At 63.9% G+C, this 55,433-nt stretch carries 57 protein-coding genes (1 of these 57 running past the window's edge); 23 read left to right on the top strand and 34 right to left on the bottom strand.

The window, feature by feature from the left end:
• Positions 1-680 carry the 3' portion of a DsbA family protein gene (locus tag AC1MFL_RS20630; protein WP_479815790.1) on the top strand. It extends 16 nt beyond the left edge of the window, so only the last 680 of its 696 coding nucleotides appear in the window; the start codon falls outside the window, past its left edge; the stop codon is at positions 678-680.
• A 144-nt stretch (positions 681-824) separates the two neighbouring features.
• Entirely contained in the window at positions 825-1,367 is a 543-nt protein-coding gene (locus tag AC1MFL_RS20625; protein ID WP_479815789.1) for a DinB family protein, read from the top strand.
• Between the two features lie 85 nt (positions 1,368-1,452).
• Here AC1MFL_RS20625 and AC1MFL_RS20620 read toward each other — a convergent pair whose 3' ends face one another.
• The 12 genes from AC1MFL_RS20620 to AC1MFL_RS20565 form a co-directional block, all read right to left on the bottom strand.
• Entirely contained in the window at positions 1,453-2,196 is a 744-nt protein-coding gene (locus tag AC1MFL_RS20620) for a class I SAM-dependent methyltransferase (RefSeq protein WP_479815787.1), read from the bottom strand.
• Positions 2,197-2,266: 70 nt separating this feature from the next.
• On the bottom strand, positions 2,267-2,704 hold the full coding sequence (locus tag AC1MFL_RS20615; RefSeq protein WP_479815785.1) for a DUF4913 domain-containing protein: 438 nt from the start codon (positions 2,702-2,704) through the stop codon (positions 2,267-2,269).
• Between the two features lie 14 nt (positions 2,705-2,718).
• The gene (locus AC1MFL_RS20610; protein ID WP_479815783.1) at positions 2,719-4,491 is read right to left on the bottom strand and encodes a type IV secretory system conjugative DNA transfer family protein; all 1,773 of its coding nucleotides are present in this window, start codon (positions 4,489-4,491) and stop codon (positions 2,719-2,721) included.
• Positions 4,488-6,080, bottom strand: a complete 1,593-nt coding sequence (locus AC1MFL_RS20605; RefSeq protein ID WP_479815781.1) for an ATP/GTP-binding protein — start codon at positions 6,078-6,080, stop codon at positions 4,488-4,490. The genes AC1MFL_RS20610 and AC1MFL_RS20605 overlap by 4 nt, the downstream gene beginning before the upstream one ends.
• On the bottom strand, positions 6,080-7,588 hold the full coding sequence (locus tag AC1MFL_RS20600) for an SCO6880 family protein (RefSeq protein ID WP_479815779.1): 1,509 nt from the start codon (positions 7,586-7,588) through the stop codon (positions 6,080-6,082). The genes AC1MFL_RS20605 and AC1MFL_RS20600 overlap by 1 nt, the downstream gene beginning before the upstream one ends.
• Entirely contained in the window at positions 7,575-8,858 is a 1,284-nt protein-coding gene (locus tag AC1MFL_RS20595) for a TrbL/VirB6 family protein (RefSeq protein WP_479815777.1), read from the bottom strand. The genes AC1MFL_RS20600 and AC1MFL_RS20595 overlap by 14 nt, the downstream gene beginning before the upstream one ends.
• A 1-nt stretch (position 8,859) precedes the next feature.
• Positions 8,860-9,609, bottom strand: a complete 750-nt coding sequence (locus AC1MFL_RS20590) for a DUF8175 domain-containg protein (protein ID WP_479815775.1) — start codon at positions 9,607-9,609, stop codon at positions 8,860-8,862.
• Between the two features lie 30 nt (positions 9,610-9,639).
• Positions 9,640-9,909 (bottom strand): hypothetical protein, encoded by a 270-nt coding sequence (locus AC1MFL_RS20585; RefSeq protein ID WP_479815773.1) that lies wholly within the window; start codon positions 9,907-9,909, stop codon positions 9,640-9,642.
• 13 nt (positions 9,910-9,922) lie between these two features.
• Positions 9,923-10,537 carry a DUF6668 family protein gene (locus AC1MFL_RS20580; protein ID WP_479815771.1) on the bottom strand — a complete coding sequence of 205 codons (615 nt, stop codon included), beginning with the start codon at positions 10,535-10,537 and terminating at the stop codon, positions 9,923-9,925.
• A 40-nt stretch (positions 10,538-10,577) separates the two neighbouring features.
• Entirely contained in the window at positions 10,578-12,056 is a 1,479-nt protein-coding gene (locus AC1MFL_RS20575; RefSeq protein WP_479815769.1) for a MinD/ParA family ATP-binding protein, read from the bottom strand.
• Between the two features lie 41 nt (positions 12,057-12,097).
• A complete protein-coding gene (locus AC1MFL_RS20570) occupies positions 12,098-12,613 on the bottom strand; it encodes a hypothetical protein (protein ID WP_479815768.1) in 516 nt (171 codons plus the stop codon).
• Positions 12,610-13,677: a CHAP domain-containing protein gene (locus AC1MFL_RS20565; protein ID WP_479815931.1), complete on the bottom strand. Its 1,068-nt coding sequence runs from the start codon at positions 13,675-13,677 to the stop codon at positions 12,610-12,612. Before AC1MFL_RS20565 ends, AC1MFL_RS20570 begins: the two co-directional genes overlap by 4 nt.
• A gap of 212 nt (positions 13,678-13,889) precedes the next feature.
• Here AC1MFL_RS20565 and AC1MFL_RS20560 point away from each other — a divergent pair, with 212 nt between their 5' ends.
• On the top strand, positions 13,890-14,156 hold the full coding sequence (locus tag AC1MFL_RS20560) for a helix-turn-helix domain-containing protein (RefSeq protein ID WP_479815767.1): 267 nt from the start codon (positions 13,890-13,892) through the stop codon (positions 14,154-14,156).
• Positions 14,157-14,424: 268 nt separating this feature from the next.
• Here AC1MFL_RS20560 and AC1MFL_RS20555 read toward each other — a convergent pair whose 3' ends face one another.
• The 4 genes from AC1MFL_RS20555 to AC1MFL_RS20540 all read right to left on the bottom strand — a co-directional run bounded on the left by AC1MFL_RS20555 (position 14,425) and on the right by AC1MFL_RS20540 (position 17,127).
• Positions 14,425-14,880 carry a hypothetical protein gene (locus tag AC1MFL_RS20555; RefSeq protein WP_479815765.1) on the bottom strand — a complete coding sequence of 152 codons (456 nt, stop codon included), beginning with the start codon at positions 14,878-14,880 and terminating at the stop codon, positions 14,425-14,427.
• Between the two features lie 152 nt (positions 14,881-15,032).
• On the bottom strand, positions 15,033-15,656 hold the full coding sequence (locus AC1MFL_RS20550; RefSeq protein ID WP_479815763.1) for a hypothetical protein: 624 nt from the start codon (positions 15,654-15,656) through the stop codon (positions 15,033-15,035).
• A complete protein-coding gene (locus AC1MFL_RS20545) occupies positions 15,653-16,654 on the bottom strand; it encodes a hypothetical protein (protein WP_479815761.1) in 1,002 nt (333 codons plus the stop codon). The genes AC1MFL_RS20550 and AC1MFL_RS20545 overlap by 4 nt, the downstream gene beginning before the upstream one ends.
• Positions 16,651-17,127, bottom strand: coding sequence for a hypothetical protein (locus AC1MFL_RS20540; protein WP_479815759.1), 477 nt, complete (start codon positions 17,125-17,127; stop codon positions 16,651-16,653). Before AC1MFL_RS20540 ends, AC1MFL_RS20545 begins: the two co-directional genes overlap by 4 nt.
• Before the next feature lie 474 nt (positions 17,128-17,601).
• On the opposite strand from AC1MFL_RS20540, the gene AC1MFL_RS20535 reads away from it, so the two are divergent.
• Both AC1MFL_RS20535 and AC1MFL_RS20530 read left to right on the top strand, forming a co-directional pair.
• Entirely contained in the window at positions 17,602-17,838 is a 237-nt protein-coding gene (locus AC1MFL_RS20535) for a hypothetical protein (protein WP_443197267.1), read from the top strand.
• A 160-nt stretch (positions 17,839-17,998) separates the two neighbouring features.
• Positions 17,999-19,846 (top strand): MarR family transcriptional regulator, encoded by a 1,848-nt coding sequence (locus AC1MFL_RS20530; RefSeq protein WP_479815757.1) that lies wholly within the window; start codon positions 17,999-18,001, stop codon positions 19,844-19,846.
• Between the two features lie 132 nt (positions 19,847-19,978).
• Here the strand turns inward: AC1MFL_RS20530 and AC1MFL_RS20525 are convergent, their stop codons facing one another.
• Together AC1MFL_RS20525 and AC1MFL_RS20520 are read right to left on the bottom strand one after the other, a co-directional pair.
• Positions 19,979-20,521 (bottom strand): hypothetical protein, encoded by a 543-nt coding sequence (locus AC1MFL_RS20525; protein ID WP_479815755.1) that lies wholly within the window; start codon positions 20,519-20,521, stop codon positions 19,979-19,981.
• A 5-nt stretch (positions 20,522-20,526) separates the two neighbouring features.
• Positions 20,527-21,186: a ParA family protein gene (locus tag AC1MFL_RS20520; protein WP_479815754.1), complete on the bottom strand. Its 660-nt coding sequence runs from the start codon at positions 21,184-21,186 to the stop codon at positions 20,527-20,529.
• A gap of 2,246 nt (positions 21,187-23,432) precedes the next feature.
• On the opposite strand from AC1MFL_RS20520, the gene AC1MFL_RS20515 reads away from it, so the two are divergent.
• On the top strand, positions 23,433-23,594 hold the full coding sequence (locus tag AC1MFL_RS20515; RefSeq protein WP_479815752.1) for a hypothetical protein: 162 nt from the start codon (positions 23,433-23,435) through the stop codon (positions 23,592-23,594).
• A gap of 310 nt (positions 23,595-23,904) precedes the next feature.
• Here AC1MFL_RS20515 and AC1MFL_RS20510 read toward each other — a convergent pair whose 3' ends face one another.
• The 3 genes from AC1MFL_RS20510 to AC1MFL_RS20500 all read right to left on the bottom strand — a co-directional run bounded on the left by AC1MFL_RS20510 (position 23,905) and on the right by AC1MFL_RS20500 (position 25,797).
• Complete coding sequence (locus AC1MFL_RS20510; RefSeq protein WP_479815750.1) at positions 23,905-24,216, bottom strand: histone-like nucleoid-structuring protein Lsr2; 312 nt, start codon at positions 24,214-24,216, stop codon at positions 23,905-23,907.
• Positions 24,217-24,352: 136 nt separating this feature from the next.
• A complete protein-coding gene (locus AC1MFL_RS20505) occupies positions 24,353-24,727 on the bottom strand; it encodes a hypothetical protein (RefSeq protein WP_479815748.1) in 375 nt (124 codons plus the stop codon).
• 173 nt (positions 24,728-24,900) lie between these two features.
• Positions 24,901-25,797, bottom strand: a complete 897-nt coding sequence (locus AC1MFL_RS20500; protein WP_479815746.1) for a hypothetical protein — start codon at positions 25,795-25,797, stop codon at positions 24,901-24,903.
• A 494-nt stretch (positions 25,798-26,291) separates the two neighbouring features.
• Here AC1MFL_RS20500 and AC1MFL_RS20495 point away from each other — a divergent pair, with 494 nt between their 5' ends.
• Positions 26,292-26,840: a recombinase family protein gene (locus tag AC1MFL_RS20495; RefSeq protein ID WP_479815744.1), complete on the top strand. Its 549-nt coding sequence runs from the start codon at positions 26,292-26,294 to the stop codon at positions 26,838-26,840.
• 299 nt (positions 26,841-27,139) lie between these two features.
• Here AC1MFL_RS20495 and AC1MFL_RS20490 read toward each other — a convergent pair whose 3' ends face one another.
• Entirely contained in the window at positions 27,140-27,589 is a 450-nt protein-coding gene (locus AC1MFL_RS20490) for a MarR family winged helix-turn-helix transcriptional regulator (protein WP_479815743.1), read from the bottom strand.
• Between the two features lie 116 nt (positions 27,590-27,705).
• Positions 27,706-28,512, bottom strand: a complete 807-nt coding sequence (locus AC1MFL_RS20485) for a PRC and DUF2382 domain-containing protein (RefSeq protein WP_479815742.1) — start codon at positions 28,510-28,512, stop codon at positions 27,706-27,708.
• Positions 28,513-28,876: 364 nt separating this feature from the next.
• On the opposite strand from AC1MFL_RS20485, the gene AC1MFL_RS20480 reads away from it, so the two are divergent.
• From AC1MFL_RS20480 to AC1MFL_RS20465, 4 genes are all read left to right on the top strand, one after another.
• Positions 28,877-29,665: a hypothetical protein gene (locus AC1MFL_RS20480; protein ID WP_479815740.1), complete on the top strand. Its 789-nt coding sequence runs from the start codon at positions 28,877-28,879 to the stop codon at positions 29,663-29,665.
• On the top strand, positions 29,662-30,084 hold the full coding sequence (locus AC1MFL_RS20475) for a phage holin family protein (protein WP_479815738.1): 423 nt from the start codon (positions 29,662-29,664) through the stop codon (positions 30,082-30,084). Before AC1MFL_RS20480 ends, AC1MFL_RS20475 begins: the two co-directional genes overlap by 4 nt.
• Positions 30,085-30,102: 18 nt before the next feature.
• Positions 30,103-30,699, top strand: a complete 597-nt coding sequence (locus AC1MFL_RS20470) for a DUF3618 domain-containing protein (protein ID WP_479815736.1) — start codon at positions 30,103-30,105, stop codon at positions 30,697-30,699.
• 100 nt (positions 30,700-30,799) lie between these two features.
• Positions 30,800-31,963, top strand: a complete 1,164-nt coding sequence (locus AC1MFL_RS20465; protein ID WP_479815735.1) for a YihY/virulence factor BrkB family protein — start codon at positions 30,800-30,802, stop codon at positions 31,961-31,963.
• A gap of 77 nt (positions 31,964-32,040) precedes the next feature.
• On the opposite strand, the gene AC1MFL_RS20460 is transcribed toward AC1MFL_RS20465, so the two are convergent.
• Positions 32,041-32,328: a hypothetical protein gene (locus tag AC1MFL_RS20460; RefSeq protein WP_479815733.1), complete on the bottom strand. Its 288-nt coding sequence runs from the start codon at positions 32,326-32,328 to the stop codon at positions 32,041-32,043.
• Between the two features lie 212 nt (positions 32,329-32,540).
• Here AC1MFL_RS20460 and AC1MFL_RS20455 point away from each other — a divergent pair, with 212 nt between their 5' ends.
• The 4 genes from AC1MFL_RS20455 to AC1MFL_RS20440 all read left to right on the top strand — a co-directional run bounded on the left by AC1MFL_RS20455 (position 32,541) and on the right by AC1MFL_RS20440 (position 36,213).
• Complete coding sequence (locus AC1MFL_RS20455) at positions 32,541-32,945, top strand: SOS response-associated peptidase family protein (RefSeq protein ID WP_479815731.1); 405 nt, start codon at positions 32,541-32,543, stop codon at positions 32,943-32,945.
• 1,399 nt (positions 32,946-34,344) lie between these two features.
• Entirely contained in the window at positions 34,345-34,668 is a 324-nt protein-coding gene (locus AC1MFL_RS20450; protein WP_479815729.1) for an ANTAR domain-containing protein, read from the top strand.
• An 831-nt stretch (positions 34,669-35,499) separates the two neighbouring features.
• Positions 35,500-35,760, top strand: a complete 261-nt coding sequence (locus tag AC1MFL_RS20445; protein WP_479815727.1) for a hypothetical protein — start codon at positions 35,500-35,502, stop codon at positions 35,758-35,760.
• 264 nt (positions 35,761-36,024) lie between these two features.
• Positions 36,025-36,213 (top strand): hypothetical protein, encoded by a 189-nt coding sequence (locus AC1MFL_RS20440; RefSeq protein WP_479815725.1) that lies wholly within the window; start codon positions 36,025-36,027, stop codon positions 36,211-36,213.
• An 18-nt stretch (positions 36,214-36,231) separates the two neighbouring features.
• Here AC1MFL_RS20440 and AC1MFL_RS20435 read toward each other — a convergent pair whose 3' ends face one another.
• Complete coding sequence (locus AC1MFL_RS20435; RefSeq protein ID WP_479815723.1) at positions 36,232-36,969, bottom strand: ANTAR domain-containing protein; 738 nt, start codon at positions 36,967-36,969, stop codon at positions 36,232-36,234.
• 649 nt (positions 36,970-37,618) lie between these two features.
• Between AC1MFL_RS20435 and istA the strand changes: the two genes are divergently transcribed.
• The 3 genes from istA (at position 37,619) to AC1MFL_RS20420 (ending at position 40,678) form a co-directional block, all read left to right on the top strand.
• Positions 37,619-38,851 carry an IS21 family transposase gene (istA, locus tag AC1MFL_RS20430; RefSeq protein WP_479815721.1) on the top strand — a complete coding sequence of 411 codons (1,233 nt, stop codon included), beginning with the start codon at positions 37,619-37,621 and terminating at the stop codon, positions 38,849-38,851.
• Entirely contained in the window at positions 38,848-39,636 is a 789-nt protein-coding gene (gene istB / locus AC1MFL_RS20425; RefSeq protein ID WP_479815719.1) for an IS21-like element helper ATPase IstB, read from the top strand. The genes istA and istB overlap by 4 nt, the downstream gene beginning before the upstream one ends.
• Positions 39,637-40,231: 595 nt before the next feature.
• A complete protein-coding gene (locus AC1MFL_RS20420) occupies positions 40,232-40,678 on the top strand; it encodes a universal stress protein (RefSeq protein ID WP_479815717.1) in 447 nt (148 codons plus the stop codon).
• Between the two features lie 273 nt (positions 40,679-40,951).
• Here the strand turns inward: AC1MFL_RS20420 and AC1MFL_RS20415 are convergent, their stop codons facing one another.
• Together AC1MFL_RS20415 and AC1MFL_RS20410 are read right to left on the bottom strand one after the other, a co-directional pair.
• Positions 40,952-41,239 (bottom strand): hypothetical protein, encoded by a 288-nt coding sequence (locus AC1MFL_RS20415; RefSeq protein WP_479815715.1) that lies wholly within the window; start codon positions 41,237-41,239, stop codon positions 40,952-40,954.
• 103 nt (positions 41,240-41,342) lie between these two features.
• Positions 41,343-41,609, bottom strand: coding sequence for a GlsB/YeaQ/YmgE family stress response membrane protein (locus tag AC1MFL_RS20410; protein WP_479815713.1), 267 nt, complete (start codon positions 41,607-41,609; stop codon positions 41,343-41,345).
• Positions 41,610-41,866: 257 nt separating this feature from the next.
• On the opposite strand from AC1MFL_RS20410, the gene AC1MFL_RS20405 reads away from it, so the two are divergent.
• A complete protein-coding gene (locus tag AC1MFL_RS20405) occupies positions 41,867-42,571 on the top strand; it encodes an SOS response-associated peptidase (protein WP_479815711.1) in 705 nt (234 codons plus the stop codon).
• A 142-nt stretch (positions 42,572-42,713) separates the two neighbouring features.
• On the opposite strand, the gene AC1MFL_RS20400 is transcribed toward AC1MFL_RS20405, so the two are convergent.
• Positions 42,714-43,241 carry a hypothetical protein gene (locus AC1MFL_RS20400; RefSeq protein WP_479815709.1) on the bottom strand — a complete coding sequence of 176 codons (528 nt, stop codon included), beginning with the start codon at positions 43,239-43,241 and terminating at the stop codon, positions 42,714-42,716.
• Between the two features lie 992 nt (positions 43,242-44,233).
• Between AC1MFL_RS20400 and AC1MFL_RS20395 the strand changes: the two genes are divergently transcribed.
• Together AC1MFL_RS20395 and AC1MFL_RS20390 are read left to right on the top strand one after the other, a co-directional pair.
• Positions 44,234-44,419 (top strand): YegP family protein, encoded by a 186-nt coding sequence (locus tag AC1MFL_RS20395; RefSeq protein ID WP_479815707.1) that lies wholly within the window; start codon positions 44,234-44,236, stop codon positions 44,417-44,419.
• A 425-nt stretch (positions 44,420-44,844) separates the two neighbouring features.
• Positions 44,845-45,225 carry a hypothetical protein gene (locus tag AC1MFL_RS20390; protein WP_479815706.1) on the top strand — a complete coding sequence of 127 codons (381 nt, stop codon included), beginning with the start codon at positions 44,845-44,847 and terminating at the stop codon, positions 45,223-45,225.
• 235 nt (positions 45,226-45,460) lie between these two features.
• Here AC1MFL_RS20390 and AC1MFL_RS20385 read toward each other — a convergent pair whose 3' ends face one another.
• The 3 genes from AC1MFL_RS20385 to AC1MFL_RS20375 form a co-directional block, all read right to left on the bottom strand.
• On the bottom strand, positions 45,461-46,117 hold the full coding sequence (locus tag AC1MFL_RS20385) for a helicase associated domain-containing protein (protein WP_479815704.1): 657 nt from the start codon (positions 46,115-46,117) through the stop codon (positions 45,461-45,463).
• Positions 46,118-46,322: 205 nt separating this feature from the next.
• Positions 46,323-47,594, bottom strand: coding sequence for an IS110 family RNA-guided transposase (locus tag AC1MFL_RS20380; RefSeq protein WP_479812409.1), 1,272 nt, complete (start codon positions 47,592-47,594; stop codon positions 46,323-46,325).
• 326 nt (positions 47,595-47,920) lie between these two features.
• The gene (locus AC1MFL_RS20375; RefSeq protein WP_479815702.1) at positions 47,921-49,159 is read right to left on the bottom strand and encodes an IS110 family RNA-guided transposase; all 1,239 of its coding nucleotides are present in this window, start codon (positions 49,157-49,159) and stop codon (positions 47,921-47,923) included.
• A gap of 519 nt (positions 49,160-49,678) precedes the next feature.
• Here AC1MFL_RS20375 and AC1MFL_RS20370 point away from each other — a divergent pair.
• Together AC1MFL_RS20370 and AC1MFL_RS20365 are read left to right on the top strand one after the other, a co-directional pair.
• The gene (locus AC1MFL_RS20370) at positions 49,679-50,656 is read left to right on the top strand and encodes a DUF4192 domain-containing protein (protein ID WP_479815700.1); all 978 of its coding nucleotides are present in this window, start codon (positions 49,679-49,681) and stop codon (positions 50,654-50,656) included.
• A 193-nt stretch (positions 50,657-50,849) separates the two neighbouring features.
• The gene (locus tag AC1MFL_RS20365; RefSeq protein WP_479815698.1) at positions 50,850-50,999 is read left to right on the top strand and encodes a hypothetical protein; all 150 of its coding nucleotides are present in this window, start codon (positions 50,850-50,852) and stop codon (positions 50,997-50,999) included.
• An 86-nt stretch (positions 51,000-51,085) separates the two neighbouring features.
• Here the strand turns inward: AC1MFL_RS20365 and AC1MFL_RS20360 are convergent, their stop codons facing one another.
• The 3 genes from AC1MFL_RS20360 to AC1MFL_RS20350 all read right to left on the bottom strand — a co-directional run bounded on the left by AC1MFL_RS20360 (position 51,086) and on the right by AC1MFL_RS20350 (position 55,241).
• Positions 51,086-51,274, bottom strand: a complete 189-nt coding sequence (locus tag AC1MFL_RS20360; RefSeq protein WP_479815697.1) for a hypothetical protein — start codon at positions 51,272-51,274, stop codon at positions 51,086-51,088.
• Positions 51,275-51,399: 125 nt separating this feature from the next.
• A complete protein-coding gene (locus AC1MFL_RS20355) occupies positions 51,400-52,608 on the bottom strand; it encodes a diguanylate cyclase domain-containing protein (protein ID WP_479815930.1) in 1,209 nt (402 codons plus the stop codon).
• 260 nt (positions 52,609-52,868) lie between these two features.
• Positions 52,869-55,241: a putative bifunctional diguanylate cyclase/phosphodiesterase gene (locus AC1MFL_RS20350; protein ID WP_479815694.1), complete on the bottom strand. Its 2,373-nt coding sequence runs from the start codon at positions 55,239-55,241 to the stop codon at positions 52,869-52,871.
• Positions 55,242-55,433: the final 192 nt, after the last annotated feature.

Here is a 55,433-nt window from a genome sequence, read left to right as displayed (position 1 = left end):
CGAAACCCGCACCCGCCCCGGTAGACCCCGCCAGGAACGCCCGCCTCGTCATCTGGATCCTGCTCGGGGTCATCGTCGCCGCGGGCGTGACCTGGTACGCGGTCTTCACCGCCAGCAAACCCGCACCGGCGGCGCCTCAGCCGGCAGCCAACGTGCAGCTGGTCCGCGAGGACAGCCACCGCGTCACTTCACCCACCGTCGAGAAGGCCCAGCTGGTGGAGTTCCTGGACTTCGAATGCGAATCCTGCCGTGCCGCCCACCCGCTCGTCGAGGAACTCAAGAAGGAATACGGTGACCGGATCACCTTCGTGAACCGCTACTTCCCCCTGCCGGGACACCGGAACTCGGGCACGGCCGCTCTGGCCGTCGAAGCCGCCGCACAGCAGGGCAAGTACGAACAGATGTATGGCAGGATGTTCGAAACCCAGCCCCAGTGGGGCGAAAAGCAGGATTCCCAGGCACCGCTGTTCAGGACCTTCGCGCAGGATCTGGGGCTCGACCTGACAAAATACGACGCCGCTGTAGCGGATGAGAAAACCGCTGACCGGATCCGGACGGACGTCGCCGACGGCAAAGCCCTCGGCGTGACCGGAACCCCTACTTTTTTCCTCAACGGCAAAAAGCTGACGCTCAACACCGAGGCAGACTTCCGCCAGAAACTCACCGACGCCGCGAAATAACACCCGCAGACCCCCAAGCCCTCACCGGCCATCCGCCGGGACGGACCGCTCGTCCCGTCCCTGTCAGCGGCCGGGGGCATAATGAAGGCTGTCCGGCCACAAGGCTGCGGCCGATTGTGGATCTTAGACTGTGAGGGGCGCCGCATGGAGCCAACGAAGCAAGAGATCCTGGCCGGTTACGGCCGCGCCCGCCGCGAACTCCGTGCCTGGCTGGAGGGCGCATCATCCGCGGATCTTCACCGCCTGAGCGACGGCACGCGCTGGACTAATGAAGAGCTGCTCTTCCACATGGTCTTCGGCTACATGGTGGTCCGTGCCCTGCTTCCACTGGTCCGCGTTGTCAGCCGCCTCCCCCCACCTGCCGGCCGGGCCTTCGCCGCCGTCCTGAACGCCGGAACGCACCCGTTTGATGTCGTGAATTACTGGGGCTCCCGCGCCGCCGCGCTGGTCTACAACAGAGACCGGATGGGCCGGAAACTGGACAGAACCATCACCGCCCTATCCCGCCGGCTCGACCACGAGAGCCCAGGGTCACTCCTCCGGTCCATGGCGTTCCCCGACAAGTGGGACCCGTTCTTCGAACCACAGATGACGCTCAACGCCGTCTACGCCTACCCCACACAGCATTTCGACTTCCACGCCCGGCAACTCACGCTCCGCCGTCCGGACGAACCGGGAACGTCCTGAAGCCCGCAAAAACGATTCCGGCCCACAGCTGACGGCCCCGCCGGCGCCCCAAGAAGGCAGGGACTGGACGGTTTGTCGGTACCGGTCACTGGGAATCCCGTTGCAATGGCCCTGGTCGAAGGCCTGTCCGTTGCGCATTGTCCCTTGGACGGGCCTCTTCGCTCCCCGCGGCGCGGGCTCGGAGCACGCAGAACAGCCCTTCCTCGGCGCCAGGCCGCACCACGGGCCCGCCGTCGGGACCGGCGAGGACCTGCCGGGAGTCCTCCGGGGTGAAGCCTGCCCCGCGCAGTAGGGCCTCAATCTCGCGCGTGGTCATGAGGTGGGCGTGGGAGTAGTAGGGGTCCTCGGCCTGGCGCGCCGCCAGTTCCTGGCCGGCCGGTCCGGCCCGGTTGAGGTAGGCCACCAGGACTGCCCCTCCTCCGACGGTGACTCGACGGGCCTCGCGCAGGGCAACGGCGGGGTCGGTCACGAAGCACAGCGAGGTCAGGAAAGCAGTGTAGGCGAATCGTCCGGTGCCGAAGGGCAAGTCCTCCGCGACCCCGGGAACGACATCGACCCCGCGGGCCCGGGCGAGCCGGGCCATCCGGGGTGCGGGCTCCAAGTCGTGGCTGATACCCAGCGGGGCCGCGAAGCGTCCGGTCCCCACACCGATCTCCAAGCCCTCAGCTTCGGACCCGGCCGTCGCCTGGACCGGGGCCAGCAGCTCGGCGACCGCGGCGAGCTCGGCACCGTAGAGTGCCGCGTGCTCGTCGAACCAATGGTCGTACTCTTCGGCACGAGCATTGAAGGCGGCCGCCACCGTGTTCTCGACAGGCTGCTGGGCGCTCATGTGTTCAGGATGACGGACGGACCCCCATATTCCCAGAGATCGCCCCTGGCGGCCTCGCAATATTCGTGTTCTAAGACGCTGGTGTCCGTGCGTCGCGGAACCAGCCGTCGGGAGCCTTCTTTGGTTCCAGATGATCGGGGTCGCGGTGTTCTTTCATGTCGCAGTTAAAGAATGGTCCCTGCGGGTTCAGCAGAACGCCCATGTGGTGGTCGGCGTGATCCCGCCACCAGACGCTCATCCCGGTGGCAGCGTCGAGGCGCAGGTGCTCCCAGGAACGCCACAACGCCGCTACGCGGGAGACGGCTTCGGGGTGGAAGTACCACTCGATGCACCACTTCGCGGTCTTACCGGTGACGCTGCGGACGTATGTCGGCAGCAGCTGCTCGTGAAGGAATTCCTCGGCCGTTCCGTAGACGAGCTCCGGTGCCTTCTCCGGCTTCCCGTCCTCGTCGGCGACGGGGTTGGGGGCGGGCGTGTCCGTGTCGAACAATCCGAAATCATCTGCCATGGCTGTCTGCTTCCTTACCCGGTGACCCAGGGATTAGCGACCGGGGCGGAGGGCACCGGGACGGCCTCCGGTTCCTCCGGGCGGGGGCTGTACTTTTTGATGGACGCCTCCACGGTTTCCTTGTGCCGGCCGGTGTACCAGGGCATGGTGCGGACCAATGTGGCGGGTGCACCGGATGCTAGGACCACGGCGCGGCCACGGTCGAGTTCGGCGAGGTTTGAGACATCGAAGATGCGTTCCTTGCCCTCCTGGCGGGAACGGCTGCTCCCGGACTTTCCGGAGGAAACGGAGACGTTGGTGTAGCTGTAGTCCCCGATCAGGTCCGAGAGGGCCCGGAGGAAGCCTTCTTCGGCGACGCCGCCGCCGTAGACCTTGACGTTCGCGGCCGACCAGATCTTCCGCATGTTCGCCTCCCCCCACAGTTCGACGCCCTGGGACCAGGACTGCAGGATGCCCATGACGATCAGGCCCTTGGACCCGTAGTGGCTGAACTGATCCGGCAGGGCTGCCCAGCGGACGACGTTAGCCAACTCATCGAGGGCGAACAGCGCAGGTTTGGGCAGACGGCCACCACTGCGTTCGGCCCGTTCCTCCATCGCTTCGGCAATGGCCACCGTCAACGCTGTGGTGAGCGGTGACGCTGAGCCGGCCCCTTCCTTGGAGAGAATGTAGATCGTCTCCTGGGAGGCGGCGAAAGCGTGCGGGTTGAACTGCCGGCGGGCATCCGTGGCCACCGTCGCGCCACCCATCGGAGCGACCCAGCGCAGCGTGTTCCTGCTCTTGAGGCACTGGATCATCTTTTCGGCGGTGCCGAAGATACCGTCGCGCTGTTTGTCGGCCAGCTCCAGGGTGGCCTCCAGACCTTTGTACTGCAGCTCGTAGTCGTGCTCTTGCAGGATGTTGATTGGTTCCCGGTTTACCTGCTCCGTCACCCATAGGTAGACCTGTGTGATGGGCCGTTCCCCGAGCGCGGCCGCGAGGAAATACGAGGAGAGGATGTCTTCGGCTTTGGGGTCGAAGTAGGCATCGGGCTTGGAACCCGGGACCCGTGAACCGACGGAAAAGTGCTGCGTGAGCTTGTACGCCTTCTCTTCGTCGGTGACGTAAGAAAGCGGGTTCCACCACCACTGCGCTTCCTCCTGCGCGATCTTCTGCGGATCGAACACCCACACCGGGGCCGTGAGCTCGCGGACGCCACGGGTGCCGTCCACCACGTCACGCTTGTTCGAGGTCGACACCACAGCACCCGGTGCGTCCAGGATCGCGGGCATAACCCGAGAGGTGGACTTACCGGTACGGGGACCCCAGATATCGAGGCTGAGGTCTTCCCAGGACTGAATGAACGTCTGGCCGGTGGAGACAACCTTGCCCACCACGATGCCCGGCGTGCCAGTCACTCCCAGCCGATCCGCCGTCGCCTTCGCGCCCTTCTCGGAGAACGCAGCCAAGGACTTCCCCCGGCCCAGGTACCGGGCAGCCTTGTCGACCCGGGCACGCTTGGACGCACCCTTCCTCCAGGCCACGAGCACGACGATCGCCAGGACCAGGACCACGCCGGCCATGAGTGCGGCCGCAACGGTGGACTGGACGGGCCACGGCACGCGTCCCTTGACCAGCCCGGCGATCAGATCAATCGGATGCTTGGGGGGCGAGTCGATGCCGGCCATCCAGGACCCCAGGTGGGCGGCCGCGTAGGTCCCGCCGCCGAAGACGACGATGAAGCCAATGGCCATCCAGACCAGCAGGGCATCCCCAAGGCCCATTCCTTTACGGTTCGGTGCACTCACAGCGTGCCTCCCTCAGCCGGTACGTCCGGGGTCATTGGCTCGAGGAGGGTTTCCGGGGTTTCACGCCACTTCCCCTCGGTGTCGTTGACTCCATCCGGGCCTCTCTCCAAAGATGTCAATCCCACCAGAACCGGGATCCCTGGCCTGCCGCCGACCTTGATCAGGAACTTCCCCCGTCCGGGAGGTTCGACGTCGAGCCCGCGGGAATCCCAGGCGGGCGGGTCCTGCCAGGAGATGAGCTTCTGCTGCTCCTCACCTGACAGCGGAATGGCCGAGGTCAGCAACGGCATCTCCGAGGCCGGGAGGCCGCCGCAGATCACCATGCCGGAGCGTTCGACGAAGCCGCGGGCTTTCATCCGGTCCTCTTCCGCCGGCAACGCCAGCAGGTCGGACATGGTGTGGGAGATCATGATCTGTCCGACACCCACGGAGCGGTTCAACCGGGTCAGGGCGTCCACCCGGTCGACCATGCCTTTACCGGCGCGCAGCGCCCGCCAGAGTTCGTCCAGGACGACGAAGTAGTTCCGGCGCGGTTCCAGACCGGCGTCCGCGAGGGCGTTGGCGACGTTGACGGTGCCGAATCCGTAGGACCAGCACGCGAGCAAAATTGCGGCTTGGAGGTCGGTTTCGGTCTCGTCAATGCTGGAGACATCGAAGACGACGGCGCGGTCGCGCATCATGGGGTTGGTGGTGTGCCGGGAGAAGATTTCTCCGAGCTTCCCGCCTCCGGTCAGGCCCAGCAGGGTTGCTTCCAGTGCGCGGGTTTCCTGCAGGTAGACGTTCATGTCGCCGCGGTCCAATGCAACCTGGCGCAGCTCGTCCGGTGCGGAGATGATCACGTCCAGGAGGTCTTTCAGGACCGGTACACCGTCGAACCGGTCATCGAGGACCCGCAGGGCACGGTCCAGGATCGTCTGTTCCTGATCGGTGGGCGGGTTGTTCCGGCTGATGGTGATCAGGGAGACAACCATGGTCAGGCGCCGGCCGTGCGCGTCGGCGCGGACCCGGGCGGCGTCCTCATGGTGGCCGCTGTCTTCGAGCAGCTGCGCGGCTTCGACGGCCTGGCCGGGATCGAGGATGTTCAGGTAGCCGACGCCGCGGCCGAGCTTGATGACCTGGCCGCCGAGTGCCTGGACCGCTTTGACGTGCTCGCCTTTGAGGTCCCCCAGGATCAGAGGGTGGACGCCCTGTGCGGAGAGTCCGATAAACATCCGGCGCACTACGGTGGACTTTCCCAGCCCCGGCTTGCCCAGGATGAACGCGGAAGGGTTGGAAATCAGGCGTGCGCGCTGGAACCAGCTGATCGGGTCGCAGCAGACCGTGGCCTGGGTTTCCTCATGGCGTCCGAGCGGGACGCCGATCATGGGCGAGGATGCCCCGGAGGAAAACGGCCACAGCCCGCAGACCTGGACCGTGGTTCCCCGGTATTCCTTCACGGAGGGGACGAGCTGGGCCATGCCGCCGCCGCGTCCGGTCCAGCCCCGGGCACCTGGGCCGGCTTCGCGGGCAGGACGCTTTGTCACGCCGGCGTCCGCTGACTCCTTCACTGTCTTTGACGTCTTTGCTGTCAAAAACTTCATGCGGGCCATTACAGGGCGTCCTTGATTTCGGAGGGCAGGAGGCTGTGCTTGGGAAGGACCAGCCCGAGGGGCAGGGAGGCGGCGAACGCGGTGTCCTGGGCGCCGTAGGCGCGGCGCAGCAGCACCCGGGCGGTGCCGGAGGTCTGTTCCACGGCGGCCACGGCATCGGCGAGGCGTTCCTTGTCGGTGACGGTGGCTGTGACGACCATGCCGAAGTTCACCAGCCCGGCGCCCTGGGCTTCTTCCTGGGCGGTCTGCACGGCGGAGCGGGCATCGACCAGGGCCCGGGCGGAGGGCCGGTTTCCGGAGGTGATGCGGACGTTGGCGTTGTTCTGGTCCCGCTCCACCATGGCCGCGGCACGGGCCGAATCCATCGGGCGGTACAGCAGCGAGATCCGCTTGCGGTCAATGTCCCCGTGCGGGGCCAGCAGCCGGGACAGGACCGAGGAGTTCACCGAACCGCGCGGTGCACCTGTCATGGTCCATGAAACGGAGAACGCGCTGTCGTGCCGGTAGTCATCCCAGCCCGCCTGCGTCGCGGAGGGTCCAACTTCGCCCCAGGTCAGGGACACCGGGGAACCGGCGGCGTGCGCTTCGTCAATGATCAGGGCAGCGGGCGGATCGTAGGCGATCCGGACAACCTCGCAGAGTTCCTGCGCGGACATCGGACGGGCGATACCAGCGCCGGTCGACTGCAACCGGGCCGACAGCCCGGGGATCCGGGACGCGAGGTCCCGGGCCACATCTTCAGGTGTGCGCTTCTTCGACCCTGCCCGGAGGGAGGCGTTGAAGGACAGGGACACCCAGGCCCGGACCGTGGCCGAACCTTCCGGATACGTGGCGACGACCTCGTTGAGCACGTTCTTGGCAAAACTCGGGGCGTTCGGGTCGATGTTCATCGTGACCTCATTGCGGAGCCGGTAGCCGGAATCCGGTGCGGTCTCGACCGTTACGGCGGCGGCGTCCAGGCCCGCTTCGTCTCCGAGGCCGGCGAGCCAGCCGCCCCAGTTCGCCACCCACGCATCGACCTGTTCCGGGTCCACCAGGGACGCACCGTCGGGTTCGGTGGAGAAAATCACGGTGTAGTGGCTGGTGGACGGCACATGCAGCAGTGCGAACGGACGCTTGTAGGAGTCGGTGAATTCATACAGGGTGGACTTCGCCGCAAGGCCGGGCAGCTGGTACATGCCCCACTCCGTGACGCCGAGGGGGCCGGAACGGTAGAGATTCGTTCCGGAGGACTTGGAGAGACGGAAGCTCATCCGTGTTCCGAAACGGTCAACTACGGACTGGCCGTGCTTGTCCTTGACCGTCAGTAATAGGGCGGCCGCCCCGGCCACGGCCAGGACTGCAAGGCCCGGGAACAGTCCCCAGATGGCGAAGCTGATGATGCCCAGCAACAACCCGGCCATGACAATGCCGGTGCCGATAGCGCCGAGGTTGCCCAGTCCGGCAGAGCGCGGGACGCGCCAGTTGCCGTAGGACGGTTCCTTGTATTCGGTATTAATTGCTGCCACTGGGGCCCTCCCCGGTTGAATCCTGCGCGGTCTGTTGTGCGGCCTGAGAAACCTTGGACGCTGCTTGTGCTCCTACGGCGACGGCCATGCCAGCCGGACCGGCGGCCTTCGCCGCACCCGCCGCGGCACCGCCACCGGCAGCAGCTCCTGCCCCGGCTCCGGTAGTGCCTGCTGCGCCGGCCATGGCGCTGGTGGCCCCGCCCGGACCGGTAGCCCCGGGCGTCGGCTGGCCGCCATTTCCCTTCGGGCCAGACGTTCCATTGCTGCCCTTCGGCGATGCGCCTGACTGGTTGCTTTGTGTACTGGCCGGTGTCGGGGCGGCGTTGCCCTTACCGCTCCCGCTGCGGCCCATGGAGACGGCGCCTGTGGCCATGGCCCCCACTGCGGCTCCGGCCCCTGCTCCCCCGCCGGAGGCGACGGCACCGACCATCGGCGTCACGAAACGCATCAGCGCCGGCAAAGCGAACAGCGCGACGATCATCAACGTGAAGCCCGTGATGGAAGTGATCAATGAATCCTTCCCACTGTTGTTACCCATGAGGAGGAATGCGACCGAGTAAACGATGGCCGCCGCAGGTTTGTAGAGGATGAACGCGATAGTCCAGCCAACTGCTTTCTGGAACCACTGCCCCCCCATCTCGGTGTTGGTGAAGGCCGCAGTGGTGGGCAGGATGCCCGCCAGGATCACCAACATGCCGCTGCGGACCACCATCAAAACGATCTGGACGAGGGATGCAATCAGACCGATCAATCCCAGAACGATGAGGATGAACACGCCAACCCCTGTCTGGCCGGTCACGACCAGGAGGCTCATCGACTCGGCAAAGCCCTTACCGTCCGTGGATCGGTCGATGATGGCTGCCGAGAAAGCATCCGCGGCGATGACCAGAATGGAGATGACCCCCAGACCAAGGCCCGAGACTAAAGCCAGTGTGATGAGGGACCGGAGCAGATCCTTTAGTGGTGCTCCGCGTTGTTCCCAGATCATTCGGATGCCACCGAGAATGACCGCGAGGACAGCCAGCGTCAGAGTCCAGAGCATCAATTCGCTGTTCACCATGGAGACGATGGGACTCGGCGTCGCACCGTCGGAGCTGGCCAGATTCACCGTGGGCATTGACACCCAAAAGGTCGACAGAGTCGTCACCATCTGACTCATGCCCTCCATGATGGCCTTGGCCATATTGCCCATGGCGTCATCGGCTAGTCCTGAGACCCAGTTCCCGACTGCGCATTCGGCATCTATGGGTCCGCATGCTTTTTCCGCCACGTCAGGCTCCTGACCAGGGGATGAAGCCGCTGAGGTCTCGAAGTTGGGCTATTTCGTTGATCAACTGGCCGGAGTCGGCAATTGCCAGTTTCCAGTCCCCATCGGCCCACTGCAAAGGAAGGACCGCGTGCCCAAGCAGCCCTTTGTCGGTTTGGAAGGCGATGTCAACGTTTGCTGCGGAAGGTGAGTAACTCTTGATTACGAAGCCGCGAAATTGAACGGTTGAGTTCGACGTGGACTTTGACGACGAGTCTGCCCTGGCGATATCCCGACCCGGCCCGGGCATCAAGAGCTGGTCGGTTGCCTTCCGATTGAGGACAGGATCTCCAGAGGAGCCCATGGCCAAGATGTTGGTGGCTGCATAGAGGGCGCCGGTTGGGGACTTTGCGAAGCATGATCTGAAGCCATCTTCGTCAGTCACGCCCGGACCGAATGTCTTGGGGTCGGTGGGTGCGGCAATTTTTCCTACGAGTTCCCACTTCGTCTTGGGCGCCGCTCCAAGCGATGACTCCGACGAGGAGGGCAGGCCACAGACACTCTTTTCTGCTGTCGTCGAAGCGCTGGGGCTGGCTGTAACCGAGTTGCTGGATTTCGCTGGAGCCGGTGCCGGCTGGGCGTTGTCCTGTCCTTTGGGGAGCAGGAAAATGACGACGGCTGCTGCGATCAGCGCGACCACCAGCGCGGCAGCAATGATGAAACCGGGTTTGGTGAACGGATTGCTTTCGGTGGTGCTCTCTGTTGACTGGCTCATGGTGAACCTCCCGTTTTTGTTGGTGCTGGTTTAGACGAAGGCGCGGACGATGCCGGCGGCGCCGGTGATGATGATGCAGCCCATCAGGACCCAGCCGAGCTTGCCGATGGCCTGGGCGCCCTCGCCGCGCTGGAGCTGGATGACCATGCCGATGCCCACGATGACGACGCCCAGGACGCCCAGGACCAGACCAATGCCCGAGGCCCAGTTCACGAGCGTGAGCAGGCCACCCGCCTGTACCGGGACAACCGGGGTGGGGTTGGGGATAACGCTTGATGCAAATACGGCGAAGGAGTTCATGGTGAGAGACCTTTCAGTGCGTGGTGCTGGGTGAGGTGCCGCTAGCCAGGACGGCCAAGTCAGTGATGAAGCGTTGAAATTCACGGGCCGACGGCGCGGTGGTGGAATCCCCGTGCCGCCAGGCCTCGACCCAGGGCAGAGTCCAGAAGCGGGGGGCTCCCCCGCCCACGATGGCGGCGAAATCACGCAAGGGTTTGGGAGTCTTCCCCGGTGCGTCCGCCAGGACAGCCAGACCGAGCAGATCAACCGCGGGTGCCGCGCCTGATGCCCACTGCGTCAGGGCGCTTTGTGCCGCTGTCAGGCCGCGCATGTCTGCGCGGCAGACCAACAGGACCCGGGGCTTGCCGCCGTCCTGAAGGACGGGCCAGCAGTGACCGGTGACCCGTGCCCCGTCGATCAGATCAGCGATGCGGCTTTCACCGGATCCTCCATGAGCACCGGTGACCCACAGCGCGGCCGAGCCGGAGACGGTGCGGCGGCCCAGACGGTCTGCGGCGTCGGGCTCGACCATTCCGCGCAGGGGCGCACTGATCACGGCCGCAGGCGGCACGTGCGCCTCCGGAGTTGCGGTTTCCGCGCCGTCGGCGGTGGCCGGGCGGGTGATCCAGGGGTTCAGGGACTGCTGCATGCATCCCCCTTTCAGGGTGATCTTTGGCTGGTGGGAAGGATTAGAAGCCGGCGGCGACGGCGGCCGCGGCCGCGAGCCATGCCCGCTGGGTGGCGGGCTGGAGGGCTTCATAGCGGATGGGTCCGTTGACCAGGGCCGGATCGTAAGGAATCCGGACAACGGCGCGGACGAACGGTGCGAAGCCGTCAGCGATCCGCTGGGCCTCGTCCTTGGCCCGCTTCAGGGCCTCGCCGCTCATGCTGCGCTTGGCGTCGGTGGATTCCGAGACGATGACGACGGCGTTGCGGGCCAGCTCCGCGTCGTGGCCACCACGGGATTCCAGGGTCTGCAGCGTCAGCCGTGCGGCTTCGGCGCGGTCCTCAATGGCGGTCACGGGGACGACGAGCTGGTTGGTGTGGTCGATCATCCGCCGCCAGTTCGCGGCCCGGGCCGTGTTGCCCGAGTCCATGACCACAAGCCGGTAATAGCGGGTGAGGACCTGGTGGGCGATGTCGACTTCCTCGGCCGTGACTTCGTGGTCGCCTTCCTCGTTTTCATCCGAGCGCAGGACATCGAACTTGTCGGCGGTCTGGTGGTGGACGAACTTGGCGATTTCGGCCGCGTTCGTTGACGGGGAGAGCAGTTCGGTGGAGGCGTCGATCAGGTCCAGGACGCTGCGGTCGTGGGAGCCCTTTTCCGTCCGCCACCCGAGGGTGCCCTGGGACTCGTTGTTGTCCCACGCGACCGTGGCCGCTCCGCTGTAACGGGCGAGGATGGCCGAGAGCATCACCACGGTGGGAGTCTTGTTCGCCCCGCCCTTGCGGTTGACCACGGCAATGGTCCGGGGACCGGGCCAGTGCTGGCTGACCGTACGGATATCCTCGCGTTCGGTGAGTTCTTCCTCGGAGGGGTCCATCCGGAGTCCCAGACGCGTCAGGGTGCCCCTCCAGCCCTGGGTGGCCGGTTCCAGCACCGGGGCGCTGACCAGGAACGAGGTCTCCTTCAAGCTGCGCCGCGTCGGCGCAGCTTCCTCAACAACGGCAGCTGTCTGCGGTTCCAGGGTGGCCGGCACCGGAACGGTATCGGATGCGACGGGGGCAGGTGGCCACGGCTGGGCGTCCACTGGCGCTGCAGGGGCAGGAGCTGGCGCCGACTCTGCGGGAGCGGCCGCGGGCTCCGGTGCGGGTGCGGGGACGGTATCAATGACTGCCGGCGCTACGGTCGTGGGTGTGGGTTCGGGGGCTTCTGCCCGGCGGCGGGCCGGAGCGGGATCGTAGGAGACGGATTCGATCTTGTTGTCCGGGTGGACGATGAGTTCACCCTGACCTTCGGGGTCCTCGATGCGGACCCGGACGGGGCGCTGAAGGGTCTGCGCTTCGCCCACGATGAGGGCCAGGGCGTTGTTGCGCAGTTCTTGTACGGAGTCTCCGGCGGGGACGATGCGGGAGTTTCCCGCGACGATGACCTCGGCGGTGCCGTTGTCGCGGACGATGGCCCGGATGTTGGGAAAGGCCAGAACTTGCGTTGGTGTAGTACCCATCAGTTTCTTCCTTACGTGTGTGGGGGTGGAAGTGGCGGCTTTTAGGAGGCGGGCGGGGTGAGCCGGTTGACCTTCCACGGGGCGTCCTTGCCGGTGCGGAGCAGCTGGACTGTGTAGGTTCCCGCGTTGGTGGGGACCGCTGCCATGACGCCGAAGCCGTTGGCTTCATCGACGCTCAGGGTGGCGGGGCCGGTGACGCGGCTGGCCGGGATGTTGGACGGATCGACCGCCGAGTAGTCGGCGGTGGCCTGCGGGGTCAGCCACCGGGCCAGGTCGTTGGCCCACTGCTTGTCCTCCACCGCTGGGCGGGCGAAGTCCGTCATGGCGTTCTCTGCGACGTCCACGGCCTCGTCCTTGCTGGCCTGGTCCCAGGTGATGCCGATCGTGGCGGGGATGGTGCCGCCCGGTGCCTGGGGTCCGCTGTTGGCGCTCAGTGAGACGGGCGCGGACGCTGTGGGCTGGCTGGTTGATGCCGTCGGTGCTGGCGTCGTGTTCGCCACCGGTGCGCAGGAAACGCAGAGCAGCGCCACGGCGAGCAGGGTCAGGGGCTTTTTCACTTCTTCTCCTCTTGGGTGGGCAGGTACAGGAAGGCTGAGGGGACGGTGTTGGCCACTGTCCGGGTGTAGTAGCTGTGATCCGCAGGGGCAGGGTTGCCGTTGTAGCCCTCTTCGACGTAGGTCCCGTTGTCCTTGACGTCCTTGACCACTGCGACGTGGCCGAAGCTCGGGTCCGCTCCCCCGGCGCCGGGCGCGTACCAGACAACGGCACCGACCCGGGGTGTGCTGCCGGCGTCCCAGCCCTTGGCGTCCCAGCCGGCCTTCCAGGTCAGGGCGGAGCCGAGGCTCTGCCCGTCCGGGCGGAATGTGCCGTTGAGGAACTTGAACGGTGCGCTGGTTGACCCCATCTGCTGGTTCACCCGCCACAGGGCGAAGTCCACGCACTCGCGGTAGTACATTCCCAGCGGCGAGGTGCTCACTGTGTTTGCGCCTACCTGCAACCAGGTCGGGGAGTTCTTCCACGGGTAGTCATCCCCCGCGCCCGACTGTCCCGGGATGGCGCAGTCGCTGCCTTGCAGGGAGAACTTCGAGTTCGAAAGCGCTTGAACGAGTTTGACGGCCTCGGGCCAGTACATCTGGTAGTGGTACGGGTCGGCGTTGCGCTGGACCTTGTTGCCGGCAATGGTCGGTTCCAACAGTTCCCAGCCGGCTACGCCTTTCAGGGCCTTGATGAAGTTGGTGGCGCTCGTGGTGGGGTCCATACGGTCTGCATAGGAGCCCCACGCGCCGTTGTCGCGCTGCTGGAACAACCCCCGCGAGTCCGGGCCTGCACCGTCGCCGGTATCCAGCAGACGCAATCCCGACTCCCCTAGGGCCACCATCACGCTGATCATCTGACCGTTGACCGACAAGTCCAGCGCCTTCCCGACGCCTATGATGGCTGCGGCATTTTGCAGCTGTTCCTGGGTGTATCCCTCGACCTTGGTGTTGCCGTCGACGACCACGGATACGGCCGGGCCGCAGTCAGCCGCGGCCGGTTTCGCGGGGGCCAGCAGCATGAGCAGGGAGAAGACGAGGCCGAGCAGCATCACGGGTGCCGCGACGGCAACTCCAGTGCTGAGCATCTTGGACGGCTTCACTGCTCTCCCCCGTCCTGGCTGTCCTGGCTGTCCTGGGTGATGCTTACAGCACCAAGCATCATCTTTAAAGTGATACTATCATCACCAGAAACATGTTGAAACTTCTTGAAGTCTCGCCGGTGGGTGAGAATTGACGAGTGCCCCGCATTTACAAGCCACTCCCCGGACTGCCTCACGAGGTTGGAAAGTCCTTTCGCGTGTTCAACGCCAACACCCTGCGGGCGGCCATCATCCGGGACTTGGCCCAGCACCTCGACGGCGACACCACCGGAAATATCGCAAAGCGTATCGGGGTGGATTACCGGCAGGTCTACACGCACATCAAGACCCTTGAGACCGAAGGGCTGATTGCCGCTACAGGCGAACTTGGGGTCCGCAACGGACAGCGCGTTCACTACTCCATCGACCTCAGCAAGTTGAGGGAGCACGGCCTCACCTACATGGGCTATCTGTCTGGAGAATAAAGGCCGAATGTCGCACCTTTGGAAAATGCCGCCTACGCGGTGCTCTTGTCGAGGAACAGCGGCAGCGCCGGGGGTGGAGCATCTGGCGGGCACGGCTTGATCGGCCCGGGGCACACGCCCTGCGGAGATGTAGCCCCTACTACCCCCCAAGCCTGTTGTAGGGGCTACACCTGTGATGCCACTCAATGTGCATGCTCAGGCCGTGGAGAGCGCCTGGAGCATGTCATGCCCCAGAGTCTACTGAAAAAAATTCAGTAATGAAAATTTTTCAGTTGATCGGGCGTTTCTTCTCGGGCCTGGGCGGAAGGTTCCGGAGAGCTTCAGTTACTGCGCGAAGAGCGTCCACGTTCACTTCTCCCAGAACGCGCGCTGCGAAATGCTCAACCTCGGCAATGCGGTAAGCCTCTATCAGGCGGAGTTCGGCCTCCACCCGTTCCGGGATCGGACCGCTGCGCTGAAGTAGGTAGTTCTCGTCAACGTCAAAGAAGTACGCCAGAGCTTTCAGTAACTCCGGATCCCAGCGGTTATCAGGAGAGCCGGCAAGTAGACGATGCCAGCGCGTCTTTGTGAGCGTGATCCCCTGCTCCGCCAGACCCTGTCGAACATCTTCGTACGTGAAGCTGTCAGCGTCTTTGGCATGGACAATGTCCAGAAGAAGCTGGATTTTCGATGCGAGAACTTCTTTATCGCTGCGAGGGTCGATGGGATGGTCGTTCGAATTCACGCGTGATCCTGCTCCCGGCCAACGAGGGCGGCCACATCCCGAGGGTGGCGCTCTGCCACAGATAGCGAAGACACGACCCTCCTTCTAATTTCCGTCATCGTTGAGACCACTTGTCAAGCGTTGGGCGGCTCCGAGGAGTTCCGCCTAATAGATCAGCCGACAATGAGAGTATATGAGGCTCCGAAAGCAACTATGCCGGTTATGAAGCCGGCGATGACCTGAGGAGCTGAGTGGTCCCGGAGATAGACCCGGGACCAGCAAACAAGCGGGGCCGCCACAACGAAGGGAAACCCCAGCCAGCCGAACATCAGTACAGCTGACACCGTTGCCCCGCCCAACGTCATTGCATGGCCGGATATCTTCCAGATCGGGCTCACCAGGATGAGGGCCACGATCCCGCAAAGGATCCCACCAATTAGTCCCCAGACAGGCTGTGGTGCGCCGATGACCGAGAGGATTGCGCAACCAAGCAGCGACGAACCCAAGGTCCAGAGCATGACCGGGCGGCGCTGTTTTTTGTCTCCAACGTGGTGGTCCGTCAGCTGGCCCCGCTTGGCCAGGATCAGTACGACAGCGAATGGCACCAGGCAGATGAACATCGCGGCGACAATTCCCGACCAGATCGACACCGTCCACTGGTTGTCCAGAAGCGAGGCCAAAACCAGAAGCAGGGACAACACCAGAGGCGGCTGCGCGATCTCGGTTGCGGACCTTGCCACACGACCAACGACGGTGGTGGACCTCTCCGCGATTAGGGTCGAAGTTGCTGCTGTCACTGGCGTGCCTTTACCGGCAGCATCGACTCCAAAGAACCGATGCCGCCATCAAATCGGGCTTGGACCGCGCCTAAGACACGGCCGGCAAGCATGGGTGTGGATTGTCCGGAGAGAGCGACCTTGTGATCGCTGGAGCGAATGACGTATTCGTACAGGCGAGCTGAGGGGCATTTCATATAAAAGCTGCCCACAATGGCAGCGAGCCAGGCTGCACCGGAGAGACCCCAGTAGGCTCTGCCCAGCGTGGCTGTTAGAAAGGCCAGTGCGGCCCGATCCCAAAGCTGTAGCCGGCGCCAGGCTTTAACAAGCGGCGGGATGCCCAGTCCGAGAGAGGTGATCAGAACACCGCCGAAGAACAGCGGATTGAACAGGACGTACAAGACCTGTCGAAGGGAGGAACCACCCACATCGAAGTGCATGGCGGTCATGTATGCGATCTCTTCAACGGACGCGAGTGCGACCAGAGTCATGCCGGATGCGACAACGCGGGAGCTCACGCGGACGGGCAGGCTCGCCTGAGGCCGGAGGCAAATTCGAAGGACAGAAACAGCCAGCAACGCCAAAATGCCCATGTAGACGCTGGCATAGATGAAGACCGGGAGCTGCTCGACATTTTCTGGGACGAACTTGGAGGAAGTCGGCACGAAGCGCTGGACGAGGAATGGAACAGTGATCGCAATTGCTCCGATGCCGGCGGCAAGAGGTCGGTGGCTGAAGCGGGAGCGGTAGCTCTGATCCGGAGAGTACGCAGCGAAGATTCCCTCCCGTATCAGCCAGACGGCGCTCGTGACACACAAATTTCGAACAAGATGAAGGAAGTTGACGCCACCTAGGGCAGCATCAACGGTTGCTTCGGGTACGACCACACCGGTAAAAAAGAGGCCGAGAACACCGATCCCGATCGCCCCAACAAAAGCTGTTGAAGATCCCCCGCGAGCGACAAAATAGAGGCGAAAAGCAAATACGGTTGCCAAGATCCAGAACGCTGCAGCGATCACAGGCCAAACACACGTTCTGCCTTCGTGGTCTCCTTCTCGGGCGTGGCATGGAGAACCCGTGCCAGGCCGAAGGCCAAATTTTCGGCTGCGACCTCCGCCTCGTCCAAGGGAACATCCATCGCACGGCACATCCAACTGACACCGTTCCGCTTGCCAATGCCGGAAAAGAAGGACCCTGCGATTAGCCCGTCGAGAGCCTTGCCCTTATGGCCCAAGAGGATGTGGCTAAGTTCATGCAGCACGACGTGAACACTCCAGGCCGTGGCACCCCGCAGGTAGCGAACGATGCCGTGACTGGGAGTGTCGATCCACTGGCCGGTGACACCTTCCCCCAGGCTGTCCACTGTGCCCTCCTCGAAGACCAGACGTTTGCCGTACGTTTCTTCAACCGCGTGCACCAGGTCCCCCAGATCCGGGTACGCCGGAAGATTCAAGGTCTCGATGACGTCCGCGGTCCGTGTGGACTGGTCCATATCCTTCGGCTCCGGTAATCCACTGAAAAAATTTCAGTAATGTGTACTATGAAATCAGCGCCGGAAAGCGCCGAGGCAAGGAGCCACCTTACCAAGCTTCCAAATACAGGTGATGTCACAGGAGGTCGAGGATCCCAACAACTAGAGCTCGCCGTAGCACCAGCCAAGATGACCCTTGGGTGAAGGCCTTCGCGCGAAGTTGGCTCACGCTTCCTTGTGCCCCGACAGAGACCAGCCTCCGGAGTCTCATAACGAGGCTCGGCGCAGCTTTGTTTGTCCAGAATTGAATGGAAACGTAACGAAGGCGACACGCCAGGTAGTTACAGTAACCAAATCCGCTCTACGAGGGTCCCGGAATGTTAGGTTCGGATCAGCCTAAAACAGTAACTAAACCTGTTGAGGGGAATAGCGATTTACAGCACTGAAGCCAGTACAGGTGAAGACAGTCTGTACGAGATTCAAAGGACATGACGCATGACTGCTGTTGCACATCGGGGAGGCGGGCGCCCGAGCAAGGGCCTCCGCAAGTACATTGGCTTTCGTGTGCCTGCCGAGATGGCCGACCAGGTCGCGCAGGTGGCCGAGGCGGAGGGTGTCACGATCACGGACTACGTGGCCTCCGTTGTGGCAAAGCAGCTCGAGGTCGATCTGGAGCGTCACGACCACCACAAGTATCAGGAGGAGCTGCCCATTGGCCGCCTCGCCTCTTAAATGACGAAGGCCCGCACAAGGCGGGCCTTCTAAGCATTTGACTCAATACCCTTTTTGCTTGCCGGCGACGAGGTAGAGAGTCCTTAAGAATCAACTCGGGCCTTACGGTCCGGGCATTTTCCTATCCCTTGAGAGGAATAGCATTATCGTACCCCACGAGATGCGCGCATGCACAGACTCACAGAGTCCGGGCGTGCCGCATGGATCAGTCCGTCCGACGGAGGCCTGGGCGTCCCTAGCTCCCATGCTTGCCGGGCAGCCGCGCGTTCGCCTTTCCCGTGACGGCGGAAAGACCTATCCCCAAAGGCTTGAACGGACCCTTACTAAGGCGCTTCCTTCCTTCCCGGCCGCGGTGCGGATCTTTGGTAAGGACGGCACCTGCGCGGCGATCTTCCTTGACTTCGACTCGTCCGTCGCCGGCGTCGACTGGGTGCTGGCCGACGTGCGCGCACTCCAGACGTGGTTGCACAACTGTGGGGCTCGGTGGATTGAGGACTACTCCCCCAACGGCGGCCGCCACGTCTACATCCCGCTCGCGCAGCGAGTCACCTTTACTGAAGCGCGGGATCTTGTCGAGGCGCTGGGCACCCGATACCGGACCCTGGACAAGACCCCGCACCAGAACCTCCTCCATGGCTGCATGCGCACACCCGGTTCCCCGCACAAGAGGGGTGGCTACCAGGAACTGGCCATGAGCCTGTCGATGGCCTACGACATTGCCCGCCGGCCTAACAGCGCAGCGGTGTGGACCGCGATGAACGCTGACCTGACAGCGGAGATCGGCGCCGTCAGGGCGCTGAGACTCGAGCAAACTTTCACGCCGGCGTCCGCCGAGGCCCCGAAACTCCAGCACCCTGCCGGCAGGATGTCCCGCGTGATGCAGCTGATGGCACAAACCGGACTCTACGACTCGAACCGCTACGCCTCCGACTCGGATGCACGCCAGGCGATCATCACCGGCGCCGCGGCCGCCGGCCTGGAACTGACCGATGTGGAACGCCGGATGATACAGGGCACCTGGCCAGGCCTTGCCTCTTTCTACGCCCGCTATGCCTCCCGGCACCGGGTCCCTGCCCTGCGGCGGGACTGGCTGAATGCGGTCAGGTACCTAAGCAAAGACCCGGGATCCAGGGACGGGAAGAACAATGCCCGTATATCCCCCACAAGCCAGCCAAATACACAGCCCCCCGCTATACAAGGAAAGTCGATCTCGACGAATCCCGATACCGAGCACCAGTTCATTCGAACCTGGCGAAATGCAGTCAGGCTGAAAGAGCATGCGTACACGGATTCAAGGACAGGGCTGGCGAGAAGGATGGTCCTGAGGTCCCTGGGGGAAGCTGCACACATGACAGCGTCCCGGTTCATTGAATTCGGTGTCCGCTCGATTGCAGTTGCAACAGGGCTCGATCACACGACCGTCGGGGGGCATCTGAGAGCCTTGCGTGGCGAAAAGGATCCCCTGGTGACATTGGTGGAACAAGGCCGCGGCACCAAGGGGGACCTCTACATGCTGACCGTTCCGGAGGAACTGAAGACGGCGGCCGAAGACCTCTCCTGGCGGAAGGGGAAGATCCATGCCCTGCGGCCGGTATTCCGGGAACTCGGCCTGCCGGCGGCCTTCATTTATGAGGCACTGGAACACTCTCCCAGCCTGTCGACGGCGGAGATCGTAACGCTGACCAGGCTCTCCCGGACAACCGTCAGTGAATCACTCGAGGTGATGGCCGCCTGGAACATGATTGCCCGCGACACCACACGGGCCTGGTCCGTGGTGGCCACGACGTCATTGAAGGAACTCGCCGAACACTTCGGAGTGCTGGAAGCCGTGGCGGGGCAGCTGCAGCGCCACCGGATCGAACGGATCCTCTGGAAGGAATGGCTGTCCAAGAACGTCAACACCGTCTCGGAGCTCCTCTCCCCCGGCGAAGACTACCCATGGGAGGCATTTGAAGGCCCACCGGATGAATGGGCCCTCGCCGACATGGCGTTTACCAGGGCCGGCTGACTGAATCTCTGTAACTCTGTTACTCACAGACGCCGTGAGTAACAGAGTTACGAAGTTCGTGACCATCCCGTTGCCGGACGAGTCTAGCTAATTCAGGTCAGATGAATCGAACCCGGGACGCTACGAGAAGGATCAGGTCCGTGGCGTCAGACCAAGAGCAACTCGCAGCTCATCCTCCGTGGAACCTACTAGCTCAGCCTGGCGCTGCAGCAATAGGTCCACCGCAACTCGAATCAGGGTGTTGTCGGTTATCCGCTCGCCCTTTTCTCTTCGGGCGCGCTGCACTTTTGAGGCCAGCATCGTCAGTTCGTCAGCTTGGTCTGCGTGCAGGCGCAGCTCTTTGCGAACTAGTTCTGTGTAATGGGTGCGGCCGGAGGGCACTGGTTCGTCGGCTTCAAGGGCGACGTCGGCGGGATCGGTTGGTACAGGAGTCCTATCGAGCTGGGATTCAGCTACGGTCGCCACTCCCCCGTCATGTTCAACCCCTGCTGGCTCGTCGTGGCCCACAGCACTGGCATCGTGGGTTGCGGGGTGAGTAGTTGCGGCTTCGTGTAGACCCACTGCCGCGTGGACGATGTGCAGGGCGGGGCCCTCCCCACCTAGATCAATAGGAGGAGCATCCTTAATTTCCCTAGTTTGGTTGGCAAAGTTCTTGAATCCACCTTTGAGCGCCATCGAGGTTAGCCCTTCCCTGTCGTGGCCCAGAGATTGAACAGCTCTAGGGCGACATCCTTGTAGTCCATAGTTGCTTTCTCGGAATTGCGGGTCTTCTCATACGAAGTGACCACCGTCCCGTACATTGGCGCCCGCTCGTGGGCCTTGTAGGCGCGGACTAGTGAGTTACAAACGAGAATCCCCTGCTCCCGCAGCATCTCCTGCGCATCCAACGCATCCTGCGGAGACCTCGAATCGGCCTTAGTTATGACGACCCTGTAGTCAAGTCCAAAGGGCTGAACTATCTTTTCGAACGTATATACAAGTGGCAGAAGGGCCAAGGGAGTTGCCTCCGTGGGCATCACAATGAAGTCACACTGACTGACGATCGCCTGGAGCACCTTGGTGTTTTCCAAGTTGCCCGGGGTGTCAACGAACACAGTGTCATAGTCGAGATCCCGCATTTGTTTGAGGGCTTCCGGATCCGTTTCGGTGGCCACATCGAACTGTAGTTGCTCCTTTTCAGGGAGTTCTTCCGCGTTAGTGGCCCACATTGTGACTGATCCTTGTGGGTCCGCGTCGACCACCAACACCTTTGAGCTCTGTGCAGCAATGGCGGCAAGGTTCATCACTGTTGTGGTTTTCCCTGCTCCGCCCTTTTGGTTGACGACGGCTACTACCCTCATTAGTGCTTCCTTCTCCTGGATTCGTTAGCACTCGCATCGGCAACTGATGGTGATCCGAAGAAATTTGTATGACTGAAAAAACGGGCTGACTTCATGAAATCAGGCAGTATCCGTATCTAGTCGCCGGCAAGCGCTACGCCCAAATTATCAGCTCCACTCCCCAACTAGTCGGAGAATCGCCGCAGATACACAGAGTCAGTGACTTCGGAACTGCGGTTTTCTGTAAGTCTGTAAGTCTGTAAGTCCGTAAGTCTGTGAGTTGATACTGGAATAGGCTTGCCGCCCCCACGCTCCCCCAGCGCCTCCATTGCTGCCCCGGGAGCCCGCTGAGGCGCATGATTCACCGCGCCTTGTCCAAGGTGATGGCTGCGCTAGTTGGGGCTCCAGAGCCGTGGGGCGACGTCTCGATGCCAAGTGGTCCGCATGGGTGAGGACTCATGAATTGACCGTGTCGTGGAGTCCGGGACGCACGAAGTACCGGAGTAACAGACTGACGGAGTCTGTAGTGGCTAGGGCCAGTTGTGGGGTTCTAGTTGCCATGTCTCACTGACTCCCGGACTTCCGGAGTAGCGGACTCACGGAGTTCGTGAGTCACGGGGTCTGGGAGTCTGCGTGTTGGTGGTGTCGGCGTGTGACCGGCGCCAGGCGGCGTTGGGTCGAATGGGTAAGGATGCGTCGTCACTGAGTCTGTGACTCACGGACGCACGAAGTACCGGAGTAACAGACTGACGGAGTCTGTAGTGGCTAGGGCCAGTTGTGGGGTTCTAGTTGCCATGTCTCACTGACTCCCGGACTTCCGGAGTAGCGGACTCACGGAGTTCGTGAGCCACGGGGTCTGGGAGTCTGCGTGTTGGTGGTGTCGGCGTGTGACCGGCGCCAGGCGGCGTTGGGTCGAATGGGTAAGGGTGCGTCGTCACTGAGTCTGTGACTCACGGACGCACGAAGTACCGGAGTAACAGACTGACGGAGTCTGTAGTGGCTAGGGCCAGTTGTGGGGTTCTAGTTGCCATGTCTCACTGACTCCCGGACTTCCGGAGTAGCGGACTCACGGAGTTCGTGAGTCACGGGGTCTGGGAGTCTGCGTGTTGGTGGTGTCGGCGTGTGACCGGCGCCAGGCGGCGTTGGGTCGAATGGGTAAGGGTGCGTCGTCACTGAGTCTGTGACTCACGGACGCACGAAGTACCGGAGTAACAGACTGACGGAGTCTGTAGTGGCTAGGGCCAGTTGTGGGGTTCTAGTTGCCATGTCTCACTGACTCCCGGACTTCCGGAGTAGCGGACTCACGGAGTTCGTGAGTCACGGGGTCTGGGAGTCTGCGTGTTGGTGGTGTCGGCGTGTGACCGGCGCCAGGCGGCGTTGGGTCGAATGGGTAAGGGTGCGTCGTCACTGAGTCTGTGACTCACGGACGCACGAAGTACCGGAGTAACAGACTGACGGAGTCTGTAGTGGCTAGGGCCAGTTGTGGGGTTCTAGTTGCCATGTCTCACTGACTCCCGGACTTCCGGAGTAGCGGACTCACGGAGTTCGTGAGTCACGGGGTCTGGGAGTCTGCGTGTTGGTGGTGTCGGCGTGTGACCGGCGCCAGGCGGCGTTGGGTCGAATGGGTAAGGGTGCGTCGTCACTGAGTCTGTGACTCACGGACGCACGAAGTACCGGACTAACAGACTTACGGAGACTGTGAGTCCTTGTCTGACAGCCGATAAAGGTTTGGGTTGGCGAAAAGAGGTCTCTTCGCGTCGCGCGTGGGCATTCCAGGTCCGGGACGCCGGCGTCGGGGTGCCGGTTCGTTCACCGTCAGGGGTCTCACGTGCGACCGTAGGCCATCGCGCAGCTGTTGTACCTGCTCCGGCCGCTCTATGTTGGCGAAGTGGCCGCAGCGGGGCATTGTCACTGCCTGTACGGGCGGGACTACGTGCGCCAACCGGACGAAGTCATTTGGGGGAGTGAAGACATCGGGGTCCCCGGGTTGCCAGAACCGGACAACGGATCGCGCGCCATTGCCAAAATTCGTAGTGCGCTGTGGTTTGGGCAGCTGCGTCAAAGCTGGCTAAGCGGGCGTCATTGCCCAGCCCCGAGGAGCTGCCGCGCTTTCTCGGGGGCGGACGGGGACACCCTGGTGGGGCACAGCATAGGCCGGCTCTCGCCCGGAACCTCGATGACCTGCGTTCCCTAGTGAAGAGCGGACGACAAACGGCGTCCGGATCGAGGTCGTCAAGAGACAGTTGGTCTATGGGGGACGATTCCCCATGCTCTCGGTTATGGGGGCGTTCGCGGAGTTCGAGCGGTCCCTGGTCGGTGGACGCCAGCGGGAGGGGATCACTCTGGCTAAGAGCGTGGGTCGCCACGTTCGCGGAGTTCGAGCGGTCCCTGGTCGGTGGACGCCAGCGGGAGGGGATCACTCTGGCTAAGAGTGTGGGTCGCCCGCGGACGTTGGAAGCTCGTCCCGCGAAAGCCGGAGAGCTGCGCCGGCGGCAGGCGCGGGGGAGTAGAAGACCGGCCTGGCCCGGGAATTCTGCATCAGCCGCGAAACGCTCAACCATTACCCCAGGACAGGCAGCCCTGCCGGCCGCATTACCCGTGCACCGGTAATAGACAATCCGAGGCCAGAAGTCGAACAACTTCTGGCCTCGGAAGCATCTCTAAGTCGATGCTCAGATGGGATTCTGTGCTTGGCCCGGGCTATCAGTGGGGCTGAACGCAGGGTCTGGGGGTCTGTCTTCAGTGTGCGGCTTCGTACTTTTCCATGATGTCAGCTTGGATACGGCCGCGGGTATTGACTGGCAGGCCCTGTTCGGCCGCCCAAAGCCGGACCTCGCGGGCATTGGAGGAAGCTGGACGAGCTGTCCTGGCCCGCCCGCCGGTCTTTCGGGCTGCTTTGGTGTAGCGGCTGAATGCTTCACGCAGTTCGCGTGCGTGAGCATCATTGAGATCGATTGCGTATTCGACGCCGTCAAGGGCAAACGAAAGTGTCTCACTTGCCTTGGAGCCGTCGAAGTCATCTTCTAGAAGGGTTACTACTCTTTGTGCCATAGGAAAAGTTTAAAGCTTTGTAATCACGCCATCGACTGCCGCTAAACCGACGGTGCTGGGAAGGTCAGTTGACAGTGTGATCGCATGAACTTCTTCATGCAGTCGTTGATAGTAAAGACTGCACTGCAGAATTTGATCAGCCGGTGGGGGTGGGTGTTGTCGGCGATGGTGGCGGGGGAACGTAGGCGGCGAGCTCTGCTGGAAGAGCGGGTCTGTCGCCTGGCCAGGGGCCGTATCGCTCCGCGAGGTCGCGGGGCGACAGTGACACCACTGGCCCAGGATACTCGGGCCAGCCGAGGGCAACGGCGGCCGGTTTGAGGTCAACGCTTTTTCCGGCCGCCTTAAACGCGATCGAGACGGAGGTGGTGGGCTTCTTCAACGGAACCGACCAGGCGACGGCGAGGACGTAATCGACTAGTTGGGGGACCAGCTCCGCAGGATACCCGCCGGTGAGGTTGAGTCCGGTGGTTAATTCGATCTGGTTAGGAAGGCCTACGGGCCCGCTGGTCACGAAGGAGTCCTCCACACCGGGCACTTCACGAAGTACATTGATCGCATCGGAGTACGCCCAGGTTGGATCGGCGGGTGGTGCGGAGCGCCATAGACTGCTGCACCCGGAAAGAGCCACCACAACCGCGGTAACTGCTGCGAGGGCGGCGGTACGGCCTGGCCACAGGCCCGCGTTCATGCGTTGGATAGCGCGGCGCCGAGGGGCCTGCCGGCCCGCCAGTAATTGAGGCTCATAGAAATTCCGCCCAGGAGGAGCGCCATCCCGGCCAGCGATGCGGCCACGACGAACTGCTGACCGTCGAATTCCAGCCCAATCCAGCACACCCCGATCAGCGCCCCGCCGAATCCGGCGAGCCACAGGTCGAAACGCCAGGTGAAGCACACCCAGCGCCAGAACGCCCCGTTCCCTTCATCCACCTGTGTGTCAGGGTGTCGCCGGAGCCAGGCGAGAAAGTACGCCTTCTTGACGAGGGAGGTGACGATCACCGCGAACAGGCCGCTGGCGACCGCCCCGTAGAAGCCGAGGGCCAGCCACACGGCGGTCGAGTTCTCGTCGCGGAGACCGGCCGGCCATCCGCCACCGGCCATGCTGAGCAGTGGAACCAGGATCAGCAGTCCCCAGGCGGCCAGCGGAACGAGGCTCCAGAGGCCGTGCGCCCAGAGCGCGAGCGGCCGGTAGATGGCGAGGACGGACCCGCCGCGCAGGCCGCTGGTGGGCAGGTCGTGCATCGTTCCGCGCCGGCGCAGGTATCCGGGGATGAGGAAGCACATGGCCGTCAGCAGCAGAATGCCGGGCCAGGCGATGAGGGCGGAGAGCCCCGACAGCTTGCGCTCGACTAACCCGAACTCCGCCCGATAGGTGACTGTGCGGTTGGCGATGCGGGCCAGCGCCTCTGTCTGCAGCGTCGCGGTGCCGACAATGATGACGGCGAGCAGGGCCATCCCGCACAGTGCCAGGACCGAGCCGATGGCCAGGAGAACGAGCCCCCGCGTCGAGCGGGTCCGTGGTGTTGGGTCAGGCGCAGCGGGGGCCGGGGCGGCAGGGGGAATGGGTGAAGAAGCGGCGCTCACGCAGCACACTCTCTCTCAGTTCGCATGCACGGACCGCAAAAGCAGATTCGTCTGCGGAAGTGCAGCCCAGCCTACGGGGGCCACCGCAACGGCGAAGACCTGGACTCTGAGGCCGGGACTCCCGCCCCCGGCGATGGTCCTAATTGTCCAGTCCGACGAATGCGAGTGTCCCTGGGCCTGTCCGCGATGGAAAATCGCGATGATGCAGGGTCTGTGTCAGATGGCGGCCGCACCGAACGCCGTGCAATGTCGCGCCAAATGGGGCTGGATCTCACCACGGAGAACAATATTTGCGATTCCAGTTCAGGTTGTGACGCACTCCCTCGGTCTCAGAAACGATCCATTGCTGAGACGGTCGGCTCATTTCTCAGAGAGTTTTAGGAGTGCCGAGATTTCGGGGTTCGACACGGACCTTCGCTGTCTCAAAACCCGTCCAATAACATGTAGTCTCACAATGGCAAATTGATCGGGAATAAGAGAATAGCGGGGCAATCATGGCTGTAATCGGGTACGCGAGGGTTTCCACTGCGGAACAGAACCTCGATCTGCAGCTCACGGCACTCAAGGCCGCCGGCGCAGCCCGGACCTTTGCCGACAACGGCGTCAGCGGTTCCACGGTAGAGCGCCCTCAGTTATCCAGGGCACTGGACCGGCTGGAGACCGGCGACGTACTCACCGTATGGAAGCTCGACCGCCTGGGCCGCAACACCCGCCACGTCCTGGACCTCATCGAGAGCATCAGGGAACGGGGAGCAGGTTTCCGTTCCCTGACCGAGGGGCTGGACACAACCGGGCCTATGGGCACGGCAATGCTGACGATCATGGCCGCATTCGCGCAGCTGGAGCGGGACACGATGATCGAACGCACCAGGGCCGGCCTCGCCGCGGCCGCGGCCAACAACCGCCGCGGCGGAAGACCCCGCAAAGTCGATGACGCTGCCGCGGCTAGGGCCCGGGAACTTAAGGCCAAAGGCATCAGTGCCGCCGACATTGGCAAGATGCTCGGAGTCTCCCGGGCCACGGCCTACCGCTACCTTCTGTAAACCAAGAGGTTGCAGGCGTGAGGTCGAATGGGATTCGATTAATTGTTCCGGGGTGGGCAGGGGTGATTACGACGAGATGGCGGCGGCTTCATCGACGGACAAGAGCCTGGCGTAATTCAAGCACATGCTCAGGCTTTCGTTGGCGGGAACCCGGCGCCAACCAGCTCCACAGGCCTTTAGAAGTTTCTGCACCGAATGTCAGAAGCTCACTGGCGCCGACCCGCCGGACTTTGGTCCGCGATGAGTGACAACGCCAGTGGACGCCCTCCTCAAGGGCACCAGTTCTCACGTCCCGGGGGTCAGTTGCGGGTCGAATCCTGTGTTTGCCGGGAACTGGGGAAGGAATTTACGAGTCGGGTGAGTTGTTCCCGAAGCATTTCCCATCCGTCGAAGTCGGAGGGAAGGGCGGTGCTCTCCGCCTCGCGGGCGGCTCTGAGTGCCGCTTCCCCGGTGTCGGTTATCTCGACGTGGAACTGGCGGCGGTCATGGGGGTCTCGTGTTCTCGTGACCAGGCCTTCCGCTTCCAGGCGCGTCAGGACCCGGCCCAGGGTCTGGCTTTGAACGTGGACCACTGCGGCGAGCTGTTCCTGGTTCATGGGGCGCTGTGACATGGCCTTAAGTGCGATGACTGCGGCCCGGGTCAGGCCCAGCGGCGCGAGGGCTTCGTCAAAGCGGCGCTGGACAAGGCGGGCGGCTGTGGTGAGGAGCAGGTAGCCGTCCCGGACGTGGTCCTGGGGGTCGAGGGGCATCGATGTCGGCCTTCTTTGAGCGGAACAGATGACTGCCTTCCTTATGGGTAACAGGTCAAGCAGGGAAGGCAGGCCGGGGCCCGGCATTAGCCGGGACCCTGGCCTGCCCCTGTCGCTTATCGGCGCGTGTTGTGGTCGCCGTCCGTTTCGATGTGTTCCTTGCGGACTTCCTCATCGACGGTTACTTCGTCGGTCACGGTTTCCGTATCGAGACGGACGCGTTCGACCGGGACCGTTTCCTTCTCAACCACGGGACGCTCCTCGTGGAGGACGACTTCGTGCTCTTCCTCGCTGATGCCGGGGCCTGACATCGCCGCGCCACGGTTGGCGTCCGTGATGGGTTCACGTTCGATCCGGACTTCTTCGCGCTGGACCGGAACGGTCTGGGTCACGTTTTCGGTGGTGACGTACTTGCGCAGTCGCACGCGGCCGGTGGCTTCCCTTTCGGTGCCAACGTTCAGGCGTTCCTCGGAACGGGTCATGGCATCGTCCGTGGTTGGGCCTGAAGTGTCGCGTCCCACGGTGTCACGGTCGGTCTGTGCATAGTCGGTTTCGCGGTAGCCCGCGTCCTGGCCGGCTGTCGCGTCTGTGTAGGTCCGGCCTCCACCACTGAGATCATAGTGGGCGTAGAGCCGGTCCTCCTCGGCAGGTTCGAGGTGTCCGTCGGCGTCCACCCGGGGGGCGTCCTTGACCTGGTCCTTGGTGTACGGGACGACGAGGTCACCGCCCTCAACGCGGGCACCTTCCAGCGGAACGAACGACTCTGAGGTACCGAACAGTCCGGTCTTGGCCGTGACCCACGTGGGCTGGCCGTTCTCGTCATCGGCGTAAACCTGGCCGATGGATCCGATCTTGGCCCCGTCGGTGGACAGGATGTTTCCGTTGCGGTTCAGCAGGTCATCAATGTGTTCCTTGGCGAGCATGATGTCTCCTTGGATCTGTGTGCGGTTTGGGGTTGCAGCGACTCCCGGGGGACTGCTGCATAACTCCACCATAAGCATGCTTACTAAGTACTTGGCAAGTGTGCTTAGTATCTTTCTTTTTTCAGGCCCCGGCGCCGACTGCCGGGCACAGGCGACCCCTTTCCTGCCTTCCCCGCGCCCTCCAGGCCGGACGTCGCATTCCCGTGCCGATCGGGGGATGGGTCGACTTCGGCACCTGCTGCGGTGGGTCTTGCGGAACTAATGGCAAGTGTGCTTACTATTCTGGTAGTAACCGTGCTTACTAATTCACCGGCATCGCAGGTTTCAAGACTCACCCGCGGGCCCTTCCTGAAAGAGAGCAACGATGACAGAGAACCAATGGCCCCAGACGACTCCAGTAGGCTCCGCCGACGAGTACCCGAGCACAGGGACAGTGCCCTCCGGCGGCGTGGCGGGCTCTGCGTCCAAGAAAGAAGCAGCGAAGGACGAGGCAGCCGACGTGAAGCGTAAGGCCGCCGACTCCGCCCAGAATGTTGCCGGCACCGCCAAGACGGAGGCCGCCAACGTCGCCTCCGAGGTGAAGACGAACGCCCGGGATCTCCTGCAGCAGGCCAAGTCCGACCTGACGGACCAGGCCGGCACTCAGCAGCAGAAGGCTGCGGAGGGGCTGCGCTCCGTTTCCACTGAACTGCACACCATGGCGGATGCCTCCGATCAGCCCGGCGTCGCAGCTGACCTTGTCCGTCAGGCAGCGGAACGGTCCCAGTCTGTGGCTTCCTGGCTCGAAAACCGGGACCCGGGATCTGTGCTGGAGGAAGTTAAGTCCTTCGCGCGCCAGCGTCCCGGGACATTCCTCATGATCGCAGCCGGCGCGGGACTGCTCGCGGGCCGGCTTGGCCGAAGCCTGCAGGCCGGTGCCCCGGAGACGCAGCAGTCGCGGTCGAAGCCCGCCCACCTGCCCTCCCCGGTAGCGGCACCCCGCCACCAGGAGACGGTGATCGCCGCTGGAACCGGCGACCGGTTCTTCGACGAGCCGACCCTTCCCGGCACAGCAGGTCCCGTCTCGACCCAAACACTGCCGGCAGGTACGGCAGCCGACAGCACCCTGAGGGACAATGTTCCCTTCCCGAACCGGGAAGGTGGCCAGCTGTGAGTCACCAGGTACCGGAGCCGCCTCCTACGCCCGCGCAGGCGAAGGCGGAGACGTCGTCGTTGGGTGATTTGTTGGGTGAGGTCACGCGGGATATGTCCACCCTGATGCGGCAGGAAGTTGAGCTGGCGAAGGTCGAGCTCAAGCAGTCCGCGACCCGTGCCGGCAAGGGCGCGGGGATGCTGGCCGGGGCCGGCGTCGCGGGCCACTTCGTGCTGCTGTTCCTGTCCCTGGCGCTCTGGTGGGCGCTCGGGAACGTTATGGGGATGGGATGGTCAGGTGTCGTTGTCGCCGTCATCTGGGGAATCGTCGCCGCCATCCTGGCCTCCCGGGGCCGTAAGGAACTCAACGCGATCAAGGGCATGCCCCAGACCGCAGAGACGCTTCAGGAAATCCCGCCCACGCTCAAGCCCACCCCCTAAATACAGCGAGGAAACACGATGAGTGAAAACCCGGATGTCATCCGAGCAGATATCGAAGCAACCCGCGCGCGGCTGGGCACGAATGTCGATGCCGTAGCGGACAAGGTCACCCCGTCCCACATCGTCCAGCGCCAGACCGACAAGGTCAAGGATGCCGTCTTTGGAGTGAAGGAGAAAGTCATGGGAGCTGCCGAGAACACCACCGGCAATGTCCACTCCGCCGCCGGGACCGCCGGGGCGCACCTGGGCGACGCCGGGGCAGCGATCGGGGACGCCCCGGCCCAGGTCAAGGCCAGGACCCAGGGCAACCCGCTCGCGGCAGGGCTGATCGCGTTCGGCGCCGGGCTGCTGGTGTCTTCCCTGATCCCGGCCAGCCAGAAGGAACGCGAAGCCGCGGATGCGTTGAAGACCGCGGCGGAACCGCTCACCACGGAACTGACCGAGGCCGCCAAGCACGTCGCGGAGGGCCTCAAGGAACCCGCCCAGGAAGCGATGGAGAACGTCAAGGCCACCGCCGCTGACGCGACCGAGCACGTCAAGGCCGAAGGCCAGGGCGCCGTCGCGGACGTCAAGGACCGCACCGCCGAAGCCAAGGACAACGTCCAGCAGGCCTGATCCCGCTGGCACCCGGCCGGCCGCCCTGCGCTCACGCGCCTGGGCGGCCGGCCGATGTGCTTAAGTCGACGCACTGGAAACCCCTGAAGGAAGAACTCCCATGTCCAAGAACCCCGCCGCGGCAGCAACTCCGGCCGACGCCGAAACGCAGGAGAGCAGCACCGCCAAGTCCCGCACCGCGCCCGCCCCGGATGACGGACGCAAACCGGACAGTCCCACAGAGGTCATCAAGCCCTCCTGGCAGTACATCGCTAAAAAGACGTTCCGCGAATTCACCAAGGACCAGTGTCCGGACCTCGCCGCGGCCCTGACCTACTACTCGGTGCTCTCCATCTTCCCGGCGCTGCTGGCCCTGGTGTCCCTGCTGGGCATCTTCGGACAGCCCGGGAAAACCACCGGGGCGCTGCTGGACATCGTCCGGGGCTTCGCCCCGGGCGAGACGGTCGAGGCGATCCGTGAACCGGTACAGCAGCTCAGCAGTAACTCCGCCGCCGGACTGACCCTGGTCCTCGGTATCCTCACCGCCCTGTGGTCCGCTTCCGGCTACGTCGGGGCCTTCGGCCGGGCCATGAACCGGATCTACGAAATCGACGAGGGCCGGCCGTTCATCAAACTCCGCGGCACCATGCTCGCCGTCACCATCGCCACCGTCCTGATCGTGGTGCTGCTCGCCGCGATGCTGGTCCTCAGCGGCCCGGTCGCCGAGTCCGTCGGGAACGCCCTGGGCCTGGGCGGGATCGTCCTGACCGTCTGGAACATCGCCAAGTGGCCCCTCATCATCCTCCTCGTCGTGGCCGCAATCGCCATCCTCTACTACGGCACCCCGAACGTGAAGCAGCCCAAATTCCGCTGGATGAGCCTCGGGTCCCTGATCGCCCTGGTGATCTTCCTGCTGGCCTCCCTGGCCTTCGGGTTCTACGTCGCGAACTTCAGCAGCTACAACGAAACCTACGGCACCATCGGCGGCGTGATCATCTCCCTGCTCTGGCTCTGGATCCTGAACATGTCACTGCTCTTCGGCGCCGAATTCGACGCCGAAATGGAACGCGGCCGCCAGCTCCAGGCCGGCATCGAAGCCGAAGAAACCATCCAGCTCCCGCCCCGGGACACCAAACAGAGCGACAAACTACAGGCAAAAGAAGAGGAAGACATCCAACGGGGCCGGGAACTCCGCGAACAACACGACGACGCCAACGAAGAACAGCGCCAACAGCGTCAGCCGGGCGCGCCAGCCGGAGGTGCCAGCAAAATAGACCGCCCCTGAAACAAAGGGGGATTGGAGTCGGTGGCCGTGTGGCCGGCCGCGTCGATTGGTGACAGGAGCTTGGGCCGCGCGCCGGCTTAGGGGTGATCCCTGTTGGGCGGGAGGGCCAACAGGTGTTTGGCCAAAGCGACTTCCGGTTGCTCGGGGTGCGCTTCCACATACGCCCTGAGTTGTTCCCGTTCGCGCGCACTCTCAGGATCGGTCAGTGACATCAACGCCTCGATAGCGGTGATGGCCTGCCGGCGTATGTCTGGCAGCTTCTTCCCATCGCGAGGTTCTACCTGGCCGGGGGACACCAGGCGAAGAGGCGACGGTGCGGGGCCGCTCAGGCTCGGTTCGGGAAGTAAAAATGGATTGGTCGACATCTGGTGTCCCTTATTCCTGTTCCAGTTGAACCTGAAACGGATCCACGGCCATACGCGCTCCCAAGAGCGGGCGCTCAACGCGGAGGACTACAACGTCAGTTTACGCCGGGACATCAGTTCATGCCCGGGCCGTAAGGCCTACCCGGCGGTTTTATCAGCTGCTGAATACCACGCAATGATCCAGGCCGGAAGGTCTCCGCCGAGGAGAAGAGATGTGTGTATCCCTTCGCAGGATGCCCTTACCGATTGCCGGGCTCATGTGCCCTCACGGTGCAGGACAGCAACCGATCTCCGGCCGTCCTGAACAGGCGGCTCGTGGTGTGGTGGGTTTCAGTGCGGAGAAAGGACCTTCCTTCGGTCTCGTGGGCAGAATTAGGCCCATGTGCGGTCGATATGTGATGTTTAAAGCCACTGGCGATCTCCTCAGTCATTTCGAGGCCAAGGAGGTCGAGGGCAGCCCGCCGCCGCCCAGCTGGAATGTGGCGCCCACCCAGGACGTGCCCATCATCACCGAGGAGCTGGACGATGACGGGGTCGACCGCCGGCTGCTGGTTGCACGCTGGGGTTTGGTTCCGTCACGGGCCAAGGACATCAAGATCGGCTCCAAGCGAGGGTAAATCCCACATCCAGGCCATGCTCTCCCTCGCCCGGCGGCGGCTTAACGTCCTCTAGGCCGTGCTCCGCGACGGCACCACATACACCCGGTCCCGGTGACGGCAGCACCATTGGCTTCCTGAGGAAGCTCTCTTCGAGCCGCTCCCGGTCAGCCGTCAGGCCGTTAGGTCATTGATCGTTGTTAGTCATGACTGCCTCGGGAAGTTCATCCAGCGTGCGCGCGAGGGTACGCGTCCTCCGAGCGCTGGCCGGTGGCCAGGGTTTGACGAGGACTTTGAGGCACTTTCTTTCGTCCATGCCCTTGCATCCCTGAACGATGCCGTCCATGTCGGAGGGACGCCGAAGACCTTGCCGAGTTCGAAGGTGCCGTTGAGGATGTCGGTCATGAGCTCTTCGATGTGGCTCGGACCCGGGCCGGACCACTGGTACGGGTGATGTTGCCGCCGAAGAGGCTGTTGAAGCGGACGGCCTCCAGGACCACGTGGGAGCCGTGGCCGCCGGTGAGCGCGGACCTGGAGGCTGGCGGCTGCCGCCGGCGGGGGCAGTTGGGCGGGGATCAGCGTCAAAGCGGCAATGATCGTGTAGACGCATGGGGGGGACCGGGGCTCCCGAGCGGGGAGACCAGGGAGGCGGGGGCGAACCCGGTGCCCCCGGCGGTTCCCCGCGGTTCCGGCGTTGAACGCGGAGACGCCGAGGGCGGATCCGAGCGGCTTTTCCGGCGAAGCGGACCGCAAGGTCAATGCGCACGCTGTTGCGCGCTGGGACCGAACAGGCCCAGCAGGAGCAGCCCAGATATTTGGTTGTCTCCGGAGTCCTGTTCGGCCAGACTATTCGTATGTAAGGCTCCGCGTCCTGACGGTCATTGGAGATCTGGACGCCGGGGAGTGGCCATGGGATCGAGACTTTGGAGGCTAACGTGGACGAGAGTTTGACGCGTGTTTGGGTTGCTTCCGCAGACAGTGAGTCCGCGGACTTTGCGGCGGATCAAGCGAGGATGGACCTACGCGATGCAATGACGGATGCCATGGATGGAGGTGCAGACCCGCAAAGTGTTTGGGTTGCTTCCAATGCCACTGACCCTGACATGATGCGCGACCAGAGCGATGCGGATCTGCCCGGGTTTTCATAGCCGAGGCCTGCGCTCCTGAGCTCGTTGGGTCCTGGCCCGGAAAACACTTCCCGGATTGATGTCAGCGCCTTTTCCCGCACCCGCGCGACGTCATTTCCCTTGGGCACTCTTGCTGGCAGGTCTGCCGCTTCTCCTTGGTTGGCCGGCGGAATACCTCGAGGAATCACGATCGGGAATGCCAGGGCGAGAGATATACCGTCAGGTTCTCCAGGGGTGTTGATGAGGGGGCTTGATGGGTAGGGCTTTAGGCCTACGAGAACCGGATTGTCCGGGTGCCGGACCTCAGCACCGATACCCGTTGGCCGGCGTCCCGTGGCCGGGCCGTGGAGCTGGGGGCGCGCAGCATGCTGTCCATCCAGTTGTTAGTCGAAGGCGACCGGCTGGGTGCGTTGAACCTGTTGGGCGTCAGGCCGGACGTTTTCGATCTCGAGTCCGAGCAGATTGGGCTGCTCGTCGCCGCTCACGCGGCCGTGGCGTTCGCCGATTCCCAGAAAATCAGTCAGCTCAACGAGGCCATGATCTCCCGCCAACTCATCGGCCAGGCAGAAGGCATCCTGATGGAACGCTACAAAATTACTGCCAGCAGGCCTTTCTAGTCCTGACCCGCGTCAGCTCCAGCTCCACATCAGACTGCGTGAGGTCGCAGAACACCTGGCCAGCAGCGGAGAGATCGCCGCCGAAAAACACCGCGGCCGACTGAAGGGATATTCTTCGCGGGAGATCGTAGGTCCGGGTTGGATAAGGGCGGTGCCGGGGGCTAGCGGGACGGCGGGGCGTGGACCGGCTTGCCACACGTCTGTTGAGGCGGTCGGCGGTTCTCCTCATCAGGGGTTGGACATCGTCTGAGGACATGGAAGTGCCCCCGATGATATTGGGGGATACATCGGGGGCGCTATGGAGAGCGTAACCCGTGGCCTTTTCCATTCAAGTGCCAAATTCTGCGGCGACTGAATGTGCCACCGGGTGGTACCCGTTCGGGGCTAACCGGCAATGGGCATTTAGTGGGCTTTCAGGGGTGGCGGCTGGCTCCTGGTGCCAATTTCGGGGCCGACGCCCGGGCTGTGTATCCGGGATGACCCGGAGGAGCGAGGGATATGGCCCACCCCCAACAGGTTTGTCCGGGCCATATCCTCGCCGGTTAGAGCGTTCCCGTGCGGGCGTGGGAACGGTGTTTGTGCGGGGTGTACCCGCGCCGGCGGAGTTCGTGGTCGACGGCTGTGAGGAGCTCCTCGGCCGGTCCACCGAGTACGAGGACCTGGCGCAGAGACTCGCGCAGGTTCAGAAGGTCTTCAGTAGGTACCAGCGGCCACCTTCCGAACCGGTGGAATACCCGGTGGGGTGTTCGGGTGTTGCGTGTCCGCTCATGCGGCTGCCCTCAGTGCGGGATCGGGGCGGCAACCGGCAGGGGCACGTGAAGGATGACGTCCGTGAAGTATCTTGGCGTCTTGCCCGGAAAGGATGCGGAGCGCTTCCGGGGAGCCGATGTGGAGCTGGTCCAGGTCAAGGAGAACGGCAAAGCCGGGCAGGACGCGCCCGGCGCGGCGGATCAAGCCGAGGATGCCATGGACGTTCTCGGAGGTGAGCCTTCCTGCCGGGTGAAGGGTGGCGGAGTCTGCGTCCATGTCGACTCTGACAGTGACGGAAAGTTTGGCGGTCATGGAAAAGGGGTCCTCTACGAAACACGGTGAGGGCCGCCTGCTTGACCTCCCCGAGGATACCAAGATCACCGCAAGCAAACCAATTTTTTCGTGACCGGCGTCACTTGCGCCGGACCATGGGCCCTTGGTCGCAGGTAGTGCTGAGCGTCAGGTCTCCCCATGCGGGCTGTCCCCTTCGTACGTCCCAGCGCTGGCCGGAACACGCGGCGGGAAAATCCGACTGGTGCATTCAGACCCCCCTTCCTCGGAAACGCCGGGGAGGATCAGCAGGTTGCTGGGGACGCCCCTACAAAAATGATCCCCGCGAAAATTCGGCTCGCCGTGGCGTCCACGGGTAAGTCCGGCGCGAAGGTCAACGGACTCTGCGCCGAGCTGGGGGTCAGCCGCCAGACCCTGTACCGGCACGTCTGCATCTCACCCACGGGCCCGGCGGCCCGATGGCGGGAGGGTGCTGTCCGGGTTGTGGTCCGCGCCGGGGACTAAGGACAAGACACGCGTCGTCTAGTCCTGGAAGTGGGGAGCTGTTCGCGGCTGCCCGGTGAAACTGTCCACTATGGATTGGGCGATGAGGTAGAGCTTTTGGTTCCTGTCGTTGGAAGCGCGGGTGAGGAATGCAATGGCTTCGTCCTTACTGCAACGGTTTTGGGCCATGATCATGCCGCAGGCCAGGTCGATGACGGATCTGTTTTCCATCGCGGCTTGGAGGTCATGGGCGCGTTGGTCTGCGGCGGCGATCCTGATGGCCAGGCGAAGGGCCTTTCCGGCCATCTCCGCGAAGAGCACGGCGGCGGCAACGACGTCCCTGGTGAACGGCCCGGGGGCCGGGGAGAAGAAGTTCAGGACCGCGCCCCAGCCCTCATCCGCCCTCATGGGGATACCCAGGGCGCTGCTGATACCGGCGGCGGTGAGTGCGGTACGGTACTCGGGCCACCGGGGATCGGACGAGATGTCACCGAGCAGCACGGGGACACCCCCTTCGAGCGCGTCCACGCAGGGACCGTCGCCCAGCGCCTGCTCAATTCTGTCCAATACGACGGCTCTGTCGCTGCTGCCGCCAATGGTCGCCGTGCGTTTGTTCCTCCGCAAGGTCACCGCACATTCGATGTGTACGCCGGTGGTGCTGGTCATCGTGGCGGCCGCGAATCCGGTCAGGCCGTCCAGGACGGATTTGATGTCGGCTGTGCTTCCTATCAGGTCGATCAGCTGCTCAAAGTCGTCCCCCAATTCCTCAACTACCATGTGCTCAATGTAGGGACACGGGGCGAGGACCACAACACTGGAATGATGCTTTTGTCCGGCTGCGGCCGGCACATCGATCAAGACGAGGATGTTTTCTGCTCATCGGCATGTCGCCGACTGTGCCGGGCGGAGGGTGTCCGCGGATGTGGCCCACCCCCGATAGTCGTTGGGCCACATCCGCGAAGTTTATTCCGCTCCTGTGACGAACGATGGAACCACCGCGACAGCCGGAGGAATTCATCTGAGGCAACGACTGCACCTTCCCGGAGGCATTGACATAAGGCAACAGGGACCAGAGTTCGCTGACGCTGATGTCGGAGTTGCTGAGGGCCGGACGCAGGAGCCCGCTCTGGCCGTGGCTCAAGTTCCGCGGGAGGGTCCGGAGATGGTCCGCTTGTCCCAGTCATGGAGATGTCCGGGCGAAGCCGCAGATGGCGCGCGCCCGCCGGCTTGGATTCCGCGCCGATTGACCTCAGCGGCCAGCCGGCGCCATAAAGGGTCTCGTGCGGCCGTCTATGCGTCAGGAGCTATTTCCGCTGCGCGTCCCGGGGAGTGTTCTCCGGCCCGCTGGCGGGCTGTCGGTGACGGTCGAAAAGTGAGCCATTCTGACGGTTGAAAACTGAGCCACCCGGTCCGAACGATTGGATGGGTGATCACAGTGGAAGATTGGGCACTGATACGGCGGTTGCATCTGGCCGAGGGTGAATCGATGAGGTCGATAGCGGCCCGGCTGGGTGTCTCGCGGAATACCGTCGCGAAGGCGGTGGCGTCCGGGAGTCCGCCGAAGTATGAGCGGGCGGCCGGGGACTCCGCGATCCGGGCCATCGAGCCGAAGATCCGGGCGCTGTTGAAGGACAATCCCAGGATGCCGGCGACGGTGATCGCCGAGCGGGTGGGCTGGTCCGGTTCCCCGGCCTGGTTTCGGGAGAACGTGGCACGGATCCGCCCCGAGTACGCACCGGCGGATCCTGCCGACCGGATCAGTTACGAGCCCGGGGACCAGATCCAGTGCGACCTGGTGTTCCCGGAGGCCAGGATTCCCTGCGGGCCCGGCAGGGAGCGGGTGTTCCCCGTGCTGGTGATGGTGTGTTCACACTCGCGGTTCATCATGGCCCGGATGATTCCATCCCGCACTACCGGGGACCTGCTGGCGGGGATGTGGGAACTGCTGGAGGGCCTGGGCGCGGTGCCGCGGCGGCTGGTCTGGGACAACGAAACGGGCATCGGCCGCGGCCGCCGGCTTGCGGCCGGCGTCCCGGCGTTCGCCGGGGTCCTCGCGACCAGGATCGTGCAGCTCAAACCCTATGATCCGGAGAGCAAAGGCATCGTGGAGCGGGCCAACGGTTACCTGGAAACCTCCTTCCTGCCCGGCCGGACCTTCGCCTCCCCGGAGGATTTCAACGCCCAGCTCAGTGGATGGCTGCCCGGGGCGAACCGCCGGCTGGTCCGGAACACCGGAGGACGTCCTGCGGAGCTGATCGGCGCCGACCGGGCCGCGATGCTGGCGCTGCCGCCGGTGCCACCGCTGACGGGATTCTCCTCCCGGGTCCGTCTGCCCCGGGACTACTACGTCCGGGTCGCGTCCAACGACTACTCGGTGAACCCGCCGGCCATCGGACGTTTCGTGGAGGTCCATGCGGATCTGGAGACAGTGCGGATCAGTTTCGAGGGACGGGACGCCGGGATTCACCGGCGGTCCTGGGGCAGGGGCCAGACCATCACCGACCCTGCCCACGTCGAGGCGGCAAGGGTACAACGGACAGCCTTCCAGAACGCCGCCGCGGCGCCGGAAGAATCCGGCCTGGACGCCGAGCTCCGCGATCTGGCCGACTACGACCGGGCGTTCGGTGTGGTCTTCGAAGACGGGCAGGTCCTCCCATGACCGGGGACAGGGAGATTTCCGGGCAGATCGAGTACTACGCCCGGGCCATGAAGGCACCGCGGATCCGCGAGTCAGCGGCCCGCCTGGCCGACCAGGCGCGCGAGGCCGGCTGGTCCCACGAGGAATACCTGGCCGCCGTGCTCTCCCGGGAAGTTGCGGCCAGGGAAGCCTCCGGCGCGGAAACCCGGGCCCGGGGTGCAGGATTTCCGGCCAGGAAGTCACTGGAGGACTTCAATTTCGACCACCAACCCGGGCTGAAACGGGAACTGATCGCCCACCTGGCGACCGGCGCGTTCCTGGCCGAGGCCTCCAATGTGGTGCTCCTGGGACCGCCAGGGACCGGGAAAACCCATCTGGCCACCGCGCTCGGCCTGCGGGCCACCCAGCTTGGCCACCGCGTCCTGTTCGCGACCGCAACAGGATGGGTGACCCGGCTGCAGGGCGCGCACCAGGCCGGCCGTCTGCCCTCAGAACTCATCCGGCTCCGGCGCTACGGTTTGATCATCGTCGACGAGGTCGGCTATATCCCGTTCGAACAGGACGCCGCGAACCTGTTCTTCCAGCTCGTGTCCTCACGCTATGAACATGCCTCGCTGATCCTGACCTCAAACCTGAGCTTCGCCCGCTGGGGCGATGTCTTCGGGGACCAGGTCGTCGCCTCCGCGATGATCGACCGCATCGTCCACCACGCTGAGGTCGTCACCCTCAAGGGCTCCAGTTACCGGCTCAGGAACCACCAGATCGAGTCCCTGCCCTCGACAAGACCGGAAAATACGGCAGAATAATTTCGTCAACGTGGCTCAGTTTTCACCCCACGAAACGGCTCACTTTTCGACCAGCACTGACACGGGCCTGCTGGAGATGGTGTGCAAGCTTTGCTTCAGCGTCCGCGCGCCGTTGCCAGATGGTCCGCAGCCGGTGTGTGGTGAGGTCCCCGCGGTGCGTCTGGTGTCCCGCCCGCTGTGCCCCCTGGGACCCGGCGGCGCCCGGTCCAGGTTCAGTGTGTGCGTTCATGACCGAATGTTCCCACACGAAGTCCTGGTCCAAAAGGCACAAAATGGCAACGTCGCGGGCTCCGGAAAGACGACGGTGGGCACCTCGGCCGCCGCCGCCGCCATCCGGCCGCTCCCGGTGGTTCGCCGCCAGCTAGCCGAAGTCCCGCCGAATGTCGCGGTACCTGATGTTCCGGGGCGGCTTTTCCCCGGTCGCATCATGGCCACAGGGAGGGCCGCGCCGCAGGAGCCCGCGGGGCTATCCTGACGGTATGAACCCCACGGCCCGGCCACACCCTCCGGCGCATCGCCCTCGGTGCAGTTTCAGCAGCGGCCACGCCCGAGTGGTCGGGTAGGTTCGGCGCGGGTGTGGTCCGACGGTCCGCTCGTGATCGGCATTCCCTGGCTGCCCTCAGCGATGACGATCCGGAAAGGTGCAGACCTGGCGCAGAGGCTGAATGTACACCTCGTTTGCGCTTTCGTGGACCCGGAAAGCTACCTCACGGAGTGGGGACCCGCCGAATCACTCCTGGGCGTTTCCCTTGACCCGGCACCCAAAGAAGACTCGGAATTCCCGTCCTCAGCCATCCTGGACCGGCTCCAGAACGTTCTCGGGCCGCCCGGGCAGGACTGGAGTTTCAGGGCGCTCAACGGAGACGTTCCCCGGGCCCTGACCCGCCTGGCCGAAAGCACGGCTGCGTCGATGCTCATGGTCGGTGGCCCCAGGCCCGGCCGACTGGCCGGCATAGTCCGGCTCGTGGAAGGATCCATCAGCATGTCCCTCATCCGCCTGCAGCCCAGACCGGTTGTCGTAGTGCCCCACACCGACTCCTGATAGGGCGGCAGGCCCGACGTGTTCCACCGTCAACCGGTCCTTGATTGCCATGGGCCGACGCCAAGGCAAAGGAGCCTTTCCTCCGGTCGTTAACGAGGCTGTTGGACGCAGGCGCAGTGCCTGGGATCAGCTCCAGAGCGGCCTGGAGGACGGCATCGACATTGTTTTCCTGCTGCAACTCGCTGGCTGGCAAGCTCGTTGAGTTGAGTGGCCATCAGGGAGCTGGCCGGGCGCTCTCGGTTTGGTTGCCGCTTCCCTCGACTTGCTTCGGGCTCACTTCTGGCTTCCGCTGCTCGTGTCCAGAGCCTGGTTCTTCACTGGTTCGGGGAGGGCCTGTAGGTGTTCGTCGGTTCCCTCGCGGAGGCTGACGCGGGCCCCGGGTACACCGATCAAGGTGACGTGTGACCCGTCGGTTGCTTCCAGATCCAGATGGACCGTGCTTCCGCGGAGTTCTGTGGACAGGACGGCGAAGCTCATATCCGCCAGCCGCAGGACGTTTCCCTCGTGGACTTCTCGGAGCCGGTGCTTGATGGTGGGCCGGGATTGTGCGTGTTTCTTCATTGTCATGGACCTCGTCGGGGTTGCAGCGGACGGAGTTGGCTCGATCCGCGTGGGTCTGCTGGCCGGACCTCATCTCGGGGAGGTCCGGCCAGCAGCCTGTGCTCTAAGCCCGGCTTCTCCGGCCGGCAACGGCGCCGTAGATCAGGAGAACAATGACAGCACCCAGGATGGAGAGGAGCCAGGTCCGAAGATCGAAGAAGTCACCGAGCCCACCGCCGAAGATCAGTGAACCGATCCAGCCTCCGAGGATTGCGCCGACGACGCCGATAACCAGCGTGATCACCCAGCCACCTCCCTGGGTACCGGGAAGGATCGCCTTGGCGATGGCGCCGGCGATCAGACCAAGAATGAGAAACGCCAGAAAACCCATGACTGCACATCCTTTCGATTCACGGCCGTGGAAGGCGGCCGTTAAGATGGTTCTATCAGCATGCTTATTACCACGCAATGGCCCGGGCCGGCCATTGAGGATCTGCCGGGGGATGGCAGATGCGGAGCCTTCGCGGGATTAGCGGGTAGGTCGATCCTTTCGTCGGATGCCCTTACCGGTTGCCGGGCTGGTGATGTGGGGGTGGGTTTAGTCCGGAGAGTGGACCTCTCACCGGGCCCGTGGGGCACAATAAGCCCATGTGCGGCAGATATGTGATGTCCAAAGCCACTGGCGATCTCCTCAGTCATTTCGGGGCCAGGCAGGTCGAGGGGAACCCGCCCCCGCCAAGCTGGAATGTGGCCCCCACCCAGGACGTGCCCATTATCGCTGAGAAGCTGGACGATGACGGGATCGACCGCCGGCTGTTGATCGCACGCTGGGGCCTGGTTCCGTCCTGGGCCAAGGACATCAAGATCGGCTCGCGGCTGATCAACGCCCGCAGTGAATCGATTTTGGACAAGCCCTCGTTCCGCAAGGCGGCCATCAAGCGCCGGGCACTGATTCCCGCGGAGGGATATTACGAGTGGCAGAAGACCGAGGACGGGAAGAAGATCCCGCATTACCTCTACTCCGAAAAGGATGATGTGCTGGCCTTCGCCGGACTGTACGAGTTCTGGCCCGACCCCTCCCTCCCGCAGGATGACCCGCACCGGTGGCTGCTCAGCTGCACCGTGTTGACGACCACGGCGCATGATTCCCTCGGCCACGTCCACGACCGGGCACCCCTCATCATTCCCCCCGAGTTGTATGCCCGGTGGCTGGACCCGGAAACAACGGACAAGGACACAGTGCAGGAGCTGCTCGAAGCCATCCCGGAGCCGGTCCTGACCCCCAGGGTGGTCACCGACCGGGTCAACAGCGTCCGCAACAACGGCCCGGAACTCATTGACCCGGCTCCCTAAGAAGTCAGGTTTTGCCCGTCTCCGGGATGAAGGCTCCCCGTGCGCGGAGCAATGGAGGCGGCAGGTGCTTCAGGAGCGTCAGGGTTCTGGCCCCTTCCCCAGGTCGTGACGGTTCAGCCGGGGTAGTTACGGGTGCGGGAAGTCATTGTTTGTCAGCCCAGCGCTCGTGGGCGGACTGCCGGCTGATGCCGACGGCGCGGCCAATGTCCGCCCAGGTCGCTCCCGCGGCCTTCGCGGCGGCGACGGTCTTGTCCAGCCGGTGCCCGGCCTGGGTGTATTCGCGCGCTGCGGCCTCCACGCCGGCTACAGCGTCCAGCGGTGCGAGGTGGGCTTTCCATTCCTCGTGGATGGCGTTTTCTACCTCGCTGGAAGCGTCCGCGTAATCATCGGGTGAGAGGTACTCACGGCGGCGGCTGAAGTCGGCCGCGGCAGGGGAGGTGACACGCACCCACAGCTGGCCTTGCCATCCGCATTCGCAGGCTCCGCACCAGCCGATGATCTCGTTGTTCGGGACTACTTCGTAACCGGGCAGCATCCTGTCCGGCCTGTATCGGCCGGTGATGCCTTTGACGAGCATTCCTTCGCCAGTCGATGATGCGGAGAGCCGGCCATCGGGTGCGACGGCGGCCGCCCACCCTTCGTGTTTGTTGTCGTTCGATATCCAGCCCATAGCGCTCACTCTCCTGTCAGGTTATCCTGACGATGAGTATGTCAGGGACCCCTGACCATGACCAGAGCAATGCCTGTTCGACACAACGCCCGTGTCGAGGGCAGCCTCGCTCCCGGCCGGAGCAGTCCCGCGCCAGGGTCTACCGGAAGCTTCCTGGACCAAGGGCCGATCCCGCGACGAGCCGTGCCCCGCGTCCCTAAAGCCGGGGCAGAGCGCCGTGCTTGTAGGCGCGGGTTAGGATCAGGCATGCCTCACAGCTCCAAGTCTCAACTGGCTCGTCGTAATCAGCGGCGCGCGTCACCCCGGGTGACATCTACCAAAGCCGTGAAGCGTGAACCGGTGCGTTTGAGCACGAAGGTCTTCTGGATTATTTCCGCAGTCATCTATGCGGCGTCCCTACTGGTGCCCGCAACTATGGGTTTCGGGACGTGGATGCAGGTGGACATCATTTTGGTTCCATTCCTGGCTCTCATCGCTTTCCCCGTGATACTGGGAGATCAGACACCTGACGGCAGTATTCCCAGTTCCCAATACAGCGACGGCGGAGGGCCGGACTGCAGCAGCGGCAGTGGAGACTACTGCTGACCAGTACTCGGCGCCGCCCTCCATCTGGCAGGGATGCTTCACCTCCTGATCAGAGGAGACAGCGCCTCCGGTCACCCCAGCTATTACGGGAACCGGGAAACGAGTGACACAGCGTTCCTGTTCCTCGCCGCAACCCTCGGGCTGTATGTCGGGGCCGGCATTCTCGTGGGACGTGGGGTCCGAAAAGCCCATCTTGCTCCAGGGCTACGCGCCGACGGTTACTTCCCAGAGGTGCGCGAAGCGTCACCGGAAACAACATAAATGCAGGCAGGTCGTTAGGCGAACTTCCGGCATCGGAGGCCCAAGTGCCTGGACTTGCCGGAGGCTTACCCGCCCCGACCCAAGTCGGGCGATAGTGTGTGGCGCAGCGGCCCGTGGCGGCCGGCAGATCAACCGAAGGAACACCCATGGCAGGCAAGTTCGAGGTCTACAAAGACAAATCCGGTGGCTACCGGTTCCGCCTCAAAGCCGGCAACGGCGAAGTGATTGCCTCATCGGAGAGCTACAAGTCCAAGGCCAGCGCCATGAACGGCATCGAGTCTGTGAAGAAAAACGCCGGCGCTGACATCGTGGACCTCACCGAGGAATCCTGACCGAAGCCCACAGTGTACGAAGGAACCCGGCTGCCTTTGAATGGGTGGCCGGTTCCTTCGTCTTTAGCGTGGCCCCGACAAAGGAACTACCGAAGGTTCAGACGATCAACGGGGGGACAGGTTGTACGCCAATGGGGACAGCCCGAGCTGCGCGGACGGCTCCGCCTGACCCCAGTGGGCACAACCCGGCGGACCCCGTGGCGGCCCTGAGTCAGGTTCGTGGACGGTCCGCTCGGCTCCACGCGGCGGCATAAACCAGGGCATCTATGGCCCCGGACGCGCTCCGTAGATCTGGTTGACAGGGGGAAAGTGGTGCTCTTAAATTCTTAGTGTTCTAGGAACGTTTCCGGGCTGGTCATGCTTCACCTTCATGCTGTTGCTTGTTTCATTTGAGCGGCCATGCCGCCAGGATGCAGGAGGCCACGATGACGAAGACACCACTGGAAGATTTCCTCACTGAGTGCGTCGCCGTAGATCCGGACGGCGGTCTCAGCGTGGAGGAACTGTACGGCTTGTACCTGAGCTGGTGCGGGCTCGAAGGGGTTGCCCCCTTGGGCAGCAGGGCGTTCAGAGCCGGGTTGCGCGCAGCCAATGTCCCCATTGAAAACCGTGGAAGACGGTGTCCGGGTCTGAGGATGACCGGCCCCGCAGCGTGCGACTACCTGGTCCACCGCGAACTGCCGCTCGCCGTGCTGGAAGCCCCTGCCGGACGTCCCCAACTGACCTCACACAGGGCCCCTGAACCCGCCGCGCCGCTTCCCGGCCGCCGGACCGGGGGAATCCAGGGCGTCGTGCCGGCTGCCTGACGAGCCCCGGCCCGGTCATTGACGCCATGTCTCCGGGACTCGTACCCGGTTTGATCGCCCGCTGGCGGCCGCGCGGTAGTTGGCGGGCGTATGAGGAAGCCTCCGCGCGAGTCCAGGGACTCAAGCGCGGAGGCTCCCGGTTCTCCAAGCTGGGGGGACTGGAGAGCCGATCTGATTCTACAGGCAGCAGTGACGTCATGACCGCTGGTCCACGGTGGGAGCCCCGATGTTCCGGTCATGGCCGGGGAGGGCGGCCCCGAGTCCTGCCGGCCTGCCATCCGGGAACGGCGGCGTCGAGGAGTTTGACCTTCACAGGGTCGAGGTCCCGGCGGCGCCGTTTGTACCGCTGGGCGTGGATCCAGACTCCGAGGGTGTGTTCACGCTCTGAGTCATAGTCGTGGTGGCGTGGCCAGTCGTGGCCTTCCTGGCGGAACTCCACGAGTTCGGCCAAGCGGCCGTGCCATCTGGCTTCGTCTGCCATTTCCCGGCGGTTTTCGGCCCATCCCGGCACGTGGGCGAGGCCGTGGCTGTAGGCCGGGTCGAGGGATCCTTCGGCGGCTTCCCGCCGGCGCCCGGACAGCCAGCGCGCCATCGACCGTTCGTTCCGGTCGCCGGAGCGGCTTTCAGGGATTCGGCCTTCGGCCGAGATCCAGGCGATGACCTCTTCCATGCGGGCAAGGTCCGTGGGGGAGGGGTAAGGGACAGGTGCGGCCCCGGCGGCTGCGTGGTGTTCGGTTTCGAGTCCCGGGTCCTGGCGGCGGGCGATGACCAGGTGGTACCCGACGACGGCGGGATGAACGCGCACGAGTTCAGCGATGCGTTTCCGGCTCAGTCCGAGCCGGTACATCAGCACCCATTCCGCGTCAGGAGCGCGCCGCAACCGCCTGTCCATAATGGACCATCCTGCCACGGCCCTGCCCAGGCAGTAGAGGCGGCACCACGGGACCACAAACACTGCTTTCGGGCGTCCGCTGGCGCGGCCGGCTGCTGGGTCCAGTGCTGTCCGTCGCAGGGCTCCGGCCCGCCCTGGCCCTGTTCTGTCTACGACGCTTTTTTGGTTGCTGTCCTTCGGATTCTAGGCGTCCGCTCCACCCCGTCTAACGTGAAAATAGGGTGTCCCCGCGGTCTCGGCCGGTGTGGGTGAGGGGTTCCAGGGTGACGGTGTAGCCGAGTTCCTCGAGTTGTGTCACAGCCCGTGCCCGGGTGCGGGCCGGTTGGCGTTTGGCGTAGTAGTCCGGCCCGGGGTCCCGGTAAACCTCGCCGGTGGTGAGCATGTGCCAGACCGCAGTGAGGACGGAGTGCTCGACGGCGACGAGGGCCTTCATCGGTCCCCTGCGGGATTTGATGCGCCGGTATTTGGCGCCGAAGTATGTTGTCTGGGAGTGGGAGACCGCCATGGCCGCGGTGCCCAGCGCGCGTTTGAGGTAGCGGTTCCCGGGTCTGGTTTTGGTTGACTTGACCCGCCCGGCTGATTCGTTGGCCCCGGGAGCGGTCCCGCCCCAGGATGCGAGGTGCCCGGGGGTGGCAAAGACGGACATGTCCGCCCCGGTTTCGGCAATGATGACATCGGCGACGAGGCCGGAGACACCGGGGATGGTGGCCAGGAGTTCACGGGCGCCCTGAAAAGGGGCCATCAGCTCCTCAAGCCGGGCATCGACGCGTTGGAGGTCCTTGGTGTGGGCGTCGATCCGGTCCAGGAAAAGCCTGGCCATGAAGGCGTGGTGGTCATTGAAGCGTCCGGTGAGTGCTTCGATGAGGGCCGGTATCTTCGGGCGCATCCTCGTCTTCGCCAGGTCAGCGAGGACCCGCGGATCGTCCTGACCGCTGATCAGTGCCTCGAGCATGGCCCGTCCGGAGACCCCGGTGATGTCGGTGGCGACGGAGGAGAGCTTGATCCCGGAGTCCTCCAGCATCTTCTCCAGCCGCTGGATCTCGCGGGAGCGTTCATCGGTGATCGCTGTTCGGGCCCGGGTCAGGTCCCGGATCCGGCGGATATCGGCCGGCGGGACGAAACAGCCCCGGACCAGACCGTAAGCGCCGAGCTGCGCCAGCCAGGCAGCATCGGAAACGTCGGTCTTACGCCCGGGCAGATTCCGGGCATCGCGGGCATTGACCAGCTCCACGGTCAGCCCGGCGTCCTCGAGCAGGAAGTAGAACTGGCGCCAGTAATCACTCGTGGCCTCGATAATGACCAGTTGGACGTGTTCGGCGAGCAGATACTGCGCCAGTTCACGGACCTGGTTCGTCATTGCTGTCCACGTCGTGGTCTCCACGGTTACTCTTCCGCCGGGTCCGGTGACCCGCACGCACACCTTCGCGTCACGTTTGGAGACATCCAGTCCTGCGCACCGTTGACAGAGCACATCCATCCCACTCGCCTTCTCCCGTACCGCAATCGGATTCATGGCGTGTCCCGGAACGGAGGGCAAAAGATACAGAAATCTAACGTTCGTGCTCAAGGCAACAGTCCACGGTCCCCGTGGAAAAGGGCCCTCCACCACCAAGCTAATACACAGGCTCACAGGCACCAGCGAGTGATCAGGGTCGGATCCGGAACACCCCTCCAGTATCGTCCCGGCACCAGACCGCCGGAAGATGGACCTGCCGGACTCAAAGCCGCGGCAGCGCGCCTATTTCCCCCTCCCCGGAGGGACGCGGCAGCGGCCCTGAAAAGCTAATACGAAAGTAAGGGTGGTCAGGCTGCGTTGGCCGGGGTGATGGTGACATCGAAACCGAGGCTCTTGAGTTTGTTGATGGCGTTGTTCTTGGCTTTGATCGGGTCCAGGCGGGTGAAGTGATCAGCACCGGGTTCTGCGTAGCATTCGCCGTCGGCGAGCAGGCGCCAGGCCGCGGTGAGGATGGAGTGTTCGACGGCCACGGTGGCTTTCATGGGTCCGCGGCGGGCGGCGACGCGCCAGTATTTTGCGGCCAGGTAGGTGTCCTTGCTCCGGGAAGCGGACATCGCCGCGATGCCCAGGGCGCCTTTGAGGTATTTGTTGCCGGGCAGGATGTGGGCTGACTTGATCCGTCCGGCGGATTCGTTGGCGCCGGGACAGACGCCGGTCCAGGAAGCGAGCCGGCCGGGTGTTTCGAAGCGGGACATGTCCGCGCCTGTTTCGGCGATGATCACGTCGGCGACTTTGAGTGAGACTCCGGGGATGGTGGCCAGGAATTCCCTGGCGGCACGAAAGGGCTCCATCGCTTCCTCGATCCGCCCGGTGAGCGCGTCGATGATGCGCGACTGGGCATCGATCTGGTCCAGATGCAACCGGGCCATGAACGCGTGGTGTTTTTTGAAGCGGCCGGTGAGGGCCTCCACGAGCTCGGGGATTCTGGAGCGGAGGGTGCCTTTGGCGAGGCCGGCGAGGACCTCCGGGTCGCGTTCACCGCTGACGAGGGCTTCGAGCATCGCCCGGGACGAAACACCGGTGAGGTCCGAGACCACTGAGGAGAGCTTGATCCCGGAACCTTCCAGGAACTTCTCCAGGCGCTGGATCTCGCGGGTCCGGTCACGGGTGGCAATGGCCCGGGCCCTGGTCAGGTCCCGCAGTTCACGGATCGGTTCGGGCGGGACGAACGAGGCCCGAAGCAGCCCGTGCGCGCCCAGCTGAGCGAGCCAGGCCGCGTCAGAGACGTCGGTTTTGCGGCCCGGGATGTTCCTTGCGGCCTTGGCGTTGACCAGCATCACCGGCAGCGTTTCTTCGAGGAGATAGAAGAAGGGTTTCCAGTAATCGCTCGTGGCTTCCATGACGACCGTGGTGACGTGCTCGCGTTCCAGGAAGTCCCGCAGGGCAAGGATCTGGCCTGTGGTAGCGCCCCACGTTGTGACCGTGGAGGTGTAGGTTCCGGTTCGCTGCCCGGGCAGCCGGAGACAGACCTTCGCGTCGCGTTTGGAAATATCCAATCCGGCAGCCCGCTCGTGCACGATATCCATGACTGTTCCTCCTGACACCTTGACCTCGTTATGTCGGCGTCTGCCGAGGGGAGGACAGGGAAAACAGAGGAATCTAACACTCGTGCTCCAAAGGCAACAATCCACGGTTCCCGTGGAAGCCCTCCGCGCCACGCTAGCCCACAGGCTCAACCACAGCACCACAGACGGGCCGGCGTCCACCGCGGCAGACACCTCCATGATCCGCCCGAAACCTCATCCGCGGCCAGAGCCCGGGGCGAGGCAACCGCATACTTTCTCCCACCACGGCGCGACAGCGACGCTGGACCGCTAGCCCCTCCTTCGTCGGGGCCTGCAGTGCAGGAAGTTCCCTCCGGCGCTCCTGCGTCGCTGATTCCCTCCAGGAATTTCCTCCCCCTTGCCCTGCGGGTAGACAGGGCTCCGTCGGCCGCCAAGCAAGCGAGCTTGCCAGCAACCAAAAAACAACGGGGGAGAAGGGGAAGCTGGCCGGTCACCTGAGCCGCCCCACCCACCGGAATCCTCTGCAAAAGGAGCAACACCATGATTGAAAAGATCAACCTCAACGGTCCCGCTGACCTGCTGGCGACCATCCCGCACCTGCTGGGTATTACGCCCTCGGAATCGTTCGTGGTTCTCACCGCCCATGTCGGTGCCCTCGGCGCGACCCTGCGGGTGGATGCCCCCGAACACGTCGAGCCGGTCAACTACGCGCAGACCCTGACCAGCCACGCCGCCAACGATGAGAAGGCAACGGCGTCCTACGTTGTCGTCTACACCGACGAGAACCAGGACAGCTACCCCTATGCCGCACACGTCGCCGCGCTGGTGTCCGAGCTGGCCGCAGCCCGGATGCCCGTGCGGAACGTCTGGCTGGTGACCTCCAGCTACTGGACGGAATTCGGCGCGGACGAGGAGCACCCGCTGGCGCAGATCACCGACAGCCACGCCAACGCGACGTTTACGTTCTTCGGGTCCGCCACGGACATCGACGTCTACAACCCCGCCCTGCTGGGCACCTGGGCCATGCCGGTGGACGCACCCGAAGGCACGGAGGCGGACATCGAGGAAGCCTGCGCCGCGTGGGCGGCCGTGCTGGACAGCACCGGGACCCCGGACAGCGAGACGGCCCGGCGCATCGCGGGGTCCTTCCAGCACAAGATGGTCCGGGACTTCCTGTTCCGCGAGACCATCACCACCCAGAACGGCAACTTCGCGGATGTCATCCTCGGTACCTTCGCCGGACGCCCGGACTGGAACCGGGTGGACCGGGCCCAGTCCATCGCGTTCGAGCTGATGAAGGCGGTCCCGGCGGGCCAGCGCGCACCGATGCTGACTCTGATGGGGTGGCTGGAATGGCTCAAAGGCAACGGCACCCAGGCGGCCCGGTACCTCAAGCACGCGGACACGGACGCACCCGGGTTCCGGCTGGCAGGGCTCCTGCAGGAACTGATCAACCGTGGTTCAATCGCCGAGGTCGCCCGCGACCCGGAAACCTCCTACCAGCGCCACACCAACTAAACAGACACAGGGCCGGGCCGGGATCACCACGAGATCCCGGCCGGGCCTTTTTGCCGGTGGCGGGGCGGCCTCCCCCGCTTCGCTCCGCCGGCCGCCGGACGCTCGCGCGGGCGCAGCTCGGAACCCAGCTGGCGTGTAGAAACCACGGCTACAGTGAACCCCAGGAACACTGCACCGACCAGGAAGCGTGAGCATGGGAACCGAATACATCCTGACCGACGACGACAAGCCGGACGCCGAGCCCAGCCTCGCCGAGGACGTCGTCGAACTTCGTCTGCTCACCGCCGGCGAACCAACCGGGCCCGCGAACATCGGCTGGGCCCGGGAAAACCACAACCTCTAACGACCAGGCAGCGAGCCGCTGCCCACCCAAATTTCCTTTGCAGAGGGAAAACCCGGAAAGGCCGGCACTTCGGTGCCGGCCTTTCCTCAGGCCCGGGTTTGTGCCAACACCCGGCGCCACAACACGAATGCCGCCAGCCCATTCAGGACGGTAATGAAGACATCGCCCCCCGCTGGCCGGGCGATGACGAGATCGAGGACCACCAGCGCCAGCGCCCCCGCTGCGGCAACAGTGAACACCGCAGCCAGGACCCGCAGGTCCCGCGGAGATTCCATTCCCGCACGGCCCGGCGGCCATCACGCGGGGCCGGATCAGTCATGCCCCCACCCTACTCAGGAAGGGCATGCTCGCGGCGGTCCTGCGCGGCGAGGGCGTTTTTGAGGTTTTACTCCTGGACCGTTCATCCAGGGTTCGGTCCTGCGCTGTTTGCGGAAATTACGGCCTGGGTGAGCTGATTCCAAAACTTGGCTGCGCCGTCAGGCCAAACCAAGGCGAGAATATTCCTTGTATTCAGCGCCTTTGCCCATTTCTGCACGAGATCGTGGTGGAAAACGAACTCTTCCAGCGCAGTGGCGTCGGGCAGTGCCAGAGGTGTCAGGCCCGGCCGCTGTGGAAGCACGTCGATGGCAGACAGCAAGGATTCGAGGGTCCGCCTCGCTGACTCCGGTCCGCGGGTCTGCGCCGGCAGCGTTCCCGCGTCTTTGGCTTTGGATATCTGATGGCGCAAACTCCTGGTGTATGCCGCCCAGGTCCTGGCGCTTTCTGCGTCAACGATCAGGGCCCGGTCCGATGCGCCAGAAGCCGCCTTCCCGTAGGACGCGAATGTTGCGCGGCCGCTGAGTTTGGCGGAGTACATGGCCGCGTCTGCTTGTTCCAAGAGGACACGGGGATCAGCGTGGGGCGGTCCGACGGTGACCCCGATGCTGGCGCTTACGTTGAGATGTCTTCCCTCCAGGGCGAAAGGCACCGCGATTGCATCAAGTATCCGCTGGGCTACTGTCGTTCCCCGTTCCGCCGAGGAGCCGGGAAGAACGAGCGTGAATTCGTCTCCGCCGGTTCGGGCCGCGGTGTCGCCGGTTCTGATACAGGTCATGAGCCTCCGGGCTATTTCGACTAGCAGGGCGTCGCCGGCTGCGTGACCATGGGAGTCATTGACGGGCTTGAATCCATCAATATCTACGGCGATCACGAGCGTGGTCTCTTCTGCACTGACGGCGGCCTCCAGCCGTTCGTGAAGCAGAGATCGGTTCGCCAGGCCTGTCAGGGGATCGCGTTGGGCGAGTGCGGCGAGGCGGTCCAGAAGGATGCGCTCTTCCGCCCGGGCGCGTTCGTGGATGGTCCAGTGCATGACACTGGTGATGCAGGCGGCCAGGAACAAAGCGATGTGCACGAACACCCAGCCTGCCGCCTCATCCGATGTCCCGGGGTGTCCTGACAAATCCTGCGGAGCGAGGACGCCGAGGACTATGTGGTGGATGAGCACTGTGCCAATGGCAGCGGCGATGGGTGCCCAGTCTTCGTAGAGTGCTACGACGGGGACCATGATGAAGAACAGGAAGTGGGCTTCGACAGTTCCGGAGATGTGAACCGCTATGGCCGCGATGACCATGAGGGCCACGGCGGCCATGACGGTACGTGCCCGGTATGGGAGCGGGGACTTCCAGGCCGCCACAGCGATAAGGGCCGGGATGGCCCCCTCACCGATGGCGTGGGCGGTCGGTTCTCCTTGAAGGAGCGCGAAGACGATGACGGCCGCTGCCATGACCAGGCAGAACGAGATGATTTTCCGGTGCCGAAAGGCTTTCGCGCTTTCCGGGAGCCGCGATCCTCTGGGTAGGTTTCTATTTAGTATGTCTAGCCACTGCCGGATCACGGCTGCTCCTTTGGTCGGGCCACGGGCCCGTTGCTGCCCGCCTCGCGGTAACCGGACGCATTGCCGGCGCGGAGTTGCTCTTCGAGGACCGATGCATCCACGGGTCTGCCGAACAGGAATCCCTGGGCGCGTTCGCAGCCCATGGCAAGCAGTGCGTTCAGCTGTTCCGGTGTTTCAACACCCTCGGCCACAACGCGCAGTCCCATCCCTTGGCCAAGGCCGACAATACCGGCGATAAAACCAGAGGATCTGCCCTCCGCGAGCCGTGAGATGAACGACCTGTCGATCTTGACTTCGGTGACCGGGAGCCGGTGCAGCTGGGCCAGGGAGGAAAACCCGGTGCCGAAGTCATCGATCGAAATGCCAACTCCGGCGGACCGCAGGTCGCGCAGATTCTCGTCGTTGACCGCTGATTCGGACATTGCCTGAGATTCGGTGACTTCCAGGGTGAGTGCCGCTGCCGGGAACCCGGTTCGTATCAGGGTGTCGCGGACAAACGCCGGGAATCCCGTGCTACCGAGCTGGACTGCCGACACGTTGACAGCAATTTCGATCGGATAACCGGCGGCCCGCAAATGGGCGCCGGCACGGCAGGCCTGGGTGAGTACGTGGGCGCCGACTTCAGCGATCAGATTGCTGTCCTCGGCTAAGGGAATGAAGTCCCCAGGCGACAGCAGGCCAAGTTCGGGATGGTGCCATCGGACGAGAGCCTCAGCGGCGAGGATTTCGTGTGTCGCTACGTCGATTTGGGGCTGGAATTGCACCCGCAGTTCGCCGCGGGCTGCAGCGCCGCGCAGGTCCGTTTCGAGCCTGAGATAGTCTTTGCGCTGCACTTCCGGGGGCGTTTGGCCGCGGGCCCGCGCCTTGGACTGATACATCTCGAAATCCGCTTTCTCTAAGAGAAGGCGGGCTGATTCGGACTGTGAATCGGTTCCTTCGCCCGGGAGGGCACCGCTGACACTCGTTCCGATGGCGACATTAACGAAGACTTTCCTGCCCTCAACCTCGACGGGCTCGGTAAGGCTGGTCCGGACCCTGGCGGCTACGCGGTCGGCTTCCAACGGATTTTGGATGTCGGGCAGGAGGATGACGAACTCATCACCGCTGTAGCGGGCGACCGTGTCACGGTCGCGCACAGCAGTTCCGAGCCGGGCGGCGACGTGGCGGAGAACGCTGTCACCGGCGGCGTGGCCGAGGCTGTCGTTGATCCGCTTTAGCCGGTTGACATCGCAGAAGAGCAGGCCCACCCGGCGTCCATTCGGGCCGGCCTGTGCCAGTGCAGTTTCCAGACGGTTCTCCAGCAGCGCCCTGTTGGGGAGCCCGGTAAGCGGATCATGGAGGCACTGCCGTCGGGCGTCCTCTAGCAGCCGGATCTTCTCCAGGGACACCGCGGCCAGACCTGCCAGCCCGCCCAGGCGTTCGATAAGGGCGCCCTCCAGATTTCCCGGAGACTGCTCCACCCAGTGCGCGAGCACGACTCCAGCGAGCTGGTTCCCGGCCATGATCGGTACTGCCGCAAGTGCTGTGATGGCGAAGTCGGCGAGCATGCTCCGGGCCCAGTCCGAGCTTCTCCCGTCCAGCAGCAGCGGAGCGCTGCCGGCGAGCAACTCGGAAAGCTCAGGGCATTCCTCAGCGGTGGTCTGGAAATCGGCGAGTTGTTCCGCGAGGTCCCCGTGCCAGCCGCTCATCCCGGCGATCCGGAGTTCTCCTATGTCGCTATCCCAGAGGGCAATCGCGGAGCGGTCGGCCCCCGAAAGAGCAGGCACCGCATCGGCAATCGAACCGGCGAGTGCCTGCACCGTAGAATGCTGGGCCAGCGAACGCGAAACGTCGAGCAGCAGCTGCGCCGTTTCCCCGTGCTCCCGGGCCTCAGCGACAATCCCGGCAATGTCGAGACTGATGGCGGCGTGCCGTGCATAAGATGCGAGGGCATCTGTGTCTTCCGGGAAGAACTCCTGGCCGGGATGTGCCACCGCCGCCAGAACACCATAGAAATGCTTGGCGGAGGCGACAGGAACGCACAGCACCGGCAACCCCGTCAGAGCGCCGTCCATGGCCAGAGTCACTCCGTCCTCTTCGAGCTCGGCAGCCAGTACGGAGCCCGTACCGCGGATCCGTACATGGTGTCCTCCCGCAGGGAGCCGGACGGCCAACAGATGTCCTGGCGCGTGCACCGCGCTGTCCGCGCGCGCCAAAACCCGGTCGAGTACGTCCTGCAGAGGTGCGCTGCTGACCAGATCCGAAGCTGCCCCCTCCAGTGTGCGCAGCCGGTGCTCGGCGGTTGAGCGCCGGCCGGGCAACGGCTTCTCCGCCATGAGCTTCCCAAGCAGGAGGCGCAGACGCTGAAGGGGCGGTGGGGTCCATGTCACGTCGTAAATGCACTCCGGGGCGCCGTTGAGTTGGCAGATCGAGCCGTGCTCCACGAGTGCCGGGGCTAATCCAAAGAACACGGGTATCTGGGCGAGGAAACCAACGTTGGAGTCGCAGCCAATCCGGCTGGGTCCATACGGTGGGAGCACCTTCCACGCCAGCGATGCGGAATTTTTCTCTACCCACTCGCA

It is taken from the genome of Arthrobacter sp. BG3, assembly GCF_056680185.1.
Note: the sequence above shows the minus strand (reverse complement) of the source record. Positions and strands in the feature narration are given on the sequence as shown.

What these genes read in the sequence shown, in the direction of transcription:
- AC1MFL_RS20365 (WP_479815698.1), top strand. Translation starts at nt 50,850, where the DNA reads ATGGGAACCGAATACATCCTGACCGACGACGACAAGCCGGACGCCGAG.
- AC1MFL_RS20390 (WP_479815706.1), top strand. Translation starts at nt 44,845, where the DNA reads ATGACGAAGACACCACTGGAAGATTTCCTCACTGAGTGCGTCGCCGTA.
- AC1MFL_RS20580 (WP_479815771.1), bottom strand. Translation starts at nt 10,537, where the DNA reads ATGCAGCAGTCCCTGAACCCCTGGATCACCCGCCCGGCCACCGCCGAC.
- AC1MFL_RS20375 (WP_479815702.1), bottom strand. Translation starts at nt 49,159, where the DNA reads ATGGATATCGTGCACGAGCGGGCTGCCGGATTGGATATTTCCAAACGC.
- AC1MFL_RS20480 (WP_479815740.1), top strand. Translation starts at nt 28,877, where the DNA reads ATGACAGAGAACCAATGGCCCCAGACGACTCCAGTAGGCTCCGCCGAC.
- AC1MFL_RS20415 (WP_479815715.1), bottom strand. Translation starts at nt 41,239, where the DNA reads ATGAAGAAACACGCACAATCCCGGCCCACCATCAAGCACCGGCTCCGA.
- AC1MFL_RS20455 (WP_479815731.1), top strand. Translation starts at nt 32,541, where the DNA reads ATGTGTGTATCCCTTCGCAGGATGCCCTTACCGATTGCCGGGCTCATG.
- AC1MFL_RS20515 (WP_479815752.1), top strand. Translation starts at nt 23,433, where the DNA reads ATGCTCTCGGTTATGGGGGCGTTCGCGGAGTTCGAGCGGTCCCTGGTC.
- AC1MFL_RS20355 (WP_479815930.1), bottom strand. Translation starts at nt 52,608, where the DNA reads ATGGTCATCGCGGCCATAGCGGTTCACATCTCCGGAACTGTCGAAGCC.
- AC1MFL_RS20360 (WP_479815697.1), bottom strand. Translation starts at nt 51,274, where the DNA reads ATGGAATCTCCGCGGGACCTGCGGGTCCTGGCTGCGGTGTTCACTGTT.
- AC1MFL_RS20530 (WP_479815757.1), top strand. Translation starts at nt 17,999, where the DNA reads ATGCGCGCATGCACAGACTCACAGAGTCCGGGCGTGCCGCATGGATCA.
- AC1MFL_RS20605 (WP_479815781.1), bottom strand. Translation starts at nt 6,080, where the DNA reads ATGGCCCGCATGAAGTTTTTGACAGCAAAGACGTCAAAGACAGTGAAG.
- AC1MFL_RS20495 (WP_479815744.1), top strand. Translation starts at nt 26,292, where the DNA reads ATGGCTGTAATCGGGTACGCGAGGGTTTCCACTGCGGAACAGAACCTC.
- AC1MFL_RS20625 (WP_479815789.1), top strand. Translation starts at nt 825, where the DNA reads ATGGAGCCAACGAAGCAAGAGATCCTGGCCGGTTACGGCCGCGCCCGC.
- AC1MFL_RS20460 (WP_479815733.1), bottom strand. Translation starts at nt 32,328, where the DNA reads ATGTCGACCAATCCATTTTTACTTCCCGAACCGAGCCTGAGCGGCCCC.
- AC1MFL_RS20620 (WP_479815787.1), bottom strand. Translation starts at nt 2,196, where the DNA reads ATGAGCGCCCAGCAGCCTGTCGAGAACACGGTGGCGGCCGCCTTCAAT.
- AC1MFL_RS20440 (WP_479815725.1), top strand. Translation starts at nt 36,025, where the DNA reads ATGATCCCCGCGAAAATTCGGCTCGCCGTGGCGTCCACGGGTAAGTCC.
- AC1MFL_RS20565 (WP_479815931.1), bottom strand. Translation starts at nt 13,677, where the DNA reads ATGCTCAGCACTGGAGTTGCCGTCGCGGCACCCGTGATGCTGCTCGGC.
- istB (WP_479815719.1), top strand. Translation starts at nt 38,848, where the DNA reads ATGACCGGGGACAGGGAGATTTCCGGGCAGATCGAGTACTACGCCCGG.
- AC1MFL_RS20520 (WP_479815754.1), bottom strand. Translation starts at nt 21,186, where the DNA reads ATGAGGGTAGTAGCCGTCGTCAACCAAAAGGGCGGAGCAGGGAAAACC.
- AC1MFL_RS20405 (WP_479815711.1), top strand. Translation starts at nt 41,867, where the DNA reads ATGTGCGGCAGATATGTGATGTCCAAAGCCACTGGCGATCTCCTCAGT.
- AC1MFL_RS20435 (WP_479815723.1), bottom strand. Translation starts at nt 36,969, where the DNA reads ATGGTAGTTGAGGAATTGGGGGACGACTTTGAGCAGCTGATCGACCTG.
- AC1MFL_RS20525 (WP_479815755.1), bottom strand. Translation starts at nt 20,521, where the DNA reads ATGGCGCTCAAAGGTGGATTCAAGAACTTTGCCAACCAAACTAGGGAA.
- AC1MFL_RS20380 (WP_479812409.1), bottom strand. Translation starts at nt 47,594, where the DNA reads ATGGATGTGCTCTGTCAACGGTGCGCAGGACTGGATGTCTCCAAACGT.
- AC1MFL_RS20585 (WP_479815773.1), bottom strand. Translation starts at nt 9,909, where the DNA reads ATGAACTCCTTCGCCGTATTTGCATCAAGCGTTATCCCCAACCCCACC.
- AC1MFL_RS20510 (WP_479815750.1), bottom strand. Translation starts at nt 24,216, where the DNA reads ATGGCACAAAGAGTAGTAACCCTTCTAGAAGATGACTTCGACGGCTCC.
- AC1MFL_RS20400 (WP_479815709.1), bottom strand. Translation starts at nt 43,241, where the DNA reads ATGGGCTGGATATCGAACGACAACAAACACGAAGGGTGGGCGGCCGCC.
- AC1MFL_RS20490 (WP_479815743.1), bottom strand. Translation starts at nt 27,589, where the DNA reads ATGCCCCTCGACCCCCAGGACCACGTCCGGGACGGCTACCTGCTCCTC.
- AC1MFL_RS20575 (WP_479815769.1), bottom strand. Translation starts at nt 12,056, where the DNA reads ATGGGTACTACACCAACGCAAGTTCTGGCCTTTCCCAACATCCGGGCC.
- AC1MFL_RS20615 (WP_479815785.1), bottom strand. Translation starts at nt 2,704, where the DNA reads ATGGCAGATGATTTCGGATTGTTCGACACGGACACGCCCGCCCCCAAC.
- AC1MFL_RS20485 (WP_479815742.1), bottom strand. Translation starts at nt 28,512, where the DNA reads ATGCTCGCCAAGGAACACATTGATGACCTGCTGAACCGCAACGGAAAC.
- AC1MFL_RS20535 (WP_443197267.1), top strand. Translation starts at nt 17,602, where the DNA reads ATGACTGCTGTTGCACATCGGGGAGGCGGGCGCCCGAGCAAGGGCCTC.
- AC1MFL_RS20370 (WP_479815700.1), top strand. Translation starts at nt 49,679, where the DNA reads ATGATTGAAAAGATCAACCTCAACGGTCCCGCTGACCTGCTGGCGACC.
- AC1MFL_RS20540 (WP_479815759.1), bottom strand. Translation starts at nt 17,127, where the DNA reads ATGGACCAGTCCACACGGACCGCGGACGTCATCGAGACCTTGAATCTT.
- AC1MFL_RS20465 (WP_479815735.1), top strand. Translation starts at nt 30,800, where the DNA reads ATGTCCAAGAACCCCGCCGCGGCAGCAACTCCGGCCGACGCCGAAACG.
- AC1MFL_RS20470 (WP_479815736.1), top strand. Translation starts at nt 30,103, where the DNA reads ATGAGTGAAAACCCGGATGTCATCCGAGCAGATATCGAAGCAACCCGC.
- AC1MFL_RS20385 (WP_479815704.1), bottom strand. Translation starts at nt 46,117, where the DNA reads ATGGACAGGCGGTTGCGGCGCGCTCCTGACGCGGAATGGGTGCTGATG.
- AC1MFL_RS20395 (WP_479815707.1), top strand. Translation starts at nt 44,234, where the DNA reads ATGGCAGGCAAGTTCGAGGTCTACAAAGACAAATCCGGTGGCTACCGG.
- AC1MFL_RS20410 (WP_479815713.1), bottom strand. Translation starts at nt 41,609, where the DNA reads ATGGGTTTTCTGGCGTTTCTCATTCTTGGTCTGATCGCCGGCGCCATC.
- AC1MFL_RS20590 (WP_479815775.1), bottom strand. Translation starts at nt 9,609, where the DNA reads ATGAGCCAGTCAACAGAGAGCACCACCGAAAGCAATCCGTTCACCAAA.